Below are 46,232 nucleotides of genomic sequence, written 5' to 3'. Positions count from 1 at the left end.
CTTTTATTTCTAAAAAAAGTTACTTTTAAAATAAAAAGTGTTCTTCCTTAAATTTTAAATCGAGAGACTAATTGCTGAAGTTCTTCTGACATTTTAGATAATGCAATACTTGAGCTTGATATTTCTTGGAAGGAAGCGGTTTGCTCTTCTGTTGCTGCAGCAACACTCTCTGTTTTTTCTAACGTTTCACGAGAAGTATGAGCAATTTCCCCAACAGACTCTTGTACCTCTTGAACTTCTGCCGTAATTTCTTGCGTTGTTTCAGCCATCTTTTTAATATGATCTGCGATGGATTCTACACGATCTAAGATTTCCTTTATATGTTCATTTGTAGTATCAGATAATTTCGTTCCAGCATCTACATTTTCTTTTACTAATGACATATTTTTTTCCGTCGTATTGGAATGATTATGAATCGAGCTAATAAGTGAATGAATTTGACCAACTGAAGTACCTGTCATTTCTGAAAGTTTTCGGACTTCTTCTGCAACAATTGCAAAGCCTTTTCCATGTTCTCCTGCTCTTGCTGCTTCAATCGATGCATTTAATGCTAGCAAATTCGTTTGATTTGATATATCTTCAATGCTTGCTAGTACCTGATCGATTTCATTTGTACTTAAAACAAGGGACTTTAACCCATCGCCAGCCAAGTCAACAGATGCATGAATTGCCTCCATCTGTGTTTGCATTTCTACCAACGCTAATTCCCCATCTTTTGCTTTTTCTTTAATAAGTAGGGACTCAGTGGCAACTTCACTAGCGGTATTTGCTACATGCTTAATATTTTCCAAGGAATTATTAACCTCTATTAAACTGTTTTGAGTAAGTGAATCTTGCTTATTTCCATTCTCTGCAATGGTTTGTATAGCATACGCCACCTGCTCTGCAGCTACAGTTGATTGTTCCATACTAGAAGCTAATTCATCTGATGCAAGTGCCACGTTTTTAGAAGTTTGACCTACACTGCCTATCATCATCTGAAGCGATCCAACAAATGTGTTAAACGAATTTGCTAAATGACCGAATTCATTTTTCCCATTTACGTACACTCTTTGTGTTAAGTCACCTTCACCGGATGCGATATTTTGCAATTGACTATTTATTTTATTTAATGGACCCAAAATAGATTTGAGTAAAATAAAGCCTAAAACGATACTTAAACTAGTTGCAATAATAATAATAACGATCAATATCATTTTTGTTATTTCACTATTATTTTGATTTTGTTCTTCAAGTAGAATGACATCTTGATTGATATGTTCTACTAATTCATTCACAGCTGGATCTAGTACTTCTTTTCTCAATGTACGTAAATCCTCAAAATGGAGCTTTTCTGCTGAAGCTTTATCCTCCCTATAAACCGTGGACACTTGATCACTTGTCGTTAAATACGATTGAAGACTAGAGTTAAAAGCCTTGATCCCTTCTTCATATACACGATAATTCGATAGATTTTCCATTGTTTTCAAAGTTTCATTTATATCCGATTTTTTGCTATTGATTCCATCGATATATTCATTATTGCCTGTAAGAAGAAAGCCACGTTCATCATTAGAAATTCCAGCAATACGATATTGCAAATGCGTAACAAGACGCTGCATCTCTTTTGCATTCGTAAGCTCTTTACTTTTTGTTAGTAAAGCTTGCAGACTAGTACTGGTATATATGCCTATTCCTAAAATAGATATAATTAAAATGAAGAAAATTAGCGCTAATTGATATTTTATTTTCATTTTATCCCCCTGAGTTTTACTTGCCTTTTCACAAAGCTATTTTGATTATCATTTATTTCTTAGCTATGTACCTACTATATATCGGAGACATTTAGTTTTTATATAGTTTGTATACGATACCAATTTTCTTAAATAAGTATTTTTTATAAAAGATGTTCCAATACTTTTCTGAACATACAAAATAGACAACTTCTGAATAAAGTTGCCCTTTTAGAAAATCAATTAATCAATCTATTTTTTTAAAAATGCTTATATTATTTTAACACCTGAATTTTTCCATTATTCGTTTTCAATTTTACCAGATTCTCTCCATTGCCAATCACTGTGCTTCCTTTATATTTATCCAAAATGTTAATGCTACCGTTATCGACTTGGACAACAAAAGTGACATTTGTCGGCTCATTTTCTGTTTCAATTTCGATTCATCCATTATTCGTTTCTAATTGAATGGGTTGATTTAATGTAGTTGTTTTCATGGATATTCTTCCATTATTGGACTTTCCTTCAATGGTACCACTCACATGCTCCCATCAGACCATCGCTACTGGGAAAGATTTAGTTAAATATTATATTCAAGTGGCAGGATCTGAAGGGAAATCTTTATAAAATTAAGGAAAAGAGGAGTATATTATGTTATTAAATATGAAGCAATTATTAGAAGTTGCGCAAAAACATCAATTTGCTGTTGGAGCATTCAATGTAGCGGATAGTAATTTTCTTAGAGTAGTAGTAGAAGAGGCAGAAAGTAATAATTCTCCAACTATTATTGCTGTACATCCAACTGAATTGGATTTTGTAAAGGATGAGTTCTTTGCTTATGTGTTATCAAGAATAAAGAATAGTCATGTCCCATTTGTGCTACATTTAGATCACGGTGGGAATTTGGACGATATTATGCGGGCTATTCATGTAGGATTTAGTTCGAACCTTATGTCCCATTTCTTGACCAGCTTTTATCAATTTTTCTTTAGCTATATACGTATGGGCAATTCCAGAAGTGCACGCAGATATTCCAACAATATTCATCCTAATCCTCCTCCAATAAAAAAGTATTTATCAAGATTTTCCCTTATTATTAATTTTTAGTTAATACCTTTAAAAATTTACTCTTCGTTTGAAGTGTTTGAAACTTTGCAATTGTCTCTTCTTCAGCTAACAAGACAGCGACCTTTTGCAATAATTTTATATGAATAGTTGTTCTATCAGTGTCTTTGACTGCAAATAAGATAATAATATTAATAGGATTCCCATCTAGTGATTCCCATTCTATTAATGTTTTTGTTCTACCAATTGCAATGGATGTCTTTAATACATGCTCAGATTTGCCATGGGGGATGGCTCCCCCCTTTTCTAGACCTGTTACTCCTTCATTTTCGCGAAACATCACATCCTTTATAAATCCTTCTTTATTAGAAATACAACCGTTTTTAAATAATAACTCGGCTAACTCGTTAAGTACTTCTTCCTTCGTATTGCCTTGTAAATTTAAGTCTATAAGGTCTTCAGTTACAACCCTATTAAAATCCAATTCTTCTATTCTCATGTCCACTTTACACTCTCCTATCTTTCCATTTTCAACCGTTATTACTTTGTTGGTTGTAGTAGTCCTTAATGAATTGATCTATTTTAAATTTATCTTCTTGGTTTAAAATAGGACTCACAAGAATGGTTGGTTTATCAATAATACTATGTGTTTTCACAGTCGAAATCACTAGTTCTACATCTTCGTAGTCTGTCTGTTTTATTCGTTGTTGAGCTATAATTTTCTTTATATGGATATCAGGAAAAGTTCTTCTTATTTTTTCACTTAACAAATGAGAAGTACCAATTCCACTTGTACATTCTATTAATAAAGGAATCTGGTTAGCAAAATGATCATCATAAGATATCTGAAAATATAAAGTAATATAGCCGATTTCTTCATCCGTTATATACCTCACCCAATGCCCTTCTTCTATTAACTCATTTATGCTAACCTTTATTAAGCCAAATATATTGGTAAAGTTAGATTTAATCGACTTTAAAATTGGATTAATAATATATATCCGATGACTTAGTCTATATATCATTGCATGCATGTGCAAATTTAATCTTTCTAATAAAATAACTCATCATCTGTATCAAATTGGTACCAACTATTCTCTGTAACTCTCGCTATTAACCTATTTGCTAAAAGAATTACCTGTTCATTTTGGTAATGTTCTGTATCTTGATTCAATAAAAAGCGTGAATTAAGTTTATGCGCTTTCAAAATATAGTATAGAGAATAAATATCATATGCTTTTAATTGGATAGAAAAGCACTTTTCTATATCATCAACCAAATCTTTACATACATAATAGATACTAGCGTTATTATCTATCTCTTCAAATACTACTTCTTCGTTTAATATAAGCTTATTCCTTTGTTTTTCTATGATCGAGAGAAGGGAACAAAATAATGTTAAATAATAGGGCTGATCTAAACTTAAATCATGCTGTACTTGTATATCATGTAGTAATTTCTTAATTTTTAATAAATTATTATTTTTCACTTTTACTTTTTTTATAGAATCAGGAATATCATATTGACTAAAAGGATCTCCCATTTGAGTTAAGTATTTTTCAATAATCACCGCCATTAACCGATAAATCGATAGTTTATCTCCCTTTATAAATGTTCCTTCATTTGTTCTTATTAGTCTTAAGTTATATGGCATTAATTCTTTTTCAATATGTTTAAAGTCATTGAGGATAGAACTTTGGCTTACGATGTATTTCTCTGATATTTTCTGAATTGAGGTTTTACAGGGTGCAATCGACAGAAGGAATAATAATAGATTCAAACGACGTTCATCTGGATAATCAAATACTGTAGTTTCACTTTCTAGTATTTTCTTATTATTTTCTAAATAATAACCAAAATTTTCTTTTTTTATTATCCGAAACGGCATTGAATTTGCATCAATTATTTGTTGGATATCTCTATAAATTGTTTTTTTGGAAACTTCTAGTACTTCCGCTAACTCAGCAGCTGTTACATAACATTTCTCCTTTCTTAAGATATTAAGAATCATTTGATGACGCTCATTCATGACCTCACTCACGAATTACTTCACCTCTTTTCTAATCTCTATGCTACTATCTTATTCGATTGAAAATGGATACACAATTACAAAATTATGATGGATTTTGTGTCCCTATTAAGACGGGATTTTTTGTTTTAAGCTACTACATTGTATCTATCGGAATACTTAGGGAAACATTCTTCCTCTTTTTACGTATTGAAAAAAGTTTCCATTCTATCAAAAAAAAAGCAAGGAAACATAAAATCCCCCTGCTTCCTTGCTTTTTAAACCATCACTTTCATCGCCTCACTATAATGACAAGCAACCCATCTACCTTCCTTTACCTCTCTCCACTCCGGTACTTCCTGACACTTTTCTGTAGCAATCGGACATCGAGTCCGAAATCGGCACCCTGTTGGGGGAGCAATCGCACTTGGAAGATCACTATTTAATACAATACGCTCTCTCCGTCGTTCCACTTTAGGATTTGGGATTGGGATTGCAGATAATAATGCCTTTGTATATGGATGGAATGGTTCAGTATATAACTCCTCTGCAGGAGCAAGCTCTACAAGGCCCCCTAAATACATCACGCCTATTCGGTCACTGATATATTTCACCATTGATAAATCATGGGCAATAAACAAGTAAGTTAATCCTTTTTCCATTTGGAGCTTTTTCAATAAATTGACTACTTGTGCTTGAATAGATACATCCAAGGCAGAAATAGGTTCATCTAATATTAGAAATTCTGGATCTACTGCTAAGGCACGAGCAATTCCAATCCGTTGTCGTTGTCCACCTGAAAATTCATGGGGATATCTACTCGCATGCTCTTTTGGAAGACCAACCAATTCCAGTAACTCTTTCACCTTTTCCGTTCTTTCCTCTTTCGTCTGATATAATTGATGAATATCCATTCCTTCAGCAATTATATCTTCCACCGTTTTTCGAGAATCAAGAGATGCATATGGATCTTGGAATACCATTTGCATTTTCCGATGAATTGCCTTTTTTTCTTCATTCCTTACATTACCATTAATTTTCTTTTTTTGAAAAATAACCTCTCCATATGTTGCCTCATATAACTTTAATATGGTTCTGCCTGTTGTAGACTTTCCACAGCCTGATTCACCGACAAGCCCAAGTGTCTCCCCTTTCATAATATGGAAGCTAACATCATCTACTGCTTTTAGTGTTTGATTTTTATCTATTTGGAAATATTTTTTAAGATTATTCACTTCCATAATTGGTTCACTAGAAAGAAAACGCTTCTCCCTACTTTCTTCTATTTCCACAGATTTCTGAACTAACGAAATTCCCTTTTCATTTACACTAACAGGAGGAGCAATTTTAGGAGCTTTTTCATGCAGTAACCAACTTGCTGCATAATGTGTATCAGTAATTTGATACATTGGCGGTTCTAATTGATAATCAATAGCCATAGCGTATTCATTTCTTGCAGCAAATGGATCACCCTTTGGAGGGTTCATTAAGTTAGGTGGTGATCCTGGAATAGAGATTAATTCTCCTTTTGTATCTAAGTTTGGCATTGAACTTAACAACCCCCAATTATAAGGGTGCCTTGGGTCGTAAAATATTTCATCAACCGTTCCTTTTTCAACAATTTTCCCGGCATACATAATAGCAACAGAGTCTGCAATATTAGCAACAACTCCTAAATCATGTGTAATTAATATGATTGCAGTACCTGTTTTCTTCTGTATATCTTTTAATAGATCAAGAATTTGTGCTTGAATAGTAACATCTAGTGCAGTAGTCGGCTCATCTGCAATTAAAATTTTCGGATTACAAGCTAATGCCAATGCAATCATTATCCTTTGTCGCATACCGCCTGAAAATTGATGTGGATATTGATTATATCTAAGCTCAACATTGGGGATTCCAACTAGCTCAAATAGTTCTAATGCAATTTTCTTTGCTTCCTTTTGGGCTATTTTCCGATGCTTTCTGACGCTTTCTACTACTTGTAATCCAACTTTCATCGTTGGATTAAGGGCAGTCATTGGATCCTGAAAAATCATCGAAATTTCCGAACCACGTATGTTTTGCATTTTTCTTTCAGATAAGGAAACTAAATCTTGCCCATAGAATAAAATCTCTCCTTTACTGATATTCGAGATTCCTTCTGGTAACAATTTCATTATCGCTCTTGACGTCACAGATTTTCCTGATCCAGATTCTCCTACAATTGCTAATGTTTCCCCCTTCTTTAAAGTGAAATCAACTCCTCTAATTGCTTGAACTATCCCGGCATATGTTTTAAAGGAAATATGTAAATCCTTCACTTCTAAAATTGTCTCCATTTTCTATGCCTCCCCAAAAAGTCTATCTTCTTCATTATGTACTGCGCTCTGAAACTACTTTCTCAATTTGGGATCAAAAGCATCTCTTAATCCATCTGCTAAAAGATTAAAGCTCACCATTAATCCGGTGATGACAATAGCCGGATATATCAATAAATAAAATTGATTCCGCATGGAGTGGAAACCATCATTTATCAAAACTCCAAGGGAAGCTGCCGGTTCTTGTAATCCTAGTCCAATAAAACTTAAAAATGCTTCAGTAAAAATAGCACTCGGAATGGTAAACATCATATTAATAATAATTAAGCCAATCGTATTAGGAATCATGTGATTGACAATAATACGTTTATTGCCTGCTCCTAAAGAACGGGCAGCAAGAACGAACTCTTGATTTTTATATTTTAAAATCTGTGCTCTTACAATCCTAGCCATATTAACCCAACCTGTAATAACCATCGCAACCGTGATGGTAAAAATCCCCGGTTTCATCATCATGATTAATAGGATGACAATAACTAAGTGGGGAATTCCCATAAGAATTTCAATAACTCGCTGCATGAAGCTATCCACTTTCCCACCGATTAATGCAGAAATCGAACCAAAGGTTACTCCAATTGCTAAGTCAAGAACACTAGCTAAAAGGGCAATATATAAAGATATTCTGGTCCCTTCCCAAATTCTTGTCCATTGATCTCTTCCAAACTTATCTGTCCCAAGCCAATGTTCTCCATTAGGAGGTTGATAGGTTTTATCATAATCCGTTTGATAATAGGTATAGCCGTTCAGATAGGGGCCAAAAATCGCAAGCAAAAGAATTAGTAATAAAACAACTAAGCTAGCAATAGCCGCCTTGTTCTTTTTTATACGAATCCAAGCATCTTTCATAAAAGAAAAAGAGTGCTGCGATATTTGTTCTAGCTCCTCCTGTTTCCTTCCAACGACTTCGAAAAGTTCATCGGGCAGCTGATCTATTTTACGATTTGGTTCTGCCATTTATCTTCACCCCTTTAATCCGCTAATTCGAATTCTTGGATCTATCACACTATATAATAGATCGATAACAAGCATTGTTAGAATAAAAAAGGCACTGTAAAATAGTGTTACTCCCATAATGGTTGTATAATCATTAAACTTAATAGAGTCCACAAAGAGACTACCAATACCAGGAATACTAAAGATATTTTCAATAACCAATGAACCAGTTAAAATACTAACCGCAACCGGCCCGAGAATCGTGATAACTGGAATCATCGCATTTCGAACAGCATGTTTGATAATAACTCCCCATTGGCTGAGCCCTTTCGACTTAGCAGTTAAAATATAATCTTGCTGCAGAACATCTAGCATTTCTGTTCGCGTAAACCTGGAAACAAGTGCGATAATCATTAAAGATAAGGCGATCGATGGAAGAATAGAACTATCGTATCCTTCCCAAAACGCCACTGGAAACAACCCCCATTTCAAGGCAACTACATATTGCAATAGGGCAGCAAATACAAAGTTGGGAACAGAAACACCAATTACTGCAACGAACATCGTGACATAATCCCAAACCGTATTATGCTTTAAAGCTGCAATCATCCCTAGAATTAACCCAATAGATAATCCAAGTATGATAGCTTGCACACCAAGGAATGCAGAAGGGAGAATACGACTAGATAAAAGCTCGTTAACCGACTGTCCTTTGTAATAATAGGAAATTCCTAAATCCCCTTTTACTAGATTCACTAAGTATTTTCCATATTGTACATAAACAGGCTTATCTAATTCATATTTTGCAAGAAACTCCATTCTTGCTTCATCAGTGAGACTCGATAATTTTTCTTCATTAAAAGGAGAGCCCGGCAACAGCTTCATCAGAAAAAAAGTGATTGTTGCAATAATCCATAATGTAATGATTATATTTAAGATTTTTATGCCAATAAATTTCCCCATAAAAACACCTCTTCCCATGAAAAGATACTTAGTTTCTTCTAAAGAAGTTCCTCCTTAACTAGTTGGAGAACAATCTAATAGATTAGGAGGGAAAAATATCCCTCCTAACTCCTCCATGTTTATTTTTCAATTGTTACATACTTTAATTCTAGTGAACCACCAGGCGGTAATTCTAACCCTTTTACTTTAGGATTGATCATATATGCTCTGCCATCAAAGTAAAGTGGACCAACAATCCCTTTATCAATCAGTATTTTTTCTGCCTCGATAAATAAATCAATACGTTTATCTACATCTGTTTCTTTTTGAGCAGCTAGTACTAATTCTTGATACTTGCTGTCTTCAAAATAGCCTCGTGATGCGGAAGCTGGCTGTCCAAACCATTCATAGATGAACGTCATCGGATCATTATAATCTGCTCCCCATCTATTTACCGCAATCATGAAATCTCCCTCACGCATCGCTTCCAATCTTCCACTAAACGGCTTCGTGACGATGGAAACATCTACCCCTAAATTCTTCTTAAATTCACTTTGTAAAAATGTAGCCGTATCTTTCGAAACAGAATCATCTGATGCCAATAGTTCGATAGGCGGTAACTCTCCACTCTCTTTGATTCCTTCTTCAAGCAACTCTTTTGCTTTAGCAGGATCTGGTGTAAAAATATCACCTGCAATTTCACGATAAGTGGAGGAACTATTTCCGCTAATTCCAGAAGGAACTACCCCTGTTCCAGGCAGGGAACCATTATTTAAAATAGTGTCTGTTAAAATTTTCGGATCGAATGCTAATTGAAATGCTTGTCTAATTTTCTCATTATCAAATGGTTTTTCTTGTAAATTCACTTGTGTAAAATAAGTACGGAACATCGTTTCTGTTCCATAGCCTTCTTTATCTTTATAACTATTTACATCCGATGATTGTAAATAAACTTTATCAAGTTTCCCAGAATCATATAAATTTAGTGCGGTACTTGCTTCTTTAATAACATCTAAATTTACTTTATCTACTGCGACATTTTCCCTGTCCCAATATTCTTTATTTTTTTCTAATGAAACGCCTGTTCCTTGATCATAAGAGGTTAATACATAGGGGCCATTATAAAGAATGCTGTCTGCTGTCAGTGCATATTTGTCATACCCCACTTCTTCCACAAACTTTTGATTTAGTGGGAAATAAGTTACAAATGTAGTTAAATCAAGAAAGAATGGCGTAGGCTGGTTTAATGTCACAACCAGTGTTTTATCATCTGGTGCATCTACCGCAACAGCTGATTCATCTGCTTCGCCAGCATTATATTCTGCTGCTCCTTTTACAAACTGAGCAATAATGAAAGCATACTCGCTTGCTGTATCAGGATCTAACGTTTTTAACCAAGCATATTTGAAATCTGCTGCTGTAACAGGTTCTCCATTACTCCATTTAATTCCCTCTCTTAAATGGAAGGTATAGGTTAATGCATCCTCTGATATATCTACACTTTCAGCCATAGCAGGTTGAGGTTTATTATCCTTATCAAGTCGATAAAGCCCTTCAAGTACATTATTTAAGATGGTAAAAGATGTTCCATCCGTTGATTTCGTTTGATTTAAATCTGGTATATCTGATTCTAATGCCAGATTCAATGAACTAACTTCTTCATTGCTAGATTTTTCTTCTTCACTTGAGCTAAAGCCTGCACAACCACTAAGCAATAGCACTAATACTACAAGTACTGACACATTTAACATCCACCATTTTCGCATTGTTTTCCCCCTTATTATGTATATAGCATGTACACAACAAAAAAATGTTATATTTTCTGACAAAAACAAAATCAAAAAATGGATGAAAGTCATTAGATGTTACTTCTTATAACATAAAGTTATTATACTGCCCCTCATTATGGAGGTCAATTATAATTTGTAATATTTTGAAAATTAAAACTTCAGTCTAAGTAACCATACATTCTCCCCTATACACACCTAAATATTTGTCTCTATAACAAACCTCAGGATTTTACTCATAAGAAAAAAGGCGATTTACCAATGCTCGCCTTTTTAACCTGATAACTATTCATTTTTCCTACTAAGAGATATATGAATCTCTAAAACTACTTGTGGGGTACAACCACTGTATAAAAATATAAGGGGGCAATAATAACTTTTTCTCTTGGTGTTCTGATACAAAATCCGCTATTGCAATAGTAGATTCTACTCCTCCATGCAAGGATAGGAAGTAATTTAGCTGTTTCATTACCTTAATTAAGGTATCCAATGTCTCTTTATCTTTTCTTAAAAGTTTATAAGAAATTCCTAAATTAGACTTGATACCAAGCTGCTTTTGATGGACTGCAACCTCTTGAAATTGATTACTCTCAATCTGGTCTAGTTGCACAAAAATTTCATTATCTGCGTCTAACTTATAAACTCCATTATTAGGTATTCCTGTAACAACATCTTGGTTCAATTTAATAATCAAGGGCGATATAGCTTGAATAAATTCTGGTTCAAACTTGTCAAATACCTCAAATAAAATCTGCGCAAGCGTATTTTTGTGAAAAAGGGAATTTTGTGTTTTCCCTATGTTTTTATGATGTTTTTCAATGGAACACGAGACAATATGAGAAGTTGATGGTTGTAAATAATCTCGATTCATTTGATCTTGATAGGTTCCAAATATCCGTTGCATTAATTGATTATTCATCTCCATCATTAATCTGTTACTCCGTTTCTTGGTTTCCAATACTAAGTGCCCCAGGTTGGCATTCATGTCCTGCTAATGCATTGCCAAGATTTACTCCCAATGTTAAAGTAACGAGAACAACTATAGATACTATCATTTTTTTCATTCTTTGAAACACTCCATTTCTTTTATCTATTTGTATTTGTTAATGAAAGTTTATCTCAAATAACCTATTTATAAAAATAGGTAAAATTATACTATTTTTTCTATCATTTAATAAGTAATTTTAACCTGCAATTTTACTACTTATCTGCTAAATCATTCCTCATATTCTAGCGCCTTCATTAAATAGTCGGCAGCCTTTTTATATGCTTTCTTATCATAAAAATGATTACCAAGCTCTTTCGTAATTCTTTTAATCAAAATTCCTTGATTTAAATGAATAGCAGAATCTAGCATTTTTTGCATTCCTTTTTCATATAAACTTTCATTTCCCTGTAATTTCTTCACTGATAACCTTAATAAACATAATAAAATATTGTCATGCTTAAGCTGAAATTTTTCTGTAATCGTTAATGCTTTTTCTAAATATTTATCCACTAGTACCCAATCTTTTAGTTCAATATAGATTTCCACTAATCTTCTTAGTGGGTGAACAATTTGTAAATCTAATGAAGGGTCTTCAAAAATATTAATACTATTTAAATAATAGTTAATCGCTGACCCATATTCCTTTTTTCTTTCATAGACTCTCCCTATATTATGCTGTATCATCCCTTTGAAGCTAGTAAGTTTTTCATGTCCTTCCATTTCTATGATAATACGCTCTGCTTTTTTTAAACATTCCATTGAATTATCTAAATCATTATTTAGTTGATACTGAACGCCTAATGTAATTAATGCAGTAATGATATATTCTTTTTCCTCATATTTTTCAAAAATCTCATATGCTTTATTAGAATAATACATACTAATTTCTTGATTTGCGTGAGTTCTTTGCTTTATCAAACTAAGATTATAATAAAGCTTTGCAGCATCCAGACTATCCCTTTCTTTTAATAAATGATCTGCCTTTGTATAATAATGAACCGAATAATTAAAATCTTGAAGATAGTAAAAGAAGTTTCCACACGCCAGAAAATAGTAAAAGTATTCATCCTCTAACCCTTCACTCATTTCTCCTGAAATAAATCGTTTGGATAGGCTATAAATACTTCTTGCCTGCTCTATTTCACCTTTTGTCGTATAGTACCGTAACAGTACACCATAAAGGTGAAGGTTTACTTTTGTAGAGTTCAATTCTAGCGTTTGTATATGTAAATAAGAGAGATCTTCTTCTGTTATTTCTCCTTTCTGCTTATAACTTTCTACAATTCCCAACGTTTTTTCGTCTCTATTCGGGCTACTTAACTCGGTTAAATCATACCCTAGTCTTTTCGAAACTTTTCTTAGAAACTCTGCAGAAGGATTAATTTGTCCATTTTCAATTCGACTTAAATAAGTGATGGAACATATCCCTTCCGTAAGCTCTTTTTGCGTTAACTGTTTATGTATTCGCAGCTGCCTTATTCTTTCACCTACCATTTTGACCCCTTCTCTCCAAAGATCTATCTCTATTTTTCTATTATATATTATATCGCGCTTATACCATTCTTTTGAAATATAATAGCGTATGGACATTTTTTAATTTAGCTATACATTATGACGCTTTAAATTGGTTATTTCTATTAAAAATAACCAACCATCCATACGAAACTATTCGTGTGAATGGTTGGCTTTCTTCGGCTGGAATACTTATTATGTCCTCAGCATTTTTTTATCGTGTTTTCAATTTTACGCTATTGTAGACAGATGAGAAGTACTATTCCCTTTCCACATATGAACTATAAGCGCAAGTATCGGAAAGGCAATAGCAAAAAGCAGGGAAATTTCTGGACTAAATTGATAATAGCTATAGCTTCCAATCCAGGAACCAAAGGCTCCTCCTAAAAAGAAGATTGTCATATATAAACCGTTCAATCGATTCCTGATTGATGGGTTTAAGCTATAAATAACCTTTTGTCCTAATAGCATATTACCTGATACACCGATGTCTAGCACAATTCCTGAGATTACGATAAGACCTATACTTATATAAGAATGGTCCTTTACAAAAAAGAGGAGAAGGATAGAAAAAATAACTAGCCCCATTGAAACATTTGTCATTATATAAATATATCCTTTATCTGCTAACTTCCCAATATAAGGTGTCAATAATGCACCTGCAATGGCAACAAAACCAATGAGTGCAATTTCATTATTGGAATAATGCAAAGACTCAGATCGTAAGAGTATCGGCATCACTGTCCAATATAGACTGAATGTAGCAAATACACAGGCATGATAAAATGCTCGTTGCTGTAGAGGTGCTGTATCAAGTAATACTCTTACCATCGAACGCAATAAACCCGGATAGGTTATAGCAAGGCTGGATTCTACTTCAAAGTCTGGTAAAAATTTTAATAGTAATAATAAAATAGTAACTAAGAGCAGAAAAGAAAATAGATAAACCATTCTCCATCCTAGCCAATCTGTAATAGCAATAGAAAATGGGCGCGCAATCATAATTCCGATTAAAAGCCCACTCATTACTTTCCCGATATAATTTCCTGCTTCTTCTCTTGGTACAATTTTCATCGTTAACGGAACCAACATTTGTGCTGCACTTGCACCAATCCCAATAATGGTAACAACGAACAAAAAGAGAAAGCCATTTGTTGAGAATAAAGCGCCAATTAATGAAAGGATTGTCACTCCTAATAGTAAGATGATTATTTTCTTACTTTTGTATAAATCTGCCATTGGGACTAAAAAAATAAACCAGCACCATATCCTATTTGGGTTAAAGTTGTTAAAAGTCCGGAAGAATTAGAAGATATATGTAGATCTGCAGAAATAAATTGGATAATTGGCTGAGCATAATAAATATTAGCGACAACCGCTCCACAGCTAATCGCTAAAAGAAAGATGAGAAAGTTTGTTTTATTATTCATTTACCATAATTCCTTTCATTAGAATAGATGGTATATAATATAATTATTTTAAAAGGAAAAGTCTAGAAAAACAACTTCACTTTCTTCATTCTATGCTCAGTAATTTCTAATTAGAGATCAGCCTTTTCTTCAGGGCTAGCATCACCAAAGGAGCTTTACAAGTACATATCCTAAGATAGATAATACTATTGAACCAATCAAACCAGCTATAAACGGTTTTATACCGAGTTTTTTAAAGGTTTTTATATCTACATAGAGCCCCAATCCAGCCATTGCCATCCCAATAAAAATATATGCTGAATCGACTAAGTTTGCAGTAATTGTTTTCGTAACAATACCAAGCGTATTTATTCCACTCATAAATAGAAATCCAAAAATAAACCAAGGGAAAACAGAAAGAGATATTTTTTTCGATGTGCTTCCTTCTTTTTTATCAGAGAAGATCATTCCAATAATAATCGCTACTGGTACTAATAAGGCGACACGTGTTAATTTTACAATAACCGCTATATCCACCGTCGTTTTTCCCCCGATGGAAGCTGCAGCGATAACATGAGCTACTTCATGAAGTGTACTGCCTGCGAATATTCCATATTCTGTTGGAGTCAAAGGTAAAACAGAATAAAGAGCCGTATAGATTAATGTAAAAATGGTACCTAAAATAGCTACAGTAGCTGCTGCAACAGACGTCTCCTCCTCTTTCGCTTTTAATGGAGCAGCAATCGCAACTACAGCTGCTGCCCCACAAATAGCGGTACCACAGGCGGTTAATATTCCTAATTTTTTATCCACTTTAAAAAATCGAGTCAAACCATATACAAAACATAGGGTAAAGATAATTACAACTACTGCTACAATAACAACATTTACTCCAGAGTGATAAATATCAACTAAGTTAAGTCGCATTCCCAAAAGAATGATTCCTAGCCGCAGTAACTGCTTATTCGAAAATGCTATCCCTTTTTCGAATTTTACCTTTAACCCAAAGATTGCCCGCCAACCCATGCCTATCAATATCGCAAGCACTAATGGTCCCATAATAGATAGGATTGGCAGTGCATCTGCTAAATATTTTGCAAAAATAGCAATGACAAAGGTGATTCCAACCCCCATTATCCATCCACTTGGTTTTACTTGTGCCTTTTCGTTCGTCTCCATATGGACCCTTCCTTCTAAATTAGTTCCTTCATACTTACCTTATAAGAATTTTTATTATTAGTAAAATATATATTAATGATAACTATTATTATAAATACTAATTATAAAACAAGAAAAAGACCTGCTAGTTGGATTACACATTAGCAGGTCTTCTGTTACTAAGATTTATTTGCAATTGCCTTACATCACTTTTTGGTGGTAGTCCAAAAAGCTTGCTATATTCTCTACTAAACTGAGATGGACTTTCATAGCCAACCTGAAAGGCTGCTTCTGCAGCTTCTAATCCTTCAGAAAGCAATAACCTACGCGCTTCCTGTAATCGAATCACTTTTTGAAACTGCAAAGGAGACATTCCTGTAATTAATTTAAAATAATGATGAAAAGAAAAAACGCTCATATTAGCAGATTTAGCTAATTCCTCTATGCGAAGGGGCTTCGCATAATTATGATTAATCACTTGTATTACCTCTTTTATGGATTGTGAATGACTTCCTAAAATCGCATATTGCTTCATCTGATAACCATCCTCTGTTTGCAAAATACGATATAATATTTCCTTTTGATAGAGTGGTGCAAGCACAGAAATATCTTTTGGGGAGTCGAGAAGCTTCAGCAATCTACTTAAGGCATCTGTCATATCTGGGGTAGTTTTATTTACTAGCATTGCCCTTTTAGGTGGAAAGGAGTCTCCTTCCTTTTGATTAGTAACTGCTTCTAAAATTTGTTCCGTCGTAAATCCAAGCCTTATACAATAATATGGATTATCTTTCGAAGCGTCTGTAATTTTCCCACTAATAGGCAAATGAACAGATGTGATAAGATATTGACTGGAATTATAACGAAATATCTCCTCACCGAGCATGACTATTTTGGCCCCTTGTACGATGAAACAAACCGATGGCTCTATTATAGAATGCAGTGGCTCTGCTAAGGTAGAAGCTCGAATAATACTTAAATGGTCAATCTTTGTTTCATGTGTGCCATCTATTTTAATATGCTTTTCTATTAATTGTATTAGCTCTCTTTGTGGATTTTTCATGAATCCTCCTTCGATTTTTCATTCAATTTACATCTTATTTGGAGAATTAGGCAAAGATTAAACATGAATCTTCTATCCATCTTATCTCATGCCTATATATAATTAACTCACATCATCCTAAAGGATGAAAGAAATAACTAATGGAGGAATCATATGAATCAGTTAAAAGACAAAGTTGCCATTATTACTGGTGCATCTAGAGGAATCGGTAGGAGCCTTGCAGAAGAACTTGCTCAATCAGGGGCTAAGGTGATTATCAACTATGCAAATAGTGCTGAGAAAGCAAGAGAAGTTGTTGCAACAATCGTGCAAAAAGGGGGAGAAGCAGTAGCAGTTCAAGCAGATGTCAGCAAAATCAAAGAAGTGGAACGTTTATTTACAGAAAGTCTTCATCATTTCGGAAAAATAGACATTTTAGTTAATAACGCAGGGGTTATGCATACAATTCCTTTAAGGGATGTTACAGAAGAAGAGTTTGATCTCCATTTCTCCATCAATGTGAAAGGCACTTATTTTGCATGCCAGCAAGCACTTAAACATATGGAGCCAAATGGAAAAATCGTCAATTTCTCTACCTCTGTAGCTGGAATGATGTTCCCTGGATATAGCCTGTATGCTGCAACAAAGGGGGCTGTTGAACAGATTACAAGACAATTATCAAAGGAATTTGGGCAAAAAAATATTACGATAAATACCGTTTCTCCCGGCCCTACAAACACTGAGCTGTTTATGAATGGCAAAAGTCCTGAACAACTAGAAAATCTAAAAAGGCTCAATGCATTTGGTCGTTTTGGAGAAACAGAAGATATTGCCAAAGTTGTTGCCTTTCTAGTAAGCGACGACGCTCGCTGGATTACTGGACAGACAATTCGAGTAAATGGTGGAATGGTTTAATAGATAAAAAATCGATTGAAAGAATAGGATTCACACTGAATGGTGTAAATCGATTCTTCCAATCGATTTTTTTCTTTGGCCGCTTTCATAAAGATTGTTGCTATGAATACACTTCATATTCTATGGAACGTGGGACGTGCCGCTTCTCGTTCACTTCTGCAGTCTCGGACTTTCTCACCTTTTTCATATTCTAGGTTGTGGTGCTTTTTCCTATTGAAAAACAACAATCTTTAAAAACAGCTTTTATTTAAATCATTGTTGTATTAATGTGATGGATGATCTACTTTCACTCGTTTGATAAAGAATGATAGAACAAGACCAATGATGGCCACAATAATAGCAAAACTAAATGATTTTTGGACACCTGCTGTAAAAGCAAGCAATGGATTTAACGGATTTGTTAAATTTGTTGTACTACTTAAATATTCAGCAGAACCTGAAGCTAAAAGAGAAATAGCAATTGCTGTTCCGATTGCACCACCAACTTGCTGCAAAGTATTCATAATTGCTGTTCCGTGTGGATATAATTCAGGCGGCAATTGGTTTAAACCATTTGTTTGTGCCGGCATCATTACCATGGAGACACCAATCATTAATACAATCAGAAGAACAATGATAAAGCCTGATGATGTATCAATATCAATCGTTGAGAATCCGAATAATGCAAGTGTCGCTAGCGCAAGACCTGGAATAACTAGCCATTTTGGCCCGAATTTATCAAAAAGACTGCCCATAATTGGTGAAAGCAATCCATTGATTAGACCGCCTGGCAGAAGTAGCAATCCTGCAGTGAACGTGCTTAATGCTAGAACATTTTGTAAATATAATGGCAATAAAATCATGGATGAAAGCATCACCATCATAATCATGATTACAAGCACTAATCCTATAACAAACATTGGATATTTAAATGCACTTAAATTCATCATAGGCTGCTCCATTCTTACTTGGCGAATAGCAAACAAAATTAATGCTATTAGTCCGATAGCAATAGAAGTAATCACTTCTATGCTTCCCCATCCGCCGCCTTCTCCTGCATTACTAAATCCATAAACAATGCCACCGAATCCAATTGTTGACAATACAATAGATAAAATATCGATCTTCGGCTTCGTTAATGTTGTTACATTTTGCATAAATATACTACCAAAAACAAGAGCAACCAAGAGAAGTGGCAATGAAATCCAGAAAATCCAATGCCAAGTTAGGGAGCGAAGAATTAGCCCAGAAATAGTTGGCCCCACTGCCGGAGCAAAACTAATAACTAACCCCATCATTCCCATTACTTTTCCGCGCTTATGCGGTGGGATTAATACAAGAATTGTATTAAACATAAGAGGTAATAATAGCGCTGTGCCAATTGCCTGAACAATACGTGCAATCATTAAAATCGTAAAGGTTGGCGCGATTGCCCCGATTATTGTTCCTGAAATCGAGAAAATAAGAGATGTAATAAATAACTGCCTTGTCGTAAACCATTGTAGAATAAGACCAGATACAGGAACTAAAATTCCAAGTGTTAATAAATAACCTGTTGTTAGCCATTGTACGGTTGTTTCGTTAATACTAAAATCCGTAATGATTGTTTTTAATGCCATATTCAGTGCCGTTTCACTAAATAAACCAATAAAGCCCGCAATTAAAAATGATGCAATAATTGGAACCGTTCTAAACTCCGATTTCCCAATTGTATTGCCTTTAGCAGGAATATCCATTGTCATATTGCTTTTCCTCCTTTAAATCCAAAAAATTACTGTTTTAACAGCACTGCTATTTGATTCGAAATACAACGCAGAGGGATACTACTCTTATTTGTTAATGTTAGCATGCATCCGCCTTCTATCATTGCATTTAGCGTAATGCCCAGCTCTTTTGCCAGACCTTTTTCAAAGCCAAACTCCTCTAACCTATCTGTATAAAGCGCCTGCCAATTAGTAAAGGTAGCATCACATGCCAAGCGCAGCGTTTCGTGAGTTAACGCCGTTTCCGAGGCAATCAGACTAATTTGCAATCCTTCTAGTGCGCTACAGCCCATTTGATCAAATTCATTTGCAATGGCATTGACATGTAGCTGAAAAGCAGACACAGGTGTATCGCCACCATATAAGTCTTCTTTCATTTTTTCCACTACTAGCTCTCTCATCCGATTGATTGCCTCTAAAGCTATTTCTTCCTTCCCATTCGGAAAATGATAGTACAAGGATCCTTTTGGTGCACCACTTTCATCAATAATTTGATTGAGTCCTGTAGCATGGAATCCTTGCAGCTGAAATAGTTTCGTTGCAGTAGTTAGAATTGCTTCTTTTTTATTGTTGCCTTTTTTCATTTAGAATCATCTCTTTTTAAAAAATTATAACAACTGGTCTACATAATATTAATGTGGGATTCTAGAAGTGTCAAGAAAATAATAGGTGATTTTTACTCCCTTTTTATACAAAAATTACTGATTCTATACCTATTTTTAAAAGTAAGTGTTTTCAAACATATAGGAAAAGTTCTTATTAAAAATCACCAAACAAATTCTTAGAAAGTATTCCTAGCTTTTGATATACTCTTTCCTAAATTGGTTATCTTAAAAGAGGAATGGGTAGGTAATCAAAGTAGGTATATTGGAAGGAGCACTAGAATGCGTAATAAAGAAGAGTTAAAACAAGAAATTCTTGGCGCTTATCATTTTCGTCATGCCACAAAGGAGTTTGATCCAGCGAAGAAAATACCAGAAGATGACATGCATTTTATTTTAGAAACGGGCCGTCTATCCCCAAGCTCATTTGGTACAGAGCCATGGAGGTTTCTCGTGATTGAGAAACCGGAACTACTAGACAAAATCAAACAATCCGCTTGGGGTGCCTATACAAAAATTCCAGCGGCAAGTGCGTTTGTTATCTTATTAGCACGTACAAAAATAGATACAGTATATGATTCTGCCTATTTAAAAGATCAATTGACAAATGTATCAAAGCTTCCTGCAGAAATAATTCCTAAAATGATTGAACGAATTGCAGAATTTCAAAAAGATGATTTTCATTTATTAGACGGAGATCGGGCATTATTCGATTGGGCTTCTAAACAAACATATATTGCGCTTGGGAATATGATGACTGCAGCTGCTCAAATCGGTATCGACTCATGTCCAATTGAAGGGTTTAATATCGAAAAAATGAATCAATTATTAGATGCAGAAGGGCTTTTAGAAGACGGGCATTTTGGAATATCTGTTATGGTAGCATTTGGCTATCGTGCAAAAGAGCCTTATCCAAAAACACGTAGAGCGTTTGATGATGTGGTGAAATGGATTTAAAGGCTTAGTTTAGATTATTCTACTAAAAATACCACTGCTTTATTGTCATAAATCCAATACAACAGTGGTATTTAGCTTTTCTAAGCTGACCTAATAGTTGGAGTTCTTTAAGGTAGATTTTATATCATTTGGTAGTTGGGGAGTTTGGTCATTATTCATTATCCTATAAAGACACCTTTTCTATAGCTAAGTTCTAATCATTCTTCCTATATTGATGACTATACCGGTTAAAAGGAGTGAAATAGGAAACAGAGTAATCTAAGTTTATCATTTCACTATATTCGAAAACGGTGCCATTTTGTAGAATTCCTCTATTAAAAATTTTCATCGCGGCGACACCTTTTTTGCAGTTTAGTAGCTCTGCATCTTCCTTACTGACATTTATTGCACTGTAAGTAGTAATAAAATGAGAGATTTGATAACCACATTGCTGAACGTATTCATGAACGGAATTTTTAACTGCTTCTTCCTCTAAATCTGGAAAATACGCACAAGGAAGTCTTGTTGTTTCTATTTGCATTTTTTGAAAATCTACAATCCGAACTCGTTTGTATTCCCACACTTTTGTTTTTCTTCCGCTTATATCAAATATTTTCTCTAAAGCATGATCTGCCTCTATCTTTTTAAAATAGACAATTTTAGATTGGATATCCTTAAACTTTCTTTCTGTAAGAGAATTATAAATTAAGGGGCTTTTATATCGTGTTTCATTTACAAATATACCTGAACCTTGAATGATTTTTACACACCCTATGTTCACAAGCTTTTTTAGTGCTTCACGAATGGTATATCTTGATACCTCATAATGTTTTGCAAGCTCCCTTTCCGTTGGAATTTTTTCGCCTGCTTTATATTTATTTTGATAAATCTTACTTAAAATATCCTCTGCTATAAAGTCTTTTTTTTTCATCATATTACCCCTCAAACAGAATAGGTTTAACCTCCTCCTCATTCTAACACATATTTAAATTTTCAAAATTAAAGAAAGAGATCTTTTCTGCCTAGACCTCTCTCTTCTCTCCTATTAAGGTGTATGAATAGAACCATTTGGTATTCGCGCTTGTGTCCATTCATGTTTGCGATAGATAACAGGATATGTTTTTGCCATCTCCTCATCAAATTCTACACCAATCCCTACTTTTTCGATTGGATAGATATAGCCATCAAGCACTTCAACAGAATGTGGAAACATTTTCTTTGTTGTTTCATCTGCTTCTTGAATTTCCTGAATAGCTGCACTATGAAGATGAATATTTAGGTGCGTATTTACCGCTACCCCAATCGGTGTCATATCGGAAGGACCGTGCCAAGCAATGCGTACACCAAAATTATCACAAAGGGCTGCTAGCTTAAGTGCTGGGGTGATTCCACCAATTTGCGAAACATGGCATCGTATATAATCAATTTGTCTATTAACGATGAGATTTCTCCACTCCATTGGATTATTGAAAAGTTCTCCCGTTGCTATTGGTGTCGTACATTGTCCCTTTAAATGTGAAAGCCATTCATTTTGATCAGGTGGCAAAATATCTTCTAAGAAATAAAGCTTATATGGCTCCAGTTCTTTTGCTAACTGAAGTGCTTGATTAGGAAATAACCGTTCATGAACATCATGTAAGAAATGAATAGAATACCCATATTTTTCACGGAGTGCTTTAAACATGGTAATAACATCATTCATATAAATATCTGGATCGAAATATTCCCCTTCACTTACCTCATTTGTCAAATGCATTTTTTGATTTTTCCCACCATATTTCCCTAACTGACAACGAATATGCCGATAACCTTTTTTTATTAAATCGTCAACATTAGTAAAAAGTTCATCGAGTGTTAATCCGTCTGCATGTGTATATGCTGCAATTGCATTTTTAGACTTTCCACCAAACAACTGATAAAGGGGCATATTGGCAAGCTTAGCCTTTATATCCCATAACGCCATATCGATACCAGCAATCGCGTTATTCATTACTGGCCCATTTCGCCAGTAAGAATTCACCATCATCATCTGCCATAAGTCTTCAATATGATTTGCATCTTTATTTAGTAATAATGGTTTTAAATACTCATCAACGATGGATTGGACAGCTAAAGGTCGCTGCTGAAAGGTTGCACAGCCATATCCAAAAATTCCTTTATTCGTTTCCACTTTAACAACTACTAGATTGTGCCTATGTGGATTAGTTACAAAAGATTTTATATCTGTTATTATCGTCGGTTCCACCAGTGAATCTCCTTCTCTCTTTACTTCTTCTTGTCAAATCAAAGCAAACCAATACCTAAATTTAAACATAGGAAAAATACACCGTCAATTTGGTTAGGCAAGTTATAATATATCGTTAATTTACCATACCAATTTCTCAACTAAATCATATAAAACCCTTATTTTATAAGGATTAATTCATCATTTTGGTTATATTTAAATCGTTTTCAAAAATGAAAAAGCTGTGCTATTATTTCCTTGTCAAATCAAAGTGCAATTATACGTTTTCCGGATTTATTAAAAAATGGAAAGGATGCTATTATACTATGAGGGAAAAAGAAACGATTTCAAAAATCATTGAATATGTTGGTGGCAAAAATAATATCAAAAAAGTTTGGCATTGCATGACTCGTTTACGTTTCGATTTATATGATCATTCATTAATAAAAAGAGAGCAAATAAAAGGACTGGATGGAGTGATTGGAGAACAGTTACAAAGTGATCAATACCAAATTATTATTGGTACACACGTCCAAAAATTTTATACAGCAATTATCGAAGAGTTAGGAATAGATGAGGATAAACAAGAAGCACATGAGAGTGACAAGAAAAAAGGTGTTTTCGGAAGATTACTAGATGTTGTTTCAGGGGTTTTCGGTCCAATTGTTCCTGCCATTGCTGGGGCTGGAATGATTAAGGGGATATTAGCCGGATTAATTGCGTTAAATATTCTTTCCAAAGAAAGTGAAACAGTAACCATTTTAGATTTAATTGCAAGCGGTGTCTTTTACTTTCTTCCCTTCTTTTTAGCAGTATCAGCAGCAAAAATATTTAAAACAAATCAATATCTTGCCATTGCAATTGCTGGTGGACTGATGTATCCAACCTTATTGGATGCAGCTAAATTAGGAGAAATAAGTCAGTTTCAATTTATTGGGTTACCGATTCCAGTTATTAATTATTCTGGTACAGTCATTCCTGTCATCCTTTCAGTTTGGGCGTTAAGTCATATTCACAAATGGGTAGACCGCTTTATGCCTACTGTTTTGAGAACGGTATTCACACCTACATTAGCGTTATTTATTGCTATTCCGTTCTCCTTAATTGTTACTGGTCCATTGGGAGGCTATGTTGGAAAGGCATTGGCTTATGTAATCGAACTTTTATTTGATATTTCGCCTATAGTAGCTGGTGTAGTAATGGGGGGAGCAAGGCCAATTGAAATTGTATTTGGAGTGCACCATGCCATCACACCAATCGCCCTGCAAAACTTCGCCGATAAAGGCTATGATATGTTAATGCCAATGATGTTCATGACTAATATGGCAATTGCCGGAGCAACCTTTGCTATGTTCTTTAAAGCAAAAAATAAAACGGAGAAATCCATTATCATATCTGCAACCATTTCAGCCCTACTTGGCATTACAGAACCTGCTTTATTCGGTGTACTAATTAAAAATAAAAAAGCATTTATTGCGTGCACAATCGGAAGTGCCATTGCTGCAACCTTCTTCGCTGCTACAGGAGTAAGAATATACGGCTATATCCTATCCAGCATTGTAAGCCTAGTTGCCTATGTTGGCCCATACTTCCCTTACGCTATTATTGGAATTGTTATTGCCATTGGATCAGCTTTCTTGATTGCATACTTTACAATAAAAAAAGATGACTCTCGTGAATTAAATGAGCATGTTTCTAATGCGCAGAAGATTTAAGTAAACAAGTGTTCGATGGGACCTCTCAAAAGGCAGGCATATACTCTTAGCTTATGGGAGGTCCCTATTATTTTTTAAATACTCAAGTCACTTACTTATTTTGTTAAGGATTAATGATTAATTTCCCCTGAGGCTCAGCATATTTAAGGTAAAAAGCGAGTACCTTACCAAATATGCAGTATCATTAAGATAAAATGATGTCCTACTTGCTTGGTTTATACTTTTTTTCATTATGCCTCCTTAACCTTCCTGCCCTGAAGACGATACTTTCGAGGCGTTACCTTCTTAACTTGTAGAAATTTTTTTATAAAGTAATCTGGATTTTGGAAGCCTATATTAGTTGCTATTTGATAAATCCGATCATCTGTTTGTTCTAATAGCTGACATGCCTTTTCTATTCTATATTCATTTAGATAGTCTTTAAACGCTATCCCATACTTCTTACTAAATAATTGACCTAAATATACACTGTTTATATTATATTTATCTCCTAATTTCCTCAAACTTAACTTTTCCATATAACACTCTTCAATATCCTGTTCGATTTTCACTAAGATATCTTTAGAAGAGGAATTCTTGATACTATATAAATAATGGGCAAAAGTTAAGGAGTAGGTTAAAAACTCATCCATCGAAATTTTCCCTGATAACAGATTTTTCTGATCATGAATAAAGAGGGAGTATTCATCATCAGAAAAATGCTTATTGCTATTCTTATTCCATAAGTCTGATAGTTGGTAAATTAATAGAGTTAGATTGTTTTTTATCAATTGAGGATGTAAACATTTCTGATGAAATTTATCGTATATTTGCTCAATAACACTTTTTATTCTTTGTTCATTATTTTCAGTAATGCTATTAATATATTGATTTATCCATTTTTGGGACAAGTGATATTGCTCTAAAGAAAAGGTAGGTAATTTCTTGCAATCGATTATTTCTTTATCTGCACAATAAAAATATTCATATTCTTTTCCTAAAACTACATTATTATAGGAAGCGTTAATGTCTTCTATATTTTCTACTGTACTTCCAATATATATTTTCACCTTGAACGGCACTTCACTCATTAATTTTTTTTGAAGTTTTGCTAGATAATTCGTTCTATAGACCTCTGAACGTAAGCATTGCCATATAACGCTTACCGAGAATTCCATATTTGTATTTTCTATATCATAAAGAATAAGAAAATTCTCTTCCTGTACCATATTTTCTAATACACTATATAACCTATCTCTCCATTTCTTTTTTTGTTCTACTGTAACACGTTCCTGTTTATTTTCAGGCACGACATCCATATTAATAAAGGTGTAGTTTTTAAATTCCCCATGTCTACCCTTGATAAATTCAATATCCTTTGATGTAAATTTATCATATAAGATATTTTTCATATGATAATCAACAATTGCTTTATTCTTTTTCTCTTCCTCTTTTTCTTTTCTCTTTAGTAACATAAATCCTTTATTAATCGTTTCTAGTAAATCAATTAACTCTTTTTCCTGTATTGGCTTTAGCAAGTAATCTGTGACCTTATATTGAATCGCTTTCTTTGCATATTCAAATTCATAAAATCCACTTAAGATTACAAATCGTATCTCCTTATCAACGCTTTTCTTTACCTGTTTAATTAATTCTAGCCCACTCATAACAGGCATTTTTATGTCAGTCAAAACAATGTCAAGTTCATGGTCTAAAATAATTTGAAGAGCATCTTCTCCATTTCCTGCTTCATAACAAATTTCAAAACCGTAGTTCCCCCAGTCAATCATGACTTTAATTCCTTCTCGAATATATGGTTCATCATCAACAATAAGGACTTTTAACATTATCATTCCTCCTAAAATGATCTTTCGCATGCCAACTGGATTGTGAAAGAAACAATGAATCCCTAGAAGCTCCCAATACGATACCTTCCAATTCATTATGAGAGATTTTCTATATAATTGGTAGCTTAATACATACTTCGGTACCATTATACATCTGACTTTCCATTACTAATTCTACCTCCTGTTGATAATGCATTTTCAAGCGTAAATACGCATTTAAAATCCCTGTGCTTTCTTCCCAATTGGATGTTGTTATATCATTTTTCTCCAGACTTTCTTTTATTTTCATTAATCTCTTTTCATCCATACCAATTCCACTATCTAAAATTTCTATATAAATAGCTTCGTCTTGTTTAGAGACGATAATACTAATTTCCCCGCCATCTTTCTTTTTCTCAATTCCATGAATACAAGCATTCTCCACAAACGTTAATATCAGCATCTTTGGAATATAATACGCCTTACACTCTTCTTCCACATAGATGGAAAAATTCAATCTATCTACAAAACGATATTTTTGAATATTCAAGTATCTTTGTACATATGCTATTTCTTCCTCTACAGTAACAAAATAAGAATCGCTCCATTTCGTCATTCTTCTAAAAAGGAGTGCTAATTCATTAATAACAGTTGCACTTTCTTTATCACCATTTAATAAATTCCTCATGCGAATACTATCTAGTGTATTATATAGAAAATGTGGGTTTACTTGGCTTTGAAGAGCATTCAACTCCGCTTTCGTTTTGGCTAGCTCTATTTTCTGCTGTTCTCTTTCTTTCTTATATACTTCACCTAATAATTCATCAATCTTCACCACCATGAAATTATAACTCCGTATTAAATCACCTATTTCATCCTTTCCTTCATTGATATTTATTCTTTCGAATATCCCTTTTTCTACTTTTAATAAGTGTTGTTCCGTGAGAGCAATTCTATCTTGAAACGATTTATTAATGAGCAAAATAATAAGTGTGGGAAACAAAAAATTGAAGATGATTAACACAAGGAGTACAGTTTTCTTGTTTTCAATTAAATCAAAAATATTCGTTTGATTGTTAGATATATAGATATCCCACCGATCATTAATCGCTAGAAATGAATCGGATAGATTAAAGGCAGGCTTTTCATTTGATTCTAATGGACGAAACATTGCATTCTTATTCTCCGAACCATGATTGCTAAATATAATCTGATCCTTATAGGCTATTACAATAGTATTACTTAGATCTTCATTTTTGATATTTGCTAATAATCGATAATAATTAATATTTATTTTTACAATACTTTTATATCCATTGTTCCCATTTGGTAATTCTCTAATAAAACTAATCGTTCGACTTGATTCTAACTTTGGAGGGAACTGCTTATTTTCCTCATAATAAGGATATAAAATCATGTTTTGGTTATTTTCTTTGTATATTTTATACCAATCCGTGTTCTCGACCGCTCGCAAATCCCAAAAAACCCCACCGTTAACAATAGTTGGATTAGTAGTATATATTTCTATACTTTCCAAAGCTTGAGATACATAAAAACTATTAATTATATTTTCTTGAATAAGAGATATATAGTTACTATAATAATCTACATTATCCTTATATTTTTTCTGAAGAAATTCATTAATCTTCATGTCTCTACTAATATAATTCGATACTTCCGTAATCTCATTTAGGCTTTCGTTAAGATGATATTTCATCCGTTCTATCGTAATTTCCATTAATTTATTTTGTTGGATATTCTCATTTTCTCGAATGGAATGAATAATGATTAAATTGGTAAGAACGATAGGAATAACGACAGCTAATAGATAAATTAAAAACATCTTTTTACTTATTTTAATGTTATTCAGTAGCAAAGCAAGCAAGCTCTTTTCCCATCCTTCCAAACCAAGCTCCACACATCATGCAAAGCAAAAAGGCTACTATCTATTGCAATCAAAAGTAATAATGAACAATAGCACCTATTATATTTACACCTTGATTGTAAACGCTTTCTATAACCTATATTCTACCATTCTTTTCCCATTAAAATATAGAGATTTTTCAATAAAAATCATCATTACTATGAATCCATGATATTCAGTTATATCATCACTTCTTTTACCTTTTTTTTGCATCAATCTCTTATTATTTCTCTAGCAAATAGCTAGAAAATATTTTTTCCATATAGCGACCGACATTATATGCGAAGAAAGCAGGAAGGATTACAATTAAGATTGGTAATAACCATATACTAAATATAAAAATCACAAATAGTATTAAAAAAAATAGTGATCTAGGCAAATTGCTAATAGCTAATATAGCTGCATTTTTCCAAACAATTTTTAATGGGGAGTGAAACCTTGCTATATAGGAAATAGCATAGATAAAACAACAACATAAAAATGGAATAAGAAGAAGAAAAAATGTTTGCCCTATTATAGCTACTATACCGCCACTTGCCTGTGCTCCTAAAAATAGGCTATTGTAATAAAACACAGAAATAGCAGTAGCAAAAAACAACCAAGTAATAGTAGCCTGTTTAAAGCTACTTTTCATCGCTTTCCAAAATTGCGGAAATATATATCCCTCTTCCTCTCTAACAGCATGATGGGCTGCATAATACAATGCAGCCGTTGATGCTCCAATCGTAATGATAGGTAAGGAGAAAACTGCCCAAAGAATGCTTAAATATAATAAATTGGCTATCTTCGTCAATCTTCTCATGTATATTCCATTCATTAATCTATTCATGCAGTTTCACCTTTTTTTGTTTCCTGTGATTCCGCTTCCATGTTTACTTGCTTCAACCATTGAAAGTCTGCATAACAACTGTTTGTTACATCCACTTTACTAGTAACATAGACTCCCATGGTACATCCAACAAACCCTCCTGCTATCTCCGTGCTTAGGAAGTGTGCGTCTATATTTTTTGCCACTTCTATATCTTTTCCATCCTTAGAATAATAGAAATGTAGATTTTGACAATCACCTTTAATGTTTAAGATTAGACTATTAGAGTCCTCTACTACTCGTGCCTCCAGCCTATCTTCCCCGTCATAATTTGTTATGACTCTTAATTCTCTTTGTCCATCAAATAACCCCGCTACAAAGCAAATAGAGTAACGATCATTTTGAAGAATCACAAGCCCAGCTTCATCTCCATTATGCTGCGGGACAAAATCAAGCTTAGTTGTAAGCGTATACCACATTGATTGTTGTCTAACACCTATATACGAAGGAGACGCAATATCAGCAATCGTATGTTGTGAAGCATATATTCTTAACCAGCCATCTCTTTCATCAAAAGCGTACTTTTCCATATTCGGATTTCTTAAAAATAATAGTCGCTTATCTAAAGGTTGTTCCAATTGAATTTGTGGATTTAGCGATTCTACTGGAGAAAGTGGAAGTTTGTGCTCCTGCTCTTGCTCGAGCCTTCCTACTCCTGGATTAACTACTGGCCAATCATTTTCCCAAATGACCTCTGCTAAAAAGGTTTCTCTTCCTAAATTGCTATATCCTTCAAAAACACGACTAGCAAGACAAGTCATATACCAGCTTCCATCAGATGCCTCAACCAAGTCGCCATGTCCGACATTCCTTACAGGATAATTACTTCCTAGGTGCCTATGGGTAAGAATTGGATTACATGGATTCCCTATATACGGACCATCAACTTTCTTACTTCTTGCAATCGTAACACAGTGATCAAATCCAGTACCGCCTTCCGCAATCATTAAGTAATAATAACCGTTCCGTTTATATAAATGGGGTCCTTCTGGCCAAATTGCATCCCGCAATGCGCCTTTCCAAAGTTTTGTACTGACTCCTACTAATTTCATGGAAGATAGATCTAATTCCTGTAGCCATACCTCCCAATCCCCATTGTAGCGAACTCCCTTAGGATTAGGTCTAGTTCCCACATAATAGCATTTTCCATCTGTATCAAAAAACAAACTTGGATCGATTCCCTCTGCTCCATCTAAATAATATGGATCTGACCATGGCCCTCTTGGATCAGTGGCAGTTACAATAAAGTTACCGCCTTTTGGGACATTTGTTGTTATCATATAGAAAGTACCATTATTGTATCTGATGGATGGAGCAAAAATACCTTGAGAATGCGTAACATCTGCTAAAGGAAGCTGTGATTCTCGCTCTAAGATATTTCCAATCAGTTCCCAATTAACAAGATCCTTACTATGATAGATTGGAACACCTGGAAAATAAGAAAAAGTAGAAGTTACTAAATAATAATCGTCTCCAACAACACAAATAGATGGATCTGGCGAAAATCCTTTTACAATCGGATTCTGAAAAGTTTGCACTACTAATCATCCCTTCTTATTATATAAATTTACCAAATTCTAAAATTTCCACTTAACGCTAAAAATGCAAAGCTATAAAGAAAGTTATCATAATATCTGCGATTTCCTGTTCTAAGAGGTGTGTTCCATAGCTTTTCTACACATTCTCTTGCATAGTCGTATTTCCCCTCTGTCGCAAGTGAGGCCATAGCATTTGTTGCCAATAACCCTACAGGATGTAATACCTTCTGTTCTACTTTTGTTCCATCTATGGCGTAGACATAATCTACTTCTCCTTTAACTGTTTCACAAAAGAACTTTTGGATATTTGCCACACAAATTCTTAGCTTTTCCTCTTTTCCAAACCATTCATAATCAAGACCAATATTAGCCGCCACTCGATACGAATCGCTGTAAAAATGAAAATGCTCACTGTCATAATAAGGATTCCCATCATAATCAGCATACTCTGCTGTAAGACCTGTGGCAGGATGGCACGCCTTTAATAAATAGTTTCTACTAGCTTCAGCAGCTTCCTTCCAAAAGTCGCAGTCCTCATCATTTGCCCAGATGGAAAAGAGTTCGTAAAAGTGAGGCAAATGATAGGATGGATCAGAGTATTCCACTTCTGGAATAAATTTAATGAGTTTATTTTCAGGATTCCACATAGGAAAACCATCATTGTTTTCTCCTTTATGAATACAATGGTGTAAAATATCTTTTGCTTGCTCAGAGTATTGAAAAATTCCTCTGCCATCTCCCCAACGATGGGAAGCAAAGAATAAAGCCATTGCAAAATATTCCTCTCCATCTGGAGCAGGACCGTAAGCATTTTTTACTCCTTCAGGTGAAACAGACCAAGCAAAATAGTTTGCATGAACTCCCGAATCCATCCACATATACGTTTTCGTCCATTTCCACAATCGATCAAATACTTCCTTTTGATCTAATTGCACACTTAGCATCATTGCATAGGACATTCCTTCTGTTCTAACATCATTATTCCCTGTGTCCACAACATATCCCATCTCGTTATCCGTCTCATAATAAATACGTTCATCATCTTTTCCAAAAAATAATGTTTGCCAAATCAGTGCTAAACGATCATTAATTTCCTGTTCCTGATAACCATATTTTGCAAATAAATTTGTATATTCCCCAGTTTGAAATGCTTTTCCCATACTAATCTACCGAACTATCACTCCCTGATAGTCAAGTAGTGTCACCTCCACTATTTCTTTTTTTAGCTATTATTCTTTTACTCCACCTATTGTTAATCCACTCATAAAATACTTTTGTAAGAATGGATAAAGACAGACAATCGGCAATGCGGTAATAATTGTAGTAGCTGCTCGGATCGACGTAGGAGTAACCATTGAAGACGAGTTTTTCATAGAATCTACATTTGCACCTTGACTCGTCACAGATGAAAGCAGTTTCATTAATTCATATTGTAATGTGGTCAATCTGTCATTAAATCCGTTATATAACATGGCATCGAACCAAGCATTCCATTGATATACTGCTATAAATAATGCAACAGTTGCTAAAACTGGTTTGCACAGTGGCATTATAATACTTATGAATATTCTAAAATGCGATGCCCCATCCATTTTGGCAGATTCCACCAAACTCTCTGGTAATCCATTAATATACGTACGGATGACCAACATGTTAAATGCACTGATCATTCCTGGGATGATATATACCCAAAAACTATTTAACAATCCTAATTTACCCATCAATAAATAATTGGGAATCAAACCTGCATTTAAATACATGGTAAAGATATAAAGCAATGTGATAGATTTTCTAAATACAAATTCCTTTCTACTTAAAATATAAGCTAAAAGAGCTGTTAGAAATAATTGGACGATGGTGGCAATTACTGTTCGGGAAACAGTAATTATAGAAGCTTGAATAAGCGAATCTTTTTGGAATACAGTGATATAGTTATCAAGTGTTAATTCTCTTGGAAAGAGGTAAATTCCTCCTTTAATCGAATCTAATCCGTCATTAAAGGACACTGCTAGCGTGTTTAAAATTGGGTAAAGTGTTGCAAGAATAAAAAATAGTAAAAAAATCCATTTGAGTATATCAAAAAGAACATCAGAATAATAGACCTTTTTCATCGCTTCGAGCCTCCTTTAGAATAGTCTTTCTTCTCCTGCCATTTTCGCTAAATGGTTGGCAATAAAGATTAAGGTAAGACTAATTATCCCATTAAATATTCCAGCAGCTGTAGCTAAAGAATAGTTATTTAAGCTAATTCCATATTTTAAAACAAAGATATCAATTGTTTGTGATACTCCTTGAACTAATCCATTTCCTAATAGATATTGAACTTCAAATCCAGCATTCAATATATTTCCAATATTAATTAATAAGAGTATAAAGATAGTTGGTTTAATACCTGGCAAAGTAACATGCCAAATTTTTCTTAAGCGATTCGCTCCATCAATAGATGCAGCTTCATATAATTCATCATTAATGGATGCCATTGCTGCTAAATAAATGATACTTCCCCATCCAGTTGATTTCCACACATTCGCAAAGCCTACAATCCACCAGAAGTATTTAGGGTCTGCAAAAAAGTTAATTGGTGTATCAATTACTCCAAATAGTAATAATAGTTGATTGATAATTCCTGTTTCAGGAGATAATACTTCCATTACAATTCCTGTAACGATAATCCAGGATAAAAAGTGAGGAAGATATGACACGGTTTGCATAAACTTTTTGACCGTTTTATTTCTTACTTCATTTAATAGAATGGCAAATCCAATTGAAAAAACAAATCCTAGCACAAGGTTTATAATACTCATTGCTAACGTATTACGAACTACATGAATGAATGTTGGATCGGAAAAAAGAAATTTAAAGTTGCTTAACCCCACCCATTCTTGATCCAATATCCCTCTTCCTGGCCGATAATTTTGAAAAGCCATTAACCAACCACTGAGGGGGGCGTAATAAAAAATTAATGCATAAATAACAAAAGGGATAGACAGTAACACTAATTCCTTTTGTTCTCGACATTTCTTAAATAGTTTTTTTAATGAACTTACCTTTTTGGGAGATGGCTGAACGACAGATTCTAACATCACCGGTTTCTCCTGCTGCAACGTTAACACGCACCTTTCATTAAAACGAATTATTTGGGAAAACGCCCTAAATTCTAGGCCGTATCCCCAAATAATTCGTTATCTAATATTTTTATTTCTTAATTAGTAGATTCAGCCACTTCGATTCTTCGCTGTACTTCCTTCGTTAAGGCATCTTCATATGCCTTAACATCTACTTGAGAATCATAAGCATCCATATAATCATTCCATGCACTTTCAAACTTATCTGGTGATGTCATAATAACTTTCGGTAACCACTGTTGCTTTACTTCCGTCATTTTTTCTTTTGAAATTCCTTCTGGTGTGCTTGCAGTCCAACCATTAGTTGCTGAATAGATCGGATACCAAGGTGCATTTTCCTCCACTGGTGTTAAGAAATCCGTCCATTTTTTATAGCCATAAGCATCTAGAATCTTTCTATCCAAATCAGATAAAGTGGCATAGAATTCATCTGGTTGCTCCCCAGGTGAAACAGCATTGATTCCGTCTTCCATCATTCCACCGTAAGTTGGGAAATAATTATAATCAGAAAAATTATTTGTTACATAATTCTGATCTTTTGCGTTATTACGTTGCTCTTCTGTACGATAGAATACTCCTTTATCATCTACTTCATAATCAACACCTTCTTCTCCCCAGGTTCTCATAACCATTACCTCTGGATCAAGTAACTCATTTAAGAACTTCAGAGAGCCTTCCACATCCTTATTACTAATGCTAATACCAAGACCATTTGCAACATTTAATGTTGGTGGGCTAAAATATTGTGGTGTAACACTTTCATCTAAAACTAAATCAAGGGGAACATAAGTAAGCTCATCTAACCCTTGTGACTTAAGTGAATTTTCAGCATCCTGGAATTGCCAATGTTGATCAACCATTCCCAATACACGCCCAGAAGAAATTTTTGCAATATATTGGTCATAAGACATCGTAAAAGTCTCTGGATCAATTATTCCATTCGCAAATTTCTCACTAAGTATTTTGTAATATTCTTTTGCTTCAGGGATCTTATCATAAACTTTTGCTTCCTTTGTTACAGGATCAATAACGGCAGCTCCATCATTAGGATATCCAGCTAAAAATTGCGGTGGGTTTTCTAAACAGAAATATCTCCAATCATCAGATAAAATAGAAAAGCCAATATTCTTCTGTCCATCATCCAAAGTAGGATTTTCTTTCAAATAGCTTTCAATAAGGTCAAAATATTCATCTAAAGTGGTTATTTCTGGATAATCAGCCCATTCCAAAATACGTTTTTGGATCCAAAATGCTTCATCATTATGTTGTACAGCCATATTTTCCCCTTTGACGATACCGAATTGAGGAATAATGTAGATATGACCATCTTCATTTCTAATTTGATTCCATTGAGCATCTGTATACAAATTTTTAATATTTGGATAATCGTCTAGATAGTCTTCTAATGGAATTAATGCACCAGCATTAATTAACGCGGCTGTACCATCTGAACCATCAATGAAATCAGGATATTCTCCTCCTGCAATCATTACACCGATTCGTTCAGAAGCTGTTTGTCCTGTTAACCAGGTAACATCTGCCTTTGCTCCTATTTTTTCAGCAATTTTATTCATCATTCTATTATCATCAGGCAATTCCTTACCAGGAACAGCCATAAATGCAGTAAAGGTCTTTATTCCATTTTCGTCCACATTAGATGATGTTTCTTTATCAGATTCGCATCCTGAGAGCACTAATAAACCTATTAAAAATACAGATAAAACGGATATTATCTTCTTCATTTTTACACCCCCATATAAAATTTCAGACAATAAAATTAATAAAGACTTTCATTCAGATAAAATAAAAAATAGGACTTTCTTATCCTCCTCCTTTTCCCAATCATAAAGAAAACGCTTTCTTTACATTCTTACCATAACAAATGTAAGCGTTATTTTCATCCATACATTCTATAGAGATTTTACTAATTTTGGGGGATATATTTAATTTGTCTTATTTTTTTGAACTCCAACTAGTAATAGTTCCCATCATTCTAATAATATTTCTCTTTAGTTTGATTGTATAATGGTTAAAATGATGAATGATTCATTATCTAAAAAGGCAATATTTGTATTTTTACCCACATCAAATTCCTATATTACCATTGAAAAAGATAATGATACGTTTATAAAGAGCTAAAAAAAGACACAATTCCCACTAAGAATTGTGTCTTAAATTGCAATCATATTAAGTATATTAACTAAAGCTTCTCTCTATAGAACACTCACTTATTTATTCCAGAACTCAGAAATACTTTTATATCGACCACCTAAACCTAAAACAATAGCCAACTAATTATGCCAATTAACACAAGTAATAGGATGCTATATTTTATGGTGATATTAAATAATTTACTTTCTTGTCCTGAAAGTCCTACTGCTGCAGCTGCAACGGCAATAGACTGTGGAGAAATCATTTTTGCCATTGTACCGCCCATTACATTCACTGCAACCATTTTTTCAGAAATTATCCCAATTTGAGATGCTGTTACGGCTTGCAATGGTGCAAATAACGAACCACTATTTACAACCGAACCAGTTAAAAATACACCTAACCAACCTAAAACAGGAGAAAATAATGGGAAGATATTTCCAGTAGAAGCAAACGCCAAACCAAGAGTGGAAGACATACCCGAATAAGTACAAATATAAGCAAAAGCTAACACACTACATATTGTTAGTACAGGAGAAAATAATTCTTTTGCAGTTTCTGTCAATGTTTCTCCCAATAGCTGTTTACTACATTTAAAAAGAAAGCATGCAACTATAATAGTTATAAGGATTGCCGTAGTTGTTGATGAAAATAAATCAAATTTAAATACTGCAGGATATGGTGTTTCCACAGGAACAATAGGAGGTAACTTTATAACATTATTATTTAAAAATGGAATGGGAAGTAAAAAAACCAGTTTTTCTAATGGACCTCCCGGACTAAATAAGTCTTTTACAATGGATAGATTAAATAACGTAACAATAATCGTTAAAAAAATAAAAGGCAACCACGCGTAAGCAATGGAACCGAAAGAATAGCTCTTTTTTTGCGAATCCCCTTCTTCTTTTATTCGATATATTTCTTTTGGCTGCCAGACTTGTAAAAATAATGCAAGAGCTATCAAACTGACAATCGCAGCAAAAATATCGGCTAAAGCAGCACCAACAAAGTAAAGCACCACTGCCTGTGTGAAAGCAAATGACATACTACTGACTAAAATAGCAGGAAAAGTTTGCTTCATTCCTTTCCATCCATCGATTATACCTATTAATAAGAACGCAACAAGTATACTAATAGCCGGAATAACCATTGCAGTGTATCTACCAACCATTAAGCTATCTAGCCCTGTTAGTATAGAAGGGACGGTAACTGGGATTCCCATTGCTCCAAATGCACCACCAGCTATATTTGCGATTAAACAGAGACTTGCTGCATATACAGGACTAAAGCCTAAACCTACTAAAATTGCTGCTGTAATAGCTACTGGAGCTCCAAAACCAGCAGCCCCTTCTAAAAATGCTCCAAAAGAGAAAGCTACAATAAGTACTTGTAATCGTTGATCAGAAGTGATAAAAGAAATACTATTTTCAATTATTTTAAATTTTCCTGTTTTAACCGTTATTTTATAAAGAAATATTGCAGCAAATACGATAGAAGCTACCGGCCATATGCCAGCTATGATTCCATAAAAAGCTGCCATTATCACAAGGATTATTGGCATCTTATAAAGAAAAATAGCCACTAATGCAGCAATAACCATACTATATGCACCAGCGATATATCCTTTTAGTTTCATCACCGTCAATAATAAGATAAAGCTTATGATGGGAATTGCAGCAACCAATGCTGAAATCCATAAATTATTTAATGGGTGATATACTTGATTCCATGGTGTCATTTTACTTTTTCTCCTCCTTCACGATTAACTACAGTTTGCAAGGAAACTAGAGTAAATACTCTTACTAAAAATTTATATCTTCCTTCTTTTTCCCTTATCGCTTCCTAATTATTCGTTACAATTAGCAAAAAGGACTGTTTCATATTTCCTAATTGGAAATATGAAACAGTCCTTACGCATTTTTTGTCCTCTAACCCAGTATTATATTTTGTTATATTATTAATGAATAATCTCGCTTGCTTTTGCCTTTTCTGTCATTTTTTTCGTTCCTTTTTCCAATGGCTTTTTTAAAAAGAGAGCAATAATGAAGGCAATTGCACTAAAAACGAGAAGCATACTAATTGAAAATAGTACTGTTTCTTTCACCATGCCGCCTACTGTTTCTCTTAACAGATTAATAGCATGTGTAAAGGGCAGGAAGGGATTAATGGTCTGGAAAAATGGTGGTGCAACTTGAATAGGGAATGTACCGCCAGAACCAGATAACTGCAACACAAGAAAAATAATCGCTAATCCTTTGCCAAGATTGCCAAAAACAGAAACCAATGTGTAAACAATAGTCATAAATATTATGCTAATAAACATGCTGAACAACACAAATGCAACTGGTTCTGCTACATATGCCTTTAAGATAAATATATCTCCTAGTGTAACAATCAAACTCTGACATAATCCGATTGTTACAAAAGTGAGCCATCTTCCAAAGTATATTTGATTAGACGTGTACATGCCTTCAGGATTTCGAACATCCACTCTTAATAAAGAAATGAGCAATAAGGCACCAACCCATAAACTTAAGGTTGTATAAAAAGGAGAATTCGCTGAACCATAATTAGGAATTGGAAACAGAGAATTTTCATTTAATACAATAGGGTCAGATATAAAGTCACTTTCTTGCTGTATATCATTTTTCAACAAAGAAATAATCTCACTTAGATCGTATTCATCTTCAAAAGTCCGAATAGAATCTGCTGTTTTAGTCAATGTAGCTTCTAAATTTGGCAGTTCATTTTGGACCATATCTGCTGCTTTATGAACAGCATCTTCTACTCTTGGCAAATCATTCTCAATAAATGCAGCCACTTTAGAAATATCTTCTTCAGCCGCAGGAAGGTCATCACGAACAAAGTCTGCTGCTGCATGAAGCTTTTCCTTTAAAGCTGGAAAGGAATCTTTATAAAAATTTGCTGCGTCATTAATACCTTCCATAACTTTATCCATATTTTCCTGTATTAGATTTGTCGCTTCATGAATTTCTTTTTCTATTTTAGGTAAATTAGCGTTTAGCTTGGATAATTCTTCCTTTGCGAAAGTTAGTGACTCTTCTGTATTTTTTATTATCTCTTCTAGCTTTGGTATATTCTCTTGTGCACTTTCTAAATCATTCATTGCATTTTGCGCAGAATCCTTTATCCCTTCTAATGTACGATTAATCGCTGGTTCTGTTTGCTGATCATATCGATCTATGAGGGTAGTACTAAGCTCTATTGCTTCTTGTGATAATGCCATTAAAGTGCTTGCTTCTTCCTCATCATCTGCCTTAATCGTCTGAAGCTTCTCTTTTTCTTGCTGAAAATTTACTTGCAATGCTTGTAAGTCTTCTATTTCTGTTAATAAAGCTTCCTCTCCATTTGAGGTTGCACTGTTTAGAGTAGTAAATAATGAAATCGACCGTGTTAAACTATCGATGCTTGTTTGCACTTGTGCCTGTAAAGTCAATGCCGTTTTTGAAACTTCTTCTTCTGTTAGTGCTCCTGCCTTTACTGACGCTGCAAATTGATGAACAGCATCAGCTGTTTTTTGATAAAGCAGAAGATTTTGCTTATAAACTGGACCAACAGCATCAAGTGCTTGCCCATTTGCTTCCATAAACGCTGGGAGTACGTCTGCAATTTGCTTACCATTATTTATCCCTTGCTCTATTTGCTCTAATGAACCACTTGCTGTTTCAAGAAAGGATTGCATATCTTCTACATTCGATAATGCACTTGTTACCATTTCACTAATATCAGCAAAGTGAGCATCTAGCTCCGTTACTCGATCACCTAGTTTTTGTATCTCTGGCGCCTTTTCCTGTAATAGAAGTACACCTTCTCCTACCTTTTCTAGTTCCGGAATCTTCTCTTCTAATAACAGGATATTTTTACTGGCTTCATTAATTTCCGGAAATGCAGCTTCTAACGCTAAGATTTTTTGCGCTTGTCTATTGATTTCCGGCAATTTACTTTCAAGCTTTACCACCTTTTCTCCCAGTTCATTTATTTTAGGAACTTCTTTTTCTAACGCAAAAATTTTCTCTTCTATATTTCGAATCGTCGGCAATTCTTCTTCCAGTTTAATTCCAGCGTCATTAAAAACACTCAAAACAGACTCACTTACGGTATGTATAAAGTTTTCTTTCACTTGTTGTACAATGGTAGAAGCACCAGTTGATGTCATTTTTGGCGCGATTGCGTTTAATTTTTCGTTAACACTATAGTCAATTTCAGGCTTTACTTGTTTGTCATCTAAAATCGTGGCAATTTTAGCAGAAAAATCATCTGGTATGTATAGGCTTGCATAATAGTCTCCTTGCCTAACCCCCTGCTTCGCTTTTTCTTTACTTACAAATTCCCAGCCAAGCTTATTATTTTCCTTTAAGCTCGCTACAATTTCATCACCAATATTGACAGAATTATCGCGAATAACCGCTCCATCATCTTCACTTGTCACAGCAATTTTAATCCCACTCGTATTGGAATATGGATCCCATGAAGCTTTCAAATTAAACCATGCGTAAAGAGAAGGCAAAATCATAAGAGCCACTATTAAAAAAGCAGCTACTGGAGCTTTAAAAATACGAATCCAATCATTTCGATAAATAGTAAATGCATTCTTCAAAAAACAGACCACCTTTGTTAAAACTTAATTTATTGTATGGAAATGATTATAATACCATTCATAATTAAATAGAAGAATAATTCGATACATTTGAAATTTGACCGGCTTAAAATAAATTGCTCTTTTGTTTTCTGCTACTGCATGAATCTCTAAAACAAGCTTGCCAGGTCCCCTCTTTTCTGCCTTGTCACCATAAGTTCTTTTGCCTCACAAAAAATAATTAGAAAGTATCATCCCTTTGTTTTTATTTTGGTATTTTTTTCTACATTCCCTTTTAAATAATGCTATATTTCTTCTTGGCATAAAGAGGAATAGAATGTATATGGAAAAACTAAAATCATTATTGCCAGTATTTATCTTACTTCTATCTACTGTTTTTGTATCACCTGCATCTGCTGCTAATAAGCTGCAGGTACACCTTATTAATGTAGGACAAGGAGATAGTACGATATTATTTTCAATGGAGGGAATAGCGATGGAAGTGATGTTTCAACAGGGACTAAAAGATATGGAGACAAGGCACGATTATCGTGCTTGGGAAGATTAATAGCAAGGCGGTTCTTTTGCATCCATTTTGGGAGCAGGAGAATTGCCTTTTTCTATTATAATAGAAGAAAATAGCATTTCATTTGAACTCGCTTCCGCTCCAGCTGTTCTCTCACTCTTCTAATTCTCCTTCCCTAGTTTTTTTGAAACTTTTCCCAATAAAATCCGTAAACATCGTTAAAAGGAGTGATAGGGCAATGTTGGAAGTTAAGGTAAAAAACACAACGACCATTTACACATAAAATGGCAACTAAGCACCATTGAAATTCCCTTATCAGACATTACAGCAGTAGCAAATGACGAAACATATGCTGGGAAAGAAATAACCGGAATAAGAATTGGTTTTCCTTATGGAAACACAGACAGGGTCATCATACATACCAAAACAGATAATTATATTATTTATACAAGTATCGGAAATTTGCAGAACAAGATTACGAATTTCATTAAGGAAAAATAAATTTCTTTGACACCACAAAATTAGCCGATTTGTGGTTTTTTTTTGACTAAAGTCATTTACTCGAACTTAATCAAGCAAGTGATTAAAATATACTACCTTTTTTGAAGGAGAAACTACTCTCTTTTAAAAATACTATCTATCTCATGTCTTCATTTATATAATGATCATATAGTAAATTCAAACAATTCTATCAATAGAAATAAATGGAAGGAGTTTTATTACAGTGGAAAAAATAAAGAAAATAGCCATTCCAAATCACCAGCGTATCATCGTTATTTCCGATATACATGGAGAAGTCAATCTATTAAAAAAGCTCCTACATAAAGTGAATTATCGTCAAGATGATTACTTAATGATAAATGGAGATATGTGTGAAAAAGGACCTAGTAGTAAAGAAGTGATTCGTTATATTATGGACCTTTCTAGTAATCATCCAAATGTCTATGTAACAGAGGGAAACTGCGATGCGTTGATAGAGGAACTTTTGAATGAGAATCCTGCTCTATTAAAATATCTTGCAAGACAAAAACATTCTCTCGTAAATGAGTGGTTGGAAGAACTAGATTTTATTATTACAGAGCAAACAACAGTTCAAGAAATAAAACAGCTACTAATGAAACATTTTAGCCATGAAATCGATTGGCTGGTAAATCTCCACACCGCTATTGAAACAGAACACTTTATCTTTGTTCATGCAGGCTTAGAGAATATCAACAATTGGCAGGAAACAGATAGAGAACTCGCCATTTCGATTCCTTCTTTTTTAGAAAAGAACCATCAAGCGAATAAATACGTTGTTGTTGGACATTGGCCAGTTGTAAACTATTCAACTGAGTTTCCTTCTGACAATCCAATTATTAATGAGGACAAAAAAATAATCGCCATTGACGGTGGAAATATGGTGAAACCAACTGGACAGCTAAATGCATTAATGATAGAAGGAGATACACTTTCTTATACATATGTTGACCATTTCCCTACTAGGAAAGTCCGCCAAGACTTTTATGCCGATTCTACTAAGTTTGGTGCGATTAATTATCCCTATTACTCTATTCAGCCATTAGCAAAAAATGATTACTTTACACAATGCAAGCAGTTAGAGACAAATCGCGTCATTTTTGTGAAAAACGAATACATTCACCTACTTAACGATGGAAAATACCAAGTAAAAACGGACGTATCCTGTGCTCAGCTTACCGTACATAAAGATGATCATGTATCCATTATTGATGACACTTGCACAGGATACACATTGATAAAAAAAGATGGCATGCTAGGATGGATAACGAAAGATTGTTTATAAGGAGCGGATATCCGCTCTCTTTTTTATTTTGAAAAACGCAGTAGATTTTATCGAGAACCCAATGCATTATCAGAAAAGGTTTTTTAGGGGATGTTCCATTTCCGATAATTGAATACGCTATCAATTAATGGTATAGTTTAATTATATCAAAAGTCTATACAATAAAGGCGGAATTTATTTATGCTAGTGATTCGAGAACTACCTATTGAAGCAATTACTATTTATCCATCCAATAGCTTTGACGGAATGGAGATATTATTTCGCGTTAGCAATCATAATTATCAATTTCTAATTGGTAATTCCAAAAATCCTTTTCCTATAAACGTAAAACATGTATTTAAGGAAAAGGCTATCTGTCCATTTTGCCAGAAAAAGATTTTACCCGTACCATTAGGCCAGCAGCTTTGCATAGCATTTCAAAAAAATCAGTCTGCCCTTTTGCAATATTTCCAAGAAGAATATCCGGATGCTTTTTGATGGACAGGTAGGGACAATTCTCCCCCCTTCCAGTTTTTCAAAAAGCAAAGTCGTCCTTCTAATTAATTTCTGAATATTAGAAATATAATTATTTATGAATGCGTTTTCATTATTAAAATGCTGGGAATCATCGCCATTTTTTAGTTTGGCTAGATGCCTATTCTTCCTTGCAAGCTTTTTCAATTGTTGTTAAGGTAGGTAAATGTATCAGATACAAGAATACAAAAGACAGCTGTCAACACTTTAGTATTCAAGACTTATAATTTGTAAGGGAGAGATTTGGTGCAGGTAGAAGTATTTATTTCTTTAGGAATTTATTTAGTAGGTATGTTGTTAATCGGTTATTATTCGTATAAAAAAACATCTGATTTGAATGATTATATGTTAGGAGGGCGTGGTCTTGGGCCGGCTGTAACTGCATTGTCTGCAGGCGCTTCTGATATGAGTGGTTGGATGTTAATGGGATTACCAGGTGCGATGTACGCTTCTGGAATTTCAAGCTTATGGTTAGCAATCGGATTAACAATTGGTGCTTATTTAAACTATCTAATCATTGCCCCACGACTTCGCACTTATACAGAAGTGGCGAACGATTCTATTACCATTCCAGATTTTTTAGAAAATCGCTTTAATGATTATTCGAAAATACTCCGTTCTGTTTCAGCGCTCGTTATTTTAATCTTTTTTACTCTTTATACATCATCAGGCCTTGTGGCTGGTGGCCGATTGTTTGAAAGCTCTTTTAATACCGACTATAAAGTAGGCTTATTTATAACAGCTGGGGTTGTTGTTGCCTATACTTTATTCGGCGGATTTTTAGCAGTAAGCATGACTGATTTTATTCAAGGTGTCATTATGTTTATTGCGCTCATATTAGTTCCTGTTGTAGCTTTTACAGATATAGGTGGCGTACAGGATACCTTTCAAGAAATTAAAAATGTGGATCCTTCCCTCTTAGACTTTTTTAAAGGAACCTCCTTTTTAGGAATACTATCTTTATTAGCATGGGGTTTAGGTTACTTTGGGCAACCACATATCATTGTTCGATTTATGGCTATAGGTAGTATTAAACAATTAAAGACAGCACGTCGAATTGGTATGGGATGGATGATTGTTTCTATCATTGGTGCCATGTTGACTGGTCTTATTGGGATTGCCTATTACTCTATTCAAGGACAGGAGTTAGCCGATCCTGAAACAGTTTTTATTGCTTTTTCTACTATTCTATTTCATCCATTGATTACTGGATTTTTATTAGCTGCAATTCTAGCTGCTATCATGAGTACCATTTCTTCTCAGCTACTGGTAACTGCTAGTTCGTTAACAGAAGATTTTTACAAGACATTTTTCCGTCGAGATGCTAGCGATAAGGAACTTGTTCTTATTGGACGTATAACTGTATTGATTGTAGCATTGGTTGGAATCTCTCTTTCTATCAACCCAAATGATACGATTTTAGGACTGGTTGGTTACGCATGGGCAGGCTTCGGTTCAGCATTTGGTCCTGTAATCTTGTTAAGTTTACATTGGAAGAGGATGACAAAATGGGGAGCTTTAGCAGGAATGCTTGTGGGAGCTGTAACGGTTCTCATCTGGGCAAATATTTCCGTCTTACAAGAAACACTTTATGAAATGATTCCCGGCTTCCTATTAAGCACCATTGCAGTCATACTAGTCAGCTTAGCAACTGAAAAGCCATCAAAAGAAATAGAAGAGCAATATCATCAGATGGAAAATGTGATGGAAAAGTAAGCATTGTGACGGTTCTTCCTCTTTGGAAGAACCGTCCATTTATTTCCCCTACTGAAAAAATGTTAAAAAACCTTACAAAACACTAGTAATATCAAAGATAATATAATAAGGTTATGAATATCACTAGTGTCGCATAAATAAGTTCTGAATTTTCAGTTTTGTGTTTTCTATATTTTTAAGAAAAAATGAAAACATCAAAACTAAGGTAGTAAACATCCATTTTTTTACTATAACCTGTGACTTATCCAACAACGANTGTTACAGCCCTTATGGCACGCACTTTCCTTTGATTTTGCGTAACCAAATGTTTGCGGATTTCCATAAAGCTGCTTTTAAATAGCGGCTAATTTGTAGATAACTTCGATCGCTATTCGTGTTCAACTGGGCCAATACGTTCAAACAGTATACAATCATTGCTATATACACTTGATTGTGTACAGCCTGTTCACTATGACCATAGAACTTTTTGATATTCAAATGTTGTTTCATCCATTTGAAAAAGAGTTCAATCGCCCAACGTGATTTATAGATTTCGGCGATTTCATCTGCACTTAAATCAAATCGATTCGTTAGTAAGGTTAGCTCTTTGCCTTTTGTATCAAGTAATTTCAGTCGACG

General features: G+C 34.2%; 36 protein-coding genes and 4 pseudogenes. 9 read left to right on the top strand and 31 right to left on the bottom strand.

Going from position 1 to position 46,232, the window contains the following annotated elements; translation table 11 throughout:
- Nucleotides 1-47: 47 nt before the first annotated feature.
- Nucleotides 48-1,196 (bottom strand): methyl-accepting chemotaxis protein, encoded by a 1,149-nt coding sequence (locus ADJ83_RS23035; RefSeq protein WP_414630352.1) that lies wholly within the window; start codon nt 1,194-1,196, stop codon nt 48-50.
- A gap of 1,167 nt (nt 1,197-2,363) precedes the next feature.
- On the opposite strand from ADJ83_RS23035, the pseudogene ADJ83_RS23030 reads away from it, so the two are divergent.
- Nucleotides 2,364-2,687, top strand: a pseudogene (locus tag ADJ83_RS23030) (class II fructose-bisphosphate aldolase); the annotation flags it as partial.
- Here ADJ83_RS23030 and ADJ83_RS26405 read toward each other — a convergent pair.
- The 15 genes and pseudogenes from ADJ83_RS26405 to ADJ83_RS22970 all read right to left on the bottom strand — a co-directional run.
- Nucleotides 2,646-2,759: pseudogene (locus tag ADJ83_RS26405) on the bottom strand (PTS fructose transporter subunit IIB); the annotation flags it as partial. The pseudogenes ADJ83_RS23030 and ADJ83_RS26405 overlap by 42 nt on opposite strands.
- Before the next feature lie 49 nt (nt 2,760-2,808).
- A complete protein-coding gene (locus tag ADJ83_RS23025) occupies nt 2,809-3,276 on the bottom strand; it encodes a PTS sugar transporter subunit IIA (RefSeq protein WP_031537255.1) in 468 nt (155 codons plus the stop codon).
- Between the two features lie 31 nt (nt 3,277-3,307).
- A complete protein-coding gene (locus ADJ83_RS23020) occupies nt 3,308-3,673 on the bottom strand; it encodes a hypothetical protein (protein WP_031537256.1) in 366 nt (121 codons plus the stop codon).
- Between the two features lie 9 nt (nt 3,674-3,682).
- Nucleotides 3,683-3,802: pseudogene (locus ADJ83_RS26990) on the bottom strand (hypothetical protein); the annotation flags it as partial.
- Between the two features lie 26 nt (nt 3,803-3,828).
- Nucleotides 3,829-4,818 carry an HTH domain-containing protein gene (locus ADJ83_RS23015; RefSeq protein WP_031537257.1) on the bottom strand — a complete coding sequence of 330 codons (990 nt, stop codon included), beginning with the start codon at nt 4,816-4,818 and terminating at the stop codon, nt 3,829-3,831.
- A 245-nt stretch (nt 4,819-5,063) separates the two neighbouring features.
- A complete protein-coding gene (locus ADJ83_RS26620) occupies nt 5,064-7,106 on the bottom strand; it encodes an ABC transporter ATP-binding protein (protein ID WP_035416393.1) in 2,043 nt (680 codons plus the stop codon).
- A 54-nt stretch (nt 7,107-7,160) separates the two neighbouring features.
- Nucleotides 7,161-8,099 (bottom strand): ABC transporter permease, encoded by a 939-nt coding sequence (locus tag ADJ83_RS23005; RefSeq protein WP_031537259.1) that lies wholly within the window; start codon nt 8,097-8,099, stop codon nt 7,161-7,163.
- Between the two features lie 6 nt (nt 8,100-8,105).
- Nucleotides 8,106-9,041, bottom strand: a complete 936-nt coding sequence (locus tag ADJ83_RS23000) for an ABC transporter permease (protein ID WP_031537260.1) — start codon at nt 9,039-9,041, stop codon at nt 8,106-8,108.
- A gap of 119 nt (nt 9,042-9,160) precedes the next feature.
- Complete coding sequence (locus ADJ83_RS22995; RefSeq protein WP_031537261.1) at nt 9,161-10,786, bottom strand: peptide ABC transporter substrate-binding protein; 1,626 nt, start codon at nt 10,784-10,786, stop codon at nt 9,161-9,163.
- A gap of 322 nt (nt 10,787-11,108) precedes the next feature.
- A complete protein-coding gene (locus ADJ83_RS22990) occupies nt 11,109-11,735 on the bottom strand; it encodes a hypothetical protein (RefSeq protein WP_031537262.1) in 627 nt (208 codons plus the stop codon).
- Between the two features lie 7 nt (nt 11,736-11,742).
- Nucleotides 11,743-11,871 carry a hypothetical protein gene (locus ADJ83_RS26615; RefSeq protein ID WP_268817860.1) on the bottom strand — a complete coding sequence of 43 codons (129 nt, stop codon included), beginning with the start codon at nt 11,869-11,871 and terminating at the stop codon, nt 11,743-11,745.
- A 152-nt stretch (nt 11,872-12,023) separates the two neighbouring features.
- The gene (locus tag ADJ83_RS22985) at nt 12,024-13,289 is read right to left on the bottom strand and encodes a helix-turn-helix domain-containing protein (protein ID WP_031537264.1); all 1,266 of its coding nucleotides are present in this window, start codon (nt 13,287-13,289) and stop codon (nt 12,024-12,026) included.
- Nucleotides 13,290-13,538: 249 nt separating this feature from the next.
- Nucleotides 13,539-14,737 (bottom strand): annotated as a pseudogene (locus ADJ83_RS22980) (MFS transporter).
- Between the two features lie 141 nt (nt 14,738-14,878).
- Nucleotides 14,879-15,895, bottom strand: a complete 1,017-nt coding sequence (locus tag ADJ83_RS22975; protein WP_031537265.1) for a YeiH family protein — start codon at nt 15,893-15,895, stop codon at nt 14,879-14,881.
- 133 nt (nt 15,896-16,028) lie between these two features.
- On the bottom strand, nt 16,029-16,934 hold the full coding sequence (locus tag ADJ83_RS22970) for an AraC family transcriptional regulator (RefSeq protein ID WP_031537266.1): 906 nt from the start codon (nt 16,932-16,934) through the stop codon (nt 16,029-16,031).
- Between the two features lie 153 nt (nt 16,935-17,087).
- Here ADJ83_RS22970 and ADJ83_RS22965 point away from each other — a divergent pair, with 153 nt between their 5' ends.
- Nucleotides 17,088-17,828 (top strand): SDR family oxidoreductase, encoded by a 741-nt coding sequence (locus tag ADJ83_RS22965; protein WP_031537267.1) that lies wholly within the window; start codon nt 17,088-17,090, stop codon nt 17,826-17,828.
- A gap of 263 nt (nt 17,829-18,091) precedes the next feature.
- On the opposite strand, the gene ADJ83_RS22960 is transcribed toward ADJ83_RS22965, so the two are convergent.
- Both ADJ83_RS22960 and ADJ83_RS22955 read right to left on the bottom strand, forming a co-directional pair.
- A complete protein-coding gene (locus ADJ83_RS22960; protein WP_035416394.1) occupies nt 18,092-19,549 on the bottom strand; it encodes a DHA2 family efflux MFS transporter permease subunit in 1,458 nt (485 codons plus the stop codon).
- 29 nt (nt 19,550-19,578) lie between these two features.
- On the bottom strand, nt 19,579-20,154 hold the full coding sequence (locus ADJ83_RS22955; RefSeq protein WP_031537270.1) for a TetR/AcrR family transcriptional regulator: 576 nt from the start codon (nt 20,152-20,154) through the stop codon (nt 19,579-19,581).
- A gap of 300 nt (nt 20,155-20,454) precedes the next feature.
- Between ADJ83_RS22955 and ADJ83_RS22950 the strand changes: the two genes are divergently transcribed.
- The gene (locus ADJ83_RS22950) at nt 20,455-21,129 is read left to right on the top strand and encodes an NAD(P)H-dependent oxidoreductase (protein WP_031537271.1); all 675 of its coding nucleotides are present in this window, start codon (nt 20,455-20,457) and stop codon (nt 21,127-21,129) included.
- Nucleotides 21,130-21,322: 193 nt separating this feature from the next.
- On the opposite strand, the gene ADJ83_RS22945 is transcribed toward ADJ83_RS22950, so the two are convergent.
- Nucleotides 21,323-22,039 (bottom strand): GntR family transcriptional regulator, encoded by a 717-nt coding sequence (locus ADJ83_RS22945; protein ID WP_031537272.1) that lies wholly within the window; start codon nt 22,037-22,039, stop codon nt 21,323-21,325.
- A 114-nt stretch (nt 22,040-22,153) separates the two neighbouring features.
- Nucleotides 22,154-23,353 (bottom strand): enolase C-terminal domain-like protein, encoded by a 1,200-nt coding sequence (locus ADJ83_RS22940; RefSeq protein ID WP_031537274.1) that lies wholly within the window; start codon nt 23,351-23,353, stop codon nt 22,154-22,156.
- A gap of 305 nt (nt 23,354-23,658) precedes the next feature.
- Between ADJ83_RS22940 and ADJ83_RS22935 the strand changes: the two genes are divergently transcribed.
- A complete protein-coding gene (locus tag ADJ83_RS22935) occupies nt 23,659-25,047 on the top strand; it encodes a PTS transporter subunit EIIC (protein WP_035416396.1) in 1,389 nt (462 codons plus the stop codon).
- Between the two features lie 230 nt (nt 25,048-25,277).
- On the opposite strand, the gene ADJ83_RS22930 is transcribed toward ADJ83_RS22935, so the two are convergent.
- The 10 genes from ADJ83_RS22930 to ADJ83_RS22885 form a co-directional block, all read right to left on the bottom strand.
- Nucleotides 25,278-26,873 (bottom strand): response regulator, encoded by a 1,596-nt coding sequence (locus tag ADJ83_RS22930; RefSeq protein WP_160314272.1) that lies wholly within the window; start codon nt 26,871-26,873, stop codon nt 25,278-25,280.
- Nucleotides 26,874-26,982: 109 nt separating this feature from the next.
- Nucleotides 26,983-28,758 carry a sensor histidine kinase gene (locus tag ADJ83_RS22925; protein WP_081836622.1) on the bottom strand — a complete coding sequence of 592 codons (1,776 nt, stop codon included), beginning with the start codon at nt 28,756-28,758 and terminating at the stop codon, nt 26,983-26,985.
- Between the two features lie 241 nt (nt 28,759-28,999).
- Nucleotides 29,000-29,605: a YesL family protein gene (locus ADJ83_RS22920; protein ID WP_031537280.1), complete on the bottom strand. Its 606-nt coding sequence runs from the start codon at nt 29,603-29,605 to the stop codon at nt 29,000-29,002.
- Nucleotides 29,602-31,182: a glycoside hydrolase family 43 protein gene (locus ADJ83_RS22915; protein WP_031537281.1), complete on the bottom strand. Its 1,581-nt coding sequence runs from the start codon at nt 31,180-31,182 to the stop codon at nt 29,602-29,604. Before ADJ83_RS22915 ends, ADJ83_RS22920 begins: the two co-directional genes overlap by 4 nt.
- Nucleotides 31,183-31,211: 29 nt before the next feature.
- Nucleotides 31,212-32,342 carry a glycosyl hydrolase family 8 gene (locus tag ADJ83_RS22910; RefSeq protein WP_031537282.1) on the bottom strand — a complete coding sequence of 377 codons (1,131 nt, stop codon included), beginning with the start codon at nt 32,340-32,342 and terminating at the stop codon, nt 31,212-31,214.
- A 69-nt stretch (nt 32,343-32,411) separates the two neighbouring features.
- Nucleotides 32,412-33,293 carry a carbohydrate ABC transporter permease gene (locus tag ADJ83_RS22905; RefSeq protein WP_031537283.1) on the bottom strand — a complete coding sequence of 294 codons (882 nt, stop codon included), beginning with the start codon at nt 33,291-33,293 and terminating at the stop codon, nt 32,412-32,414.
- Between the two features lie 15 nt (nt 33,294-33,308).
- Nucleotides 33,309-34,265 (bottom strand): ABC transporter permease, encoded by a 957-nt coding sequence (locus tag ADJ83_RS22900; RefSeq protein ID WP_031537285.1) that lies wholly within the window; start codon nt 34,263-34,265, stop codon nt 33,309-33,311.
- Between the two features lie 119 nt (nt 34,266-34,384).
- On the bottom strand, nt 34,385-36,049 hold the full coding sequence (locus tag ADJ83_RS22895; protein WP_031537286.1) for a sugar ABC transporter substrate-binding protein: 1,665 nt from the start codon (nt 36,047-36,049) through the stop codon (nt 34,385-34,387).
- 533 nt (nt 36,050-36,582) lie between these two features.
- Entirely contained in the window at nt 36,583-38,196 is a 1,614-nt protein-coding gene (locus ADJ83_RS22890; protein WP_031537288.1) for a lactate permease LctP family transporter, read from the bottom strand.
- Nucleotides 38,197-38,415: 219 nt separating this feature from the next.
- The gene (locus ADJ83_RS22885) at nt 38,416-41,076 is read right to left on the bottom strand and encodes a YhgE/Pip domain-containing protein (protein ID WP_031537289.1); all 2,661 of its coding nucleotides are present in this window, start codon (nt 41,074-41,076) and stop codon (nt 38,416-38,418) included.
- Between the two features lie 316 nt (nt 41,077-41,392).
- Here ADJ83_RS22885 and ADJ83_RS22880 point away from each other — a divergent pair, with 316 nt between their 5' ends.
- The 5 genes from ADJ83_RS22880 (at nt 41,393) to putP (ending at nt 45,614) form a co-directional block, all read left to right on the top strand.
- Nucleotides 41,393-41,623 carry a hypothetical protein gene (locus tag ADJ83_RS22880; RefSeq protein ID WP_031537291.1) on the top strand — a complete coding sequence of 77 codons (231 nt, stop codon included), beginning with the start codon at nt 41,393-41,395 and terminating at the stop codon, nt 41,621-41,623.
- Between the two features lie 237 nt (nt 41,624-41,860).
- A complete protein-coding gene (locus ADJ83_RS25120) occupies nt 41,861-42,082 on the top strand; it encodes a hypothetical protein (RefSeq protein ID WP_081836625.1) in 222 nt (73 codons plus the stop codon).
- A gap of 223 nt (nt 42,083-42,305) precedes the next feature.
- Nucleotides 42,306-43,385, top strand: coding sequence for a metallophosphoesterase (locus tag ADJ83_RS22875; protein ID WP_031537292.1), 1,080 nt, complete (start codon nt 42,306-42,308; stop codon nt 43,383-43,385).
- A 180-nt stretch (nt 43,386-43,565) separates the two neighbouring features.
- Entirely contained in the window at nt 43,566-43,862 is a 297-nt protein-coding gene (locus tag ADJ83_RS22870; protein ID WP_031537293.1) for a hypothetical protein, read from the top strand.
- Nucleotides 43,863-44,144: 282 nt separating this feature from the next.
- Nucleotides 44,145-45,614 (top strand): sodium/proline symporter PutP, encoded by a 1,470-nt coding sequence (gene putP / locus ADJ83_RS22865; protein ID WP_031537295.1) that lies wholly within the window; start codon nt 44,145-44,147, stop codon nt 45,612-45,614.
- Between the two features lie 267 nt (nt 45,615-45,881).
- Here putP and ADJ83_RS22860 read toward each other — a convergent pair.
- The coding region (locus tag ADJ83_RS22860; RefSeq protein ID WP_048718256.1) for an IS4 family transposase at nt 45,882-46,232 on the bottom strand (351 nt) is incomplete at its 5' end.

The organism is Bacillus sp. 522_BSPC (assembly GCF_001076885.1).
In the GTDB taxonomy this organism is placed as follows: Bacteria; Bacillota; Bacilli; order Bacillales; family Cytobacillaceae; genus Niallia; species Niallia hominis.
This window is presented reverse-complemented; position numbering and strand designations above follow the sequence as displayed.

Excerpts from the sequence above, each read along its gene's own strand:
- ADJ83_RS22965 (WP_031537267.1), top strand. The coding sequence starts at position 17,088 with ATGAATCAGTTAAAAGACAAAGTTGCCATTATTACTGGTGCATCTAGA.
- ADJ83_RS22895 (WP_031537286.1), bottom strand. The coding sequence starts at position 36,049 with ATGAAGAAGATAATATCCGTTTTATCTGTATTTTTAATAGGTTTATTA.
- ADJ83_RS22930 (WP_160314272.1), bottom strand. The coding sequence starts at position 26,873 with ATGTTAAAAGTCCTTATTGTTGATGATGAACCATATATTCGAGAAGGA.
- ADJ83_RS22920 (WP_031537280.1), bottom strand. The coding sequence starts at position 29,605 with ATGAATAGATTAATGAATGGAATATACATGAGAAGATTGACGAAGATA.
- ADJ83_RS22945 (WP_031537272.1), bottom strand. The coding sequence starts at position 22,039 with ATGAAAAAAAAAGACTTTATAGCAGAGGATATTTTAAGTAAGATTTAT.
- ADJ83_RS22955 (WP_031537270.1), bottom strand. The coding sequence starts at position 20,154 with ATGAAAAAAGGCAACAATAAAAAAGAAGCAATTCTAACTACTGCAACG.
- ADJ83_RS22900 (WP_031537285.1), bottom strand. The coding sequence starts at position 34,265 with ATGTTAGAATCTGTCGTTCAGCCATCTCCCAAAAAGGTAAGTTCATTA.
- ADJ83_RS22880 (WP_031537291.1), top strand. The coding sequence starts at position 41,393 with ATGTATATGGAAAAACTAAAATCATTATTGCCAGTATTTATCTTACTT.
- ADJ83_RS22985 (WP_031537264.1), bottom strand. The coding sequence starts at position 13,289 with ATGGTAGGTGAAAGAATAAGGCAGCTGCGAATACATAAACAGTTAACG.
- ADJ83_RS22990 (WP_031537262.1), bottom strand. The coding sequence starts at position 11,735 with ATGATGGAGATGAATAATCAATTAATGCAACGGATATTTGGAACCTAT.
- ADJ83_RS23000 (WP_031537260.1), bottom strand. The coding sequence starts at position 9,041 with ATGGGGAAATTTATTGGCATAAAAATCTTAAATATAATCATTACATTA.
- ADJ83_RS22870 (WP_031537293.1), top strand. The coding sequence starts at position 43,566 with ATGCTAGTGATTCGAGAACTACCTATTGAAGCAATTACTATTTATCCA.
- ADJ83_RS22960 (WP_035416394.1), bottom strand. The coding sequence starts at position 19,549 with ATGACAATGGATATTCCTGCTAAAGGCAATACAATTGGGAAATCGGAG.
- ADJ83_RS22910 (WP_031537282.1), bottom strand. The coding sequence starts at position 32,342 with ATGGGAAAAGCATTTCAAACTGGGGAATATACAAATTTATTTGCAAAA.
- ADJ83_RS22905 (WP_031537283.1), bottom strand. The coding sequence starts at position 33,293 with ATGAAAAAGGTCTATTATTCTGATGTTCTTTTTGATATACTCAAATGG.
- ADJ83_RS22975 (WP_031537265.1), bottom strand. The coding sequence starts at position 15,895 with ATGGAGACGAACGAAAAGGCACAAGTAAAACCAAGTGGATGGATAATG.
- ADJ83_RS26620 (WP_035416393.1), bottom strand. The coding sequence starts at position 7,106 with ATGGAGACAATTTTAGAAGTGAAGGATTTACATATTTCCTTTAAAACA.
- ADJ83_RS23035 (WP_414630352.1), bottom strand. The coding sequence starts at position 1,196 with ATGATATTGATCGTTATTATTATTATTGCAACTAGTTTAAGTATCGTT.
- ADJ83_RS22970 (WP_031537266.1), bottom strand. The coding sequence starts at position 16,934 with ATGAAAAATCCACAAAGAGAGCTAATACAATTAATAGAAAAGCATATT.
- ADJ83_RS22890 (WP_031537288.1), bottom strand. The coding sequence starts at position 38,196 with ATGACACCATGGAATCAAGTATATCACCCATTAAATAATTTATGGATT.
- ADJ83_RS23005 (WP_031537259.1), bottom strand. The coding sequence starts at position 8,099 with ATGGCAGAACCAAATCGTAAAATAGATCAGCTGCCCGATGAACTTTTC.
- ADJ83_RS22995 (WP_031537261.1), bottom strand. The coding sequence starts at position 10,786 with ATGCGAAAATGGTGGATGTTAAATGTGTCAGTACTTGTAGTATTAGTG.
- ADJ83_RS22950 (WP_031537271.1), top strand. The coding sequence starts at position 20,455 with ATGCGTAATAAAGAAGAGTTAAAACAAGAAATTCTTGGCGCTTATCAT.
- ADJ83_RS22935 (WP_035416396.1), top strand. The coding sequence starts at position 23,659 with ATGAGGGAAAAAGAAACGATTTCAAAAATCATTGAATATGTTGGTGGC.
- ADJ83_RS23025 (WP_031537255.1), bottom strand. The coding sequence starts at position 3,276 with ATGAGAATAGAAGAATTGGATTTTAATAGGGTTGTAACTGAAGACCTT.
- ADJ83_RS26615 (WP_268817860.1), bottom strand. The coding sequence starts at position 11,871 with ATGAAAAAAATGATAGTATCTATAGTTGTTCTCGTTACTTTAACATTG.